A 57,671-nucleotide genomic window follows, 5' to 3' on the forward strand; every position below is an offset into this window, starting at 1 on the left:
ATCATCGCCACCCAGGCCGGCCTCAGTCGCGACAGCCAAAGCGACATGCGTCAACTGAGCGAGCTGATTACCAACGCCACCCCACCTGTCACCCAACTGCTGGGCGAAGGCCGGGCGATGGGTTCATTTTCGCTGGGGCAAGGCTTTCTCAACTCGGCATCGAGCACTCGTTTCGATGAGCTGTTGGCGCAGATCGAAAAACTCCAGGGCGAATACGGCCTGAAATTGCAGGACGCACTGGGGTCCAGCAAAGCGGCGCGTGAAACCTTGGCCGCTCAAGCCGATAGCAGTAAGGCCTCGCTGAAAAAAGCCAGTGAGCTGTTCGAAGAAAAAGTGGTGATGGCAGACACCCTCGATGCACCCTGGCAGGGCTTTTACGATCAAGTCACCGGCTTGATGGACCAGACCTACCAACTCAACGAGGCCACCCTGAAGTTCCTCGGTACCCAGTTGCAGCAGCGACTGGAACAGAACCGCACCCACATGGTTTTGCAGGCCGTGGCGTTGTCGGTGGTGTTCGTGTTGATTTTCTACCTTTACGGTGGCTTCTACGCATCGACCCGCACCACCCTCAAGCGTCTTGGCGCGATGATGGACACGGTCGCTGCGGGCGACATGACCGTGACCTTCCGCGCGGAAAGCCGTGATGAACTCGGCGAGTTGGGCGAGGTGTTCAACGGCACCGTGAAGAAAATCCATGACCTGATCGAGCGCGTCGGCCAGACCGTCAATGAGGTCGAGCGCCAGGCCGGGCAGGTGCAAAGTGTTTCTACCCAGAGCAACCAGGCGGTGGCCGGGCAACGTTCGCAGATCGAGCAAGTCGCCACGGCCATGAACCAGATGTCGGCGACCTCCCTTGAGGTGGCGCGCAGTGCCGCCGCTGCGGTCAGCAGCGCCCACAGCGTCAACGATGAGACCATCAGCGGTCGCGGCCTGGTGGCGTCCCAGCAGGGCAGCATCGCGCAACTGGCCAGTGAGATCGATCAGTCAGTGATCGTGATCAATCAACTGGCCAGCGACAGCCAGTCCATCAGCCGCGTGCTGGAAGTGATCAAAAGCATTGCCGAGCAGACCAATCTTCTGGCCCTTAACGCCGCCATCGAAGCCGCTCGGGCCGGTGAGCAGGGGCGCGGGTTTGCGGTGGTGGCCGATGAGGTCCGCACGCTGGCCAAGCGCACTCAGCAATCGACCGAAGAAATCGAGCAGATGATCAGCAAGCTTCACAGCGGAGTCGGTGCGGCGGTGAAAGCCATGGGCATCAGCCATCAGGTGGCCGATGGCACGGTGGGGCAGTCGGAAAAGGTCCAGCAGGCGCTGGAAAACATCCTCGGCGCTGTCGGCATGATCGTGGACCAGAACCAGCAGATCGCCGCCGCTGTCGAGCAGCAGACCGCCGTCGCCCATGACATCGATCAGAACATCGTCGAGATCAACCGCGCTGGCGAGCGTACCGCGGAAGGGGCGCACCAGACCGAGGATGCCAGCCGTGCGCTATCGGCTCAGGTGGTAGAACTCAAACACCTGATCAGCGCCTTCCGGGTCTGAGAAATCCCTGTGGGAGCGGGCCAATTCGCGCCCACAGGATTTTCGAAAAATCTGTAGTACTTTTTTCCTTTTAAGGAAGGAATTTTCCTGTTTTCCTCCGTGCTCTGATTTTTCGTCTTCAATGAAGCAAGATCATTCACTCTGGCCAGCCCTGAGGAGGCGCGGTTATGTCTGTTGCAACAATAGGGATACAGGGACATTGCGCTCACTGCGAGAGCACCCTGCGGCTGGAAGCCTGGCAACTCAACGCGATTGCAATCAACGAATCATTTGCCTGTACTCACTGCCACAAAGCCTTGCAGTTGAGCGACCCGAAACAGATCAAGCGCTTCAAGTCGCTCGACTCGCTCGCCTTGCTGCAGGCGAGCACGTTGCTGATGGTGTGCACCGCGGTGCTGGTGGCTTTGGTCATGGAATGGATCGGCATGCTCAGCGTCGTCGAACAGCTGAATTTTTCGCTGGTCGCCATTCTGGTCTACTTCGTCGTCATACAGTTCGCCCGGCATCGGCAACACATCACGCTGATCCTGGAAGCCGCCAAGGCTCATGCCGACTGATTACCAGTTGAACAGCTCGCAGGCGTTGGCCGTGCTGGCGGTGGCCAATTGCTCTGGGCTGATCGCCATGATCTGCGCCAGCGCCGAGCAAATGGCCGGCAGGTGCGCCGGGCTGTTGCGTTGACCGGGAAACATGGCCGGCGCCATGTCCGGCGAGTCGGTTTCCAGCACCACCGATTCCAGCGGCAATTCGGCGAGCACACGGTGCATGCGCAGCGCCTGCGGCCAGGTCGCGGCGCCACCCAGACCCAGCTTGAAACCAAGCTTGATGTACTCGCGCGCTTCTTCTTTGCTGCCCGCGAAAGCGTGGATGATCCCGGCACGTTTCAAGCGAAAGCGTTTTAGCGTGGCAATCACCGCCGCATGGCTGCGCCGTACATGGATCAGCGCCGGCAGATTGAAGTCCGCCGCCAGTTGCAGTTGCGCATCGAACAGCGCCTGCTGGCGCTCGCGGTCCAGGGTTTCGATGAAGTAATCCAGACCGATCTCGCCTACCGCGCACAACTGCCGATGACCGGCCAGGCGCGTCAGCCAGTCACCGAGTGCCTGCAGATCTTCAGGTCGATGGTCCTCCAGATACACCGGGTGCAAACCGAATGCGGCATGCAAGTCGGGATCGCTTTGCACCAGGTCCCAGACTCGCTGCCAATTCGCCTGATAGACCCCCAGCACCACCATTCGACGCACACCCACGGCGCGGCTTTCGGCCAGCAGCGCCTGACGATCCGCGTCGAAATCCGGAAAATCCAGATGAGTGTGGCTGTCGATCAGCTCCACGGTTCAGTCTCGGTGAATACGCTGCTTGAAGGTCCGCGCGATGGCCTGCACGCCGGGTTGGTAATCTGACTGCTCGATGGCCGCCAGCGCCAGCGCCAGGGCTTTATCGGCGATCAACTGATGCTGCTGGGCCATGGCGTTGACCGGCAGCGGCAGGAAGTCCAGCAACTGCGTGTCACCGAACGTTCCCAGGCGCAACGGACGGGTTTTCAGCGGGAAATCATGCAAGGCATCGAACACCCCCTGAAGCAACACGTAGGAAGTGGTCACCAGGGCGTCCGGCAAATGCCCCAGACGCTGGAGCATTTCTTCCATCAACTGCTTGCCGCACTCGCGGCTGAACGATTCGCCGTGCTCGATCAGCACCTGGCCTTTGAAGCCGTCCAGCGCTTCTTTGAAGCCGGCCGCGCGTTCCTGGCTGATGCTCAACTCGGGGCGCGCGCCGATCAAGGCGATTTGCTTGGGCAACGGGTCCAGTAGACTGCGGGTCAATTGCAGGCTGGCCTCGCGGTCGTCACTGATGACCGAGCAAAAGTGCTCGGGCTCCATGACCCGGTCGATGGCGATGATCGGCATGCCTTTGGCCTGCAACTGGCGATAGCTGTCGTCATCAGTCGGCAGGCAACTGGCGACGATCAGCGCATCGCAGCGCCGGGCGCGGAACAGTTTGAGCAATTGCCGCTCACTGTCGGGCGCATCGTCGGAGCTGGCGATCAGCAATTGATAGCCGCGCGCCCGGGCACCTTGCTCCAGCAATTTGGCGATTCGTGCGTAACTGGGGTTTTCCAGGTCCGGCAGAATAAAACCCAAGGTGCGCGTGTGCCGACTGCGCAACCCGGCCGCTTGAGGATTGGGTGTAAAGCCATGCTGTTCGACCACAGCGCGCACGCGCTCGACGGTGGCACTGCTGATGCGTTGCTGTTCGGCTTTGCCATTAATGACATAACTGGCGGTGGTTACGGACACACCGGCCAACTGTGCGATATCACTGAGTTTCAACTCGGGATTTCCTTGTTTTTTCGAGCTTGCCCCGACATTTTCGCCAATCCTACCCGAATCCGGCAGGCGACTAGTGTCCAAGCCCATCCGACAAGTTGGGCTTCAAGGATGCGACATTATCGAGTAACGTGCCAAGTGTTCTAGATTAAACGTTTCAGCAAGCGTATTTTCAGGGTTATACGCACCCTTGACCGGTTCTGCCGTGAAACCGCCAAAAGTGACCGTTAAGCGCTTAAGCTGATTCATTCAAAACAATACCTGGCGTCCTCAGACGCCAAAAAGGAGAAAGCATGCTCGAGCTCACTCTAGAGCAGATATCCATGGGCCAGTCGGCTGTGGATAAGTCCGCTGCGTTGCAGCTACTGGCCGAGCATCTGGTTGCCGATGGCCTGGTCGCCGACGGGTACTTGGCCGGTTTGCAGGCGCGTGAGGCTCAGGGCTCGACCTTTCTCGGTCAAGGTATTGCCATCCCCCACGGTACACCGCAAACCCGCGACCTGGTGTTTTCCACCGGCGTGCGGCTGATGCAGTTCCCCGAAGGCGTGGATTGGGGCGACGGCCAGATCGTGTACCTGGCGATCGGTATCGCGGCCAAGTCCGACGAACATTTACGCTTGTTGCAACTGTTGACCCGCGCCCTCGGCGAAACCGACCTGGGCCAGGCCTTGCGTCGCGCAAGCTCCGCCGAGGCCTTGTTGAAACTGCTGCAAGGCGCGCCGCAGGAATTGGCGCTGGATGCGCAGATGATCGGCTTGGGTGTGTCAGCCGATGACTTCGAGGAACTGGTCTGGCGTGGCGCGCGTTTGCTGCGCCAGGCCGATTGCGTGAGCAACGGTTTCTCCGCCGTGTTGCAACAGGTCGACGCGTTGCCGCTGGGCGATGGCTTGTGGTGGTTGCACAGCGAGCAAACGGTCAAGCGTCCGGGCCTGGCCTTCGTCACCCCGGACAAACCGATGCGCTACCTCGGCCAGCCGCTCAGCGGCCTGTTCTGCCTGGCCAGCCTCGGTGAAGCCCATCAGGCCTTGCTCGAACGTCTTTGTGCGTTGCTGATTGAAGGCCGTGGCCACGAACTGGGCCGCGCCACCAGCAGCCGCAAAGTGCTCGAAGTCCTTGGTGGTGAAGTGCCGGCGGACTGGCCGAGCGCGCGCATCGCATTGGCCAACGCCCACGGCTTGCACGCGCGCCCGGCGAAGATCCTCGCCCAGTTGGCAAAAAGTTTTGAAGGCGAAATTCGCGTTCGCATCGTCGACGGTCAGGACAGCGCGGTGTCGGTAAAAAGCTTGAGCAAACTGCTCAGCCTCGGCGCCCGTCGGGGTCAGGTGTTGGAGTTCATTGCCGAACCGAGCATCGCCGCCGATGCCTTGCCGGCCTTGTTAGGCGCCATCGAAGAAGGCCTCGGCGAAGAAATCGAGCCTTTGCCGCCCGTGAGCCAACAGCGCGAAGAGCTCGCCGAGGTGGCCGAAGTGCTGCTCGCCCCGGCGTCCGGCAGTGTGATTCAAGCGATCGCCGCGGCCCCGGGCATTGCCATCGGCCCGGCGCATGTTCAAGTGCTGCAAACCATCGATTACCCACTGCGCGGCGAGTCTGCCGCCATTGAGCGCGAGCGTCTAAAACAGGCGCTGGCGCAGGTACGTCGCGACATCGAAGGCTTGATCGAGCGCAGCACGTCCAAGGCGATCCGCGAGATTTTTATCACTCACCAGGAAATGCTCGACGACCCGGAACTGACCGACGAAGTCGACACCCGCCTCAAGCAAGGCGAAAGCGCCGAAGCGGCGTGGATGGCAGTGATCGAAGCGGCGGCCAGACAGCAAGAATCGTTGCAGGACGCGTTGCTCGCCGAGCGTGCGGCAGACTTGCGCGACATCGGCCGGCGCGTGCTGGCGCAACTGAGCGGCGTCGAAACGCCGAGCGAGCCGCAGCAGCCTTACATTCTGGTGATGGACGAAGTAGGGCCATCCGACGTCGCGCGTCTTGATCCGACCCGCGTCGCCGGCATTCTCACGGCTCGCGGCGGCGCTACGGCGCACAGCGCGATCGTCGCCCGAGCGCTGGGTATTCCGGCGCTGGTCGGTGCTGGCGCTGAGGTGTTGCTGCTGGCGCCGGGCACGCCGTTGCTGATTGACGGCCAGCGCGGCCGCCTGCATGTGGATGCCGATGCGCTGACCTTGCAACGCGCCACCGAAGAGCGCGACACCCGGGAGCAGCGCTTGAAAGTCGCCGCTGAACAACGTCATCAACCGGCGCTGACCATCGACGGTCACGCGGTCGAGGTGTTCGCCAACATTGGCGAGAGCGCCGGTGTCATCAGCGCAGTGGAGCAGGGCGCCGAAGGCATTGGCCTGTTGCGCACCGAACTGATTTTCATGGCCCACCCGCAAGCGCCGGACGAGGCCACTCAGGAAACCGAGTATCGCCGCGTCCTCGACGGCCTGGCCGGTCGGCCGCTGGTGGTGCGAACCCTCGACGTCGGTGGGGACAAACCGCTGCCGTATTGGCCCATCGCCAAGGAAGAAAACCCGTTCCTCGGCGTGCGTGGCATACGCCTGACGCTGCAACGCCCGAAAATCATGGAAGCGCAATTGCGCGCCTTGCTGCGGGCCGCCGACAACCGTCCGCTGCGGATCATGTTTCCGATGGTTGGCAGCGTCGATGAATGGCGTCAGGCGCGGGACATGACCGAACGACTGCGCCTGGAAATCCCGGTGGCTGATCTGCAACTGGGGATTATGATCGAAGTGCCGTCGGCTGCCTTGCTGGCGCCGGTGCTGGCCAAAGAGGTCGACTTTTTCAGCGTCGGCACCAATGACCTGACCCAATACACCCTGGCCATCGACCGTGGTCATCCGACCTTGTCCGCCCAGGCTGACGGCTTGCACCCGGCGGTGCTGCAACTGATCGACATCACCGTGCGTGCGGCGCATGCCCACGGCAAATGGGTCGGCGTGTGCGGCGAGTTGGCGGCGGACCCGCTGGCGGTGCCGGTTTTGGTCGGGCTGGGCGTGGACGAACTCAGCGTGTCGGGGCGCAGCATTGCCGAGGTCAAGGCGCGTATTCGTGAGCTCAGCCTCGCCCAGACCCAAATCCTCGCCCAACAGGCCCTGGCCGTGGGCAGCGCCAATGAAGTGCGCGCATTAGTGGAGGCTCTGTAATGGCCCGGATTTTAACCCTGACCCTCAACCCGGCGCTGGACCTGACCGTGCAGTTGCCACGCCTTGAAACCGGTCTGGTCAACCGCAGCGACGCCATGCACACCCACGCCGCCGGCAAAGGCGTGAACGTGGCGCAAGTGTTGGCGGACCTTGGTCATGAGCTGACCGTCAGCGGATTTCTCGGTGAAGACAATCTCCAAGCGTTCGAAACCCTGTTTGCCAAACGCGGTTTTGTCGACGCGTTTATCCGCGTTCCCGGCGAGATTCGCAGCAACATCAAACTCGCGGAAAGCGACGGGCGTATCACCGACGTCAACGGTCCGGGGCCGCGGGTGAGTGAAGCGGCGCAGCAGGCATTGCTAGATCGTCTTGAACAAATAGCGCCGGGGCATGACGCCGTGGTCGTCGCCGGAAGCCTGCCGCTGGGCGTCAGTGCACGCTGGTTGCAGGCGTTGATTGTGCGCTTGAAAAAACTCGGTCTGAATGTCGCCCTCGACACCAGCGGCGAAGCGTTGCGTGCCTCACTCAAGGCCGGCCCGTGGCTGATCAAACCCAACACCGAAGAACTGGCCGATGCGCTCGGCTGCGAGGTTGTTTCGGTGGCGGCACAAGCGGAGGTTGCGAGCCGTTTGCACGCGCAAGGCATCGAGCATGTGGTGATTTCTCACGGTGCCGATGGCGTGAACTGGTTCAGCGTCGGCTCGGCGCTGCATGCCACGCCGCCCAAGGTCAGTGTCGCCAGCACGGTGGGCGCGGGCGATTCGTTATTGGCCGGCATGCTCCATGGTTTGCTCAGCGCCGACACGCCTGAACAGACCCTGCGCACCGCCACGGCGATTGCCGCGATGGCGGTCACCCAGATCGGTTTCGGCATCGGCGATGCCGCGCAATTGGCGCAGCTCGAACAGGGCGTGCGCGTGCGCCCCCTGACAGAACAATAAGAGGGTTTGTGATGAAGTTAGCCATTGTTACGGCCTGCCCGAACGGCATGGTCACCAGTGTGCTGTGCGCCCGTTTGCTCGATGCGGCGGCTCAGCGACAGGGTTGGATGACGTGCGTCGAAGTGGTGGATGCGACGCATCCGGAGCGTCAGTTGTCGGCGGCCACGATCGAGGGCGCCGAGTGGGTGTTGCTGGTGACCAGCGTGCCGGTGGACATGACGCGATTCGTCGGTAAACGCGTGTTCCAGAGCACCCCGGCGCACGCCCTGCAAGATGTTGAAGCGGTGCTGCGGCGCGGCGCTGAAGAAGCTCAGGTGTACGTCGCCCCAGAAGCGGTCGCCGAGCCCGTCGCCCTCACGAAAAATGCGCCACGACTGGTCGCGATCACCGCGTGCCCGACCGGTGTCGCGCACACGTTCATGGCCGCCGAAGCCTTGCAGCAAGCCGCCAAACGTCTGGGCTATGACCTGCAAGTGGAAACCCAGGGCTCGGTCGGTGCGCGCAATCCGTTGAGCGCTGCGGCGATTGCCGATGCCGATGTGGTGCTGCTGGCCTGTGATATCGAAGTCGCCACCGAGCGTTTCGCCGGCAAGAAGATTTACCGCTGCGGCACCGGCATTGCGCTGAAACAGGCCGAAGCGACACTCAACAAAGCGCTAGCCGAAGGCCGGCAGGAAAATGCCGCCAGCGGCGCCAAAGGCCCGGCCAAGCAAGAAAAAACCGGCGTCTACAAGCACCTGCTGACCGGTGTGTCGTTCATGTTGCCGATGGTGGTGGCGGGCGGCTTGATGATCGCGTTGTCCTTTGTGTTCGGCATCACCGCCTTCAAGGAGCAGGGCACATTGGCGGCCGCGCTGATGCAGATCGGCGGCGAGACGGCGTTCAAGTTGATGGTGCCGCTGCTGGCGGGTTACATCGCCTACTCGATTGCCGACCGGCCGGGGCTGGCGCCCGGGATGATCGGCGGAATGTTGGCGAGCACCCTGGGAGCCGGTTTTATCGGCGGGATCATTGCCGGTTTCATCGCCGGATATGCGGCGCAGGCGATCAACCGTTATGCGCGTTTGCCGCAGAGTCTCGAGGCGCTGAAACCGATCCTGATCATTCCGTTGCTGGCGAGTCTGTTCACCGGCCTGGTGATGATTTATGTGGTCGGCAAACCGGTGGCCGGAATGCTCGAAGGGCTCACCCACTTCCTCGACAGCATGGGCACCACCAACGCGATTCTGCTCGGCGTGTTGCTGGGCGGCATGATGTGCGTCGACCTTGGCGGGCCGATCAACAAAGCGGCTTACGCGTTCTCGGTGGGGCTGCTGGCGTCGCAGAGTTATGCACCGATGGCCGCGACCATGGCCGCCGGCATGGTGCCACCGATTGGCCTGGGCATCGCCACGTTCATTGCACGGCGCAAGTTTGCCCAGACCGAGCGCGAGGCCGGTAAAGCGGCGCTGGTGTTGGGGTTGTGCTTCATCTCTGAAGGCGCGATTCCGTTTGCCGCGAAAGACCCGTTGCGGGTGATCCCGGCGAGTATTGCCGGTGGTGCGCTGACCGGGGCGTTGTCGATGTATTTCGGCTGCAAGCTGATGGCGCCGCACGGTGGTTTGTTTGTGCTGGCGATCCCGAATGCGATCAACCATGCGTTGTTGTACTTGCTGGCGATTGTCGCCGGGAGCCTGTTGACGGCGGTGGCGTATGCGCTGCTCAAACGGCCTGAAGCGGTGGAACTGGCACTGGAACCCTCGCAGGCCTGACACTTAACTTTGTGGGAGCGGGCTTGCTCGCGAATGCGGACTTATATTCAACATTGATGTTGACTGACCCGACGCCTTCGCGAGCAAGCCCGCTCCCACATGGATTGCATTTCACACCAGCGTCACGCGTACGTGTTTAAGTTTTTCCTTTTCAGGGAGAACACCATGAGCGAATTCGACCTCGGTCGCCGTCGTGTCGTGCAAGCGATGGGGGCCGGACTGTTGTTGCCCGGGCTGGCGCCGGCCGTGATCGCTTCGGTCAAGGATCGTCCGCAACTCACCGACGGCGTGCAGTCCGGCGACGTGATGGGCGACCGGGCGATGGTCTGGAGCCGCAGCGACCGCCCCGCGCGAATGGTCGTGGAATGGGACACCCGCAGTCTGTTCAGCAACCCGCGCCGATTTGTCTCGCCGCTGGCCGATGCGCGCACCGATTTCACCGCGCGGGTCGAACTCACGGGCCTGCCCGCCGATCAGGCGATTTTCTATCGTGTGACCTTCGACGATGCCCAGAGCGGTGTCGCCAGCGAATCCTGGTTTGGCCATTTGCGCAGCGTGCCGCACACCCGTCGCGACATCCGTTTTGTCTGGAGTGGCGACACCGTCGGCCAAGGCTTCGGCATCAACCCGGACATCGGCGGTATGCGCATCTACGAAGCCATGCGATTGCGCCTGCCGGATTTCTTTATCCACAGCGGCGACACCATCTACGCTGACGGCCCGGTACCCGCGCAACTGCCCACCGAAAGCGGACGGGTGTGGCGCAACATCACCACTGAAGCCAAGAGCAAGGTCGCGCAAAACCTCGACGATTTTCGCGGTAACTACCGCTACAACCTGATGGACGAAAACATCCGCCGCTTCAACGCCGAGGTCCCGCAGATCTGGCAATGGGACGACCACGAAGTGGTCAACAACTGGTCGCCGGGCAAGCAACTCGATGCGCGCTATCAGGAGAAAGATATCCACAACCTGGTCGGCCGCGCGCGACAGGCCTGGCTCGAATATGCGCCGATGCGCTTGCAGAGTGCCGACAACGGCGGGCGGATTTATCGCAAGCTCAGCTATGGGCCGATGCTCGATGTGTTTGTGCTCGACATGCGCAGTTACCGCGGCGCCAACGACGACAACCTCGGTGCGGCCAAACCCTTTCTCGGGCGCGAGCAACTGGACTGGCTCAAGCAGGCATTGAAAGGCTCGCAAGCCCAGTGGAAAGTCATTGCCGCCGACATGCCGATCGGCTTGGGCGTGCCCGACGGTGAAGTCAGCCCGGGTGTGGCGCGCTGGGAAGCGGTGGCCAACGGCGATCCGGGACCGGCTCAGGGGCGTGAACTGGAAATCGCTGAGTTGTTGGGTTTCTTGCGGGCGCAACAGGTGCGCAATTTCGTGTTCTTGACGGCGGATGTTCATTACTGCGCGGCGCATCACTACCATCCGGATCGTGCCGCGTTCCAGGACTTTGAACCGTTCTGGGAGTTTGTCGCCGGGCCACTGAACGCGGGGAGCTTTGGCCCGAATCCGCTGGATAAGACGTTTGGACCGGAGGTGGTATTCGAGAAGGCACCGGCGGCACAGAACACTTCACCGTTTGCCGGGTTTCAGTTTTTTGGCGAAGTGAATATTGATGGGCAAACGGGGGAGATGAGCGTGGTGTTGCGGGATCTGGATGGGGTCAGTGTGTTTGAACAGAAAGTGCAGCCGGTCTGAGAGGGCTGCGCATTTTTTGATCCGCCACAGAACCAATGTGGGAGCGGGCTTGCTCGCGAAGGGGGCATGACATTCAACAGAAATGTTGACTGTCAGATCGCATTCGCGAGCAAGCCCGCTCCCACATCTTTGGTGGGGTATCAGTAGACGTCGCGGCGGTAGCGGCCTTGTTCGATCAGGCGATCGACCTCTGTAATCCCGAGCACTTCATTGAGCACGTGATCCACCCCTGACGCCATCCCCTGCAAGCTGCCGCAGATGTAGATGACGGCGCCATCAGCCAACCATTTTTTCAGCTCATCCGCAGATTCACGCAGCCGAGCCTGAACATAAATCTTCTCGGCCTGGTCCCGCGAGAACGCCAGGTCCAGTCGCTCCAGGTCACCTGAAATCAACCACTCCTCCAGCTCATCGCGGCACAGGTAATCGTGTTCCCGATGACGTTCGCCAAACAACAGCCAATGCCGTTGTTGCCCGTCGGCGATGCGCGCCTTGAGCAAACTGCGCAGCCCGGCCAGACCGGTGCCGTTGCCCAGCAGGATCATCGGCACCGGCTTGGCCGGCAGATGGAACCCACTGTTACGCCGCACTCGCAGGCTGATGGTGCCACCCACGGGAGCGTGTTCGGTCAGCCAGCCGGAGCCGATGCCGAGGCTGCCGTCGGCGTGCATTTCCTGACGCACGATCAGTTCTAGAATGCCGTCGGCCGCAATCGAAGCAATGGAGTATTCGCGCATGGCCAACGGCACCAGCGCATCGACCAGTGCCTGAGCGTGCAGGCCGACCAGGTGAGCTCTGTTCTCAGGCAGCTGGCGTGTGGCGAGCGCTTGCTCCAGCGGTTGCGACAAGCCATCGAGTGCAACCGCAGCGCGACCGTCGATGCCCAGGCCGTCGAGGAAATGCTCGATGGCCCACGGGCAATTACGCGGCAGCACTTCCACCAGATCACCCGCCAGCCAACTGCTGGTGGATGGGGCGGTGAGGCCCAGCAAATACACGGGCGAGCCGCAGCTGTCCGGATTCATCAATTCGCGGCGGGTCAGCGTCCAGTTGTCGTAGCTCGGTGCCTGCCAGGTGTCGACCGGTGTTTGCCCGGTCAACAGGCCCAGTTGTTGTTGCCAGTGGCGCAAGGCGTACGGGTCGCCGCTGTCGACTTCCACCGGCGCGAACAAGGTTTTGCCGCCGTGCTCTCCCAGCCAGGTGTGCAAGCGTCGGGCGAATCCGCAGAACTGTTGATACTGGCGATCACCGAGGCCGAGCACCGCATAGTTCAAACGCTCAAGACGCGACGCCCGACCCAGCACCTTGCGTTCGAACCCGCGCGCACTGTCCGGTGCTTCACCGTCGCCGAAGGTGCTGACCACGAACAGTGCGTTGGTAGCATCCAGCAAATCCTGTTCACTGACGCTCGCCAGTGGTTGCACGTTCACCGGCAATCCTGCGGCCTGCAATTGCCCGGCTGTCTGCCATGCCAGTTGCTCGGCAAATCCACTCTGGCTGGCGAAGCCGATCAGCCATGCCGGTGCATCGCTGCCCGGTTGTTCGAGACCTTTGCGCGCGTCCTTGATCTGCTTTTTCTTGCGCCGACGATCGAGGTACAGCAACCAGCCGGTGACGAAAAACAACGGCATGGTCAGCGCGGTAATCGTCAGGATAATTCGCCCGACAATGCCGAAGTAGCTGCCGACGTGCAGCGCATAAATGCTGGTCAGCCATTGCGCCTTGAGGCTCTTGTCGCTGTAGCGATCATGCTGCTTGACGATGCCGGTCGCTGGATCGAGGGTGATCTGGTTCAGGGCGCGGTCGTGCGGTGAGGTTTTCAGCAGGTAGTACACAGTCGCCGGCTGGCCGGCCACGGGCGGCATACGGATGTTGTAGGCGCTGAGTGCCGGGCCTGCGGCGCTGTAGACGCTGCTCCAGATGGCCGCATAGTCGGCGGTTGGTGCCGGACCACTGGGTGCCGGACCACGGCCACCGCGCACGCGCTCATTTTGCGGTGCGTCGGAGAGCAATCGGGTCAGGCCTTTGTTGTACCACTCATACGACCAGGACAACCCGGTCAGCGCCGCCAGGAGGTAAAACACCAGGCACCAGGTGCCGGCCACCGAGTGCAAATCCCAGTTGAAGCTGCGGCCCTTTTTCTTCCAGTCCAGGGTCAGCCAGACACGCCATTTGTTCCACTGGCGCGGCCAGCGCAGGTACAGGCCGGACAGACAGAAGAACACCAGGATCAGCGTGCACGCGCCGGTGATGTTGCGTCCGGTGTCGCCCATGGCGAGGAAACGGTGCAATTGCAGTACGAAGCCGAAGAAATCCTGGCCGGTGGCATCGCCCATGAGCTCGGCGGTATACGGGTTGAAGTAGCGCATCTGGCCACGACGTTGGCCCGGTGGCGGGGTGAAAAACACCTTGGCCGCAGTGCCGCTGTCGGTCTCGACGGAGAGCATCGAGACTTTTTTGCCGGACGCGGCTTCGATGCGCTCGACCAGTTCGGCGGGCGGCAAGACGCCGGCGACCTGCTTCTCGACCTGCAACACGGAAGGGTTGAGCACGCTCAGGATTTCATCCTGAAACGACACCGTCGCCCCGGTGATGCCCATCAGGGCCAGGACCAGCCCGGCGCTGATGCCGAAAAACCAGTGCAACTGGAACAGGGTTTTCTTCAACACGTCACTCGCCTTGTTCGTTTAAAAATTGTCATCACGGCGCGCATTATGCCGTGGGTTGTCGAGAAACATTCTTTTTTACGCACAAAAGCCCCGCTCACGAATGAGCAGGGCTTTTCCGTCCCGCTTCTGTCAGAAGTGGAAGTTGGTGCTCAGCAATGCCGTACGGCCCGCCGCCTGGTTGGCGAAGTGAGTCGAGAAGGCCTTGTCGTAGTACGTTTCGTCGGTCAGGTTCTGCACGTTCAGTTGCAGGTCGACGTTTTTACTCAGCTTGTAGGCTGCCATTGCGTCGTAACGAACGTAGGAATCAACCATGGTGGTGTTGGCCACGCTGCCGAAGACATCGTCGACATAGAACGCACCGCCGCCGATGGTCAGCTTCGGGGTGACCTGATAGGTCGTCCACAGGCTGGCGCTGTTTTTCGGCGTGTTAGGCAGTTCGTTGCCATCGTTGGCCGAGCCCAGTGGACCGCCGTCGATTTGCTCGCTGTCCATGTAGGCGTAACCGGCGAACACTTGCCATTTGTCGGTGAGCTTGCCGGTGGCCGACAGTTCGACACCTTGAACGCGGGTCTTGCCGGCGTTTTCATAGGTGGTGGTGTCGACCTGGACGCGGGCGTTGTCCTTCTCGGTGCGGAAGATATCGGCGGTCAAGGACAGGCGATCATTCATCAAGTCCCACTTGGTACCGATTTCGTAGTTCTTGGTGGTTTCCGGCTCCATGTCGCTTTTCAGCAGGTTGCCGTTGCGATCCGGCGTGCCACCCAGCGGGTTGCCTTCCGAACCTTCGCCCAGGGTGTTGCCCGGTGGCGTGGCAGACGTCGCGTAGGACGCATAGATGCTGCCGTTTTCCGCCGGTTTGTACACCACGCCGAACTGACCGGTGACGAACTCGCTGGTGTCATCGCCCTTGGACGTGGTCACGTCGGAACCGTTGAAGGTTTTGTAGTCGGTGTCGAAATGGTCGTAGCGCAGGCCCATGTTGACCAGCCACTGCGGGGACAACTCCAGGGTGTCGAACACATACAACGCGTAGGTGTTGGCCTTGGTGTCGGTGCCGGCATAGTTACGCGAGATCGCACCATTCCATGGATCGTTCGGGTTCGGGTTGGACAGCGAAGTGCAGTTGTAACCGCTCGGCGCGCCGATCAATGCCGGGGAGCAGTTGGTGGTTGCTGCGGCTGTTCGCGGGGTGGTGTCGGTGTTGACGTTGTACGAGGATTTCTGGTTTTCCTCGTGGGTGTATTCGACACCGGTGGCGAAGCTGTTCTTGAACCCGGCGATGTAGACGTCGCCGAACAGATCGGTCTGGTTGGTCGTGGTTTCGGTGTTGCTGACACGGGTGTTCGCCCTGCGCCAGACGCTGCCATTGTTGACGTTGCCCTTGCTGTCGTCGGGTTGGGTCAGGATGTAATCCTGCATGCTGGTGCCGTGGCGCAGGGTGTTCTTGACGGTCAGCGCGTCGTTCAGGTCGTGTTCGATGGCGAAGGTCGCGGTGTCGGTGCGGCCCTTGCGGAAGTCACGGTCGTTCAGGCCGTAGAAGTTGGTGCTGTCGCCGCCGTCGTTCGGTTTGTCCGGATTGGACTGGGTGCGTGCAGCCGAACCGGCCACCGGGATGCTGTACGGAATGCCCGAGTCCGGGGTGTCGTTACTTTCCAGATGGTAGTAATCGAGGTTGACGCGGGTGTCGGTGCCCAGGCCGAAGGCCAGCGACGGCGCGATGCCCCAGCGGTCGTAGTCGACGCTGTCACGACCGGCGACGTTGCTTTCGTGGCTCAACAGGTTCAAGCGGCCGGCAGCGGTGTCGGTGAACTGGTAGTTGCTGTCCAGGGTGAAACGCTGGGTCTGGTCCGAACCCCAGGTAAAACCTGCATCGTTCGAGTCGCCCAGGTGGGCTTTTTTGCTCACAAGGTTGATGCTGCCGCCAGCAGCGCCACGGCCGCCAATGGCCGAGTTCGGGCCTTTGCTGACTTCAATCGATTCGACAGCGAAGATCTCGCGGCTCTGCGAACCGGTGTCGCGCACGCCGTCCAGGTAAGTGTCGCCCTGGGCGTCGAAACCGCGAATGAACGGACGGTCGCCTTGCGGGTTGCCGCCTTCACCGGCACCGAAGGTGATGCCCGGAACGGTGCGCAGCGCGTCCTGCATGTTGAGGGCGCCGGTGTCCTTGAGGACTTGTTGCGGAATCACGGTGATCGAGCGCGGCGTGTCCACCAACGGCGCGGTGTACTTGGACGAGGAGGCTTTTTCGACGTTGTAGGAAGTCTCGTCCTGGGCCTCGCCAGTGATAGCGGTAGCGCCCAGCGAAATCACATTACTCGGTGCTTTTTCGTCGGCTTTTTCCGCCGCGAAAACCATGTGGCCCGCAGACCCGGCAGTAATCGCCATGCCGATGGCCGATGCGAGCAAACGTGGTGAACTGACCGGTACGTGTGGTTGTTGACGTGACATTTGAATTTCCCCTCCCCAAGGATTTGAGGCCGCGGAATATAGGGTAGACGCGTATTTGTATCAATTGCGAAACGTTATTATTCGCGAAGAATTTACATTCTTTACAATTTAACCTTACGGTTTTTGCTGTTTCGTCCGTCGCAAGGGTTTTACATGAGCAATAAGAATCAATACCATTAGCACCCCTTTGGTTCCAGGTGTCTTTGCCATGCTGCTGCACATTCCCGGCTTGTTCGCGAAAGAAGAAGTGCAGCGTATCCGCGAGGCTCTGGAACAGGCGGATTGGGCGGACGGCAAGATCACCGCTGGCTATCAGTCAGCCAAGGCCAAGCACAATTTGCAGCTGCCCGAAGGTCATCCGCTGGCCAAGGATGTCGGCGCGGCAATGCTTGAGCGCCTGTGGAAAAACCCGCTGTTCATGTCAGCGGCGTTACCGCACAAGGTTTTTCCTCCATTACTGAACTGTTACAAGGCCGGCGGCAGTTTCGATTTTCATATCGATAACGCGGTGCGCCAGCCCAAAAACAGCATCGAGCGAGTACGCACTGATCTGTCGGCAACGCTGTTTTTCAGCGAACCTGAGGACTACGACGGCGGTGAACTGGAAATCCAGGACACCTTCGGCACCCAGCGCGTGAAGTTGCCGGCCGGTGATATGGTTCTGTACCCCGGCACGAGCCTGCACAGGGTCAACGCCGTCACGCGCGGCACCCGCTATGCGTCATTCTTCTGGACCCAAAGCCTGGTGCGCGAAGACAGCCAGCGTGCGTTGCTGTTCGAGATGGACGGGGCGATCCAGCAACTGACTCAGGACCTGCCGGATCACCCGTCGCTGATCCGCCTCACGGGCACTTATCACAACTTGTTGCGCCGCTGGGTCGACGTATGAGTTTCCAATTGCGACGCGAAGAAGTCCTCGACGGTGATTCGCTCAAGGCCATGCTCGAGGAAAGCCCCGCACGCGCAGCCCAGGCGATTCTGATCGCCGCCCGTGAAAACGTACTCGAAGCGCAGGCGCTGCTCGGGCAGATTCTGCTGGACGGGCAGGGCATCGCGCAGGACCAGTCACTGGCGTTGCGCTGGTTCGAGATTGCCGCCCAGCGCGGCCACTTGATGGCGCGCAACATGCTCGGTCGTTGTCATGAACATGGTTGGGGGTGTGCTGCTGATGTTGCGATTGCCGCACAGCATTATCGAGTCGCTGCCGACGCCGGTCTCGATTGGGCGATGTACAACTACGCCAACCTGCTGGCGACAGGGCGAGGGGTGATGGTCGATCAGTCGCAAGCCCTGAGACTGTATCGGCAGGCGGCCGAACGGGGACACGCCAAGTCCATGAACCTGCTCGGCCGTTATCTGGAAGCAGGACGGTTTTGTGATGCTGACCCCGTGGCTGCATTTGACTGGTATCGACGCTCAGCGGAAGGAGACGATTTCCGCGGGCAGTTCAGTTACGGCTCAGTGCTGGCAGAGGTGGGGAGGATCGACGAAGCCCTTACCTGGTTGGCGAAGGCGTTGAGCGGGGGGCACTCGAGCTTCCTGCGTGTGAGCAGCGAGGCATTGCTCAATGCCCGACATCCAGCGATTCGACAACTGTCCCACGCTTATCGGCAACGAGCGGAACAATTGACTAATACTTAATATTGACTGTCCCTTACTCTCAACCACGCCAGGCACATTCTGGTGTGCCATCAAGACTGAAGTTAAACCGTAACTCCTCGGGATTGTCTCAATCCTGAGGCTGTGCCTGCATCCGAGATATTAAAATTCAAAACTATGTGGGAGTGTATAGTGCTCGTGCGTTGCGTGGGATTAATGTAGCTGATTGTTGGTAGTGTTTGGTTGTAGTTGTGTTTTAGTTCTGTCTTGACTGACTTTGTTTGTTTTCGGTAGTTTCAATGCGTGGACATTTTAATGTCTGTCATGTGTTTCTGCACTCCGCAGATATGAACCCTTACTATTATAATTAATGGAATAATTATGACTGATAATTTGTTGTGGGAAGATGCTTTAAAGAACGCGAGCCGTGTCCAAATTGCTGAGCTTGCCGCTGTAGTGCCCGTCACCATGGTGAATGCTTCGATCAGTAAGCCGCTGGCGAGATTGGGCAGCGTGATGGACGTCGCGACCCGAGAGTCCGGGCTGTTGCTGACTAAAACGGAAATTGTAAACCTGAGGAAATATGAGGCGTTGGGGTTGCAACTTCCCTATACCCTTCAGGCGGTGATTGATTATTTACGCTTTGGTGCAGGCGAAGATGGCGGTAAAGGATTAAAGGCGGAAGACTTTTTGCAAACGTTCTCTACGACCAGGGAACATGCAAAGAAATGGTCTGATATACGCTCGAGAGTCATGTTGACGAGTGAGCATCTGAGAGTGTTCGGTACCAGAATGCAGAATTATGGTATTCAGATGGTTAAGCTTGAAGATGAGTTGACAGCGTCAGGCGTGCTGAAAAAATACGGTATCAAAACGCTCGAAGACCTGGACAAGCTTAAGCTCGACTTGGGCGATGAATTCCCTGATCTTTCACTGGGTGAAGAAACGATTGTTGATTTTAAATACGTGTTGAACGAAATTAAAAAAGACATCGCCGGGAATCTTGATAACGTTGAACGGATCAAAGTAGACCTGGACAGTTTCGGTAATGAACTCCGGCTCAAGGTTCATCCCGAAATCAAGCACCGTCTGGAGTTGATCTCGACAAACCGTTACCCGCAGGATGTCAAAGATCTTGATACCGAGACATCGCGGCTCTCAGTACAAATCGCTGAAAAGAGTACGCAATACAAAGCGCTTGTCGAAAAGTCGCTCGGTTCTGCAGCCGCACTTAATATATTCGGTTTAGGTATGTCTATCTACTATGGTGTTGAAGCCGAGGCGATTCGTAAAGAACGTAACGCCTTGGAAGAAACGCTAAACCGTGCGCTTGCAGTGTTGGGTAATAAAAATCAAACACTCGCAAGGTTGAAAGTGGTTGAGCTGAAATTACAAAATCTGGACCTTGCTGCTGTGCACGCTGATGTGGCGACTAAAAACCTTAGGCACACATGGAATGTTCTTCATCTGTATATCTCTAACTCGAATGAGGCAGCCGGAGAGATCACCGATGCAATGCGGTTCCGGATGTTTAACTTGCATTTTGCAAACGTCGTTAATCCGTGGAAGGATATTGTAAATGACGCACGCTCGTTGAACGAAATTTTTAAGGAAGCAGACGAAGAATATATCGGCGGAATGACTGCAAGGAAGGCAAGTGTAATGAAAATTCTTACAGGAAATACTTATCCAGTGGCGGACTCTTTGTTAATGAAGAAAAGCCTGTCGAAGATGAACGCTGAGTTGACAACCGCGAATGCGATTTTTACGCGTCACCAATACCTCCCGGCGTTGAAAGATACCTATGTTCAACTGGTGCGAAGCGTAGACAGTTGCGCGGAGACGTTGAAAGATGCTGCACTTAAATCCTCGAATGAGCTAAAAACCAACCGACAGATGTTGATGGCCATTGAAGCTGAGTTGAAGAGTGAGGCTGAAGGCGAAAATGATATCGAAATAATTGAAGAGTTTTTGCGGGAGCGAAACCTCCAGCTAAAAAAAGCCATTGTTAAAACGGAAGGGATGACAGAAGATATCCGGAAAAAACTGCACGAAGTCAGCAGCAGTTTCGACAAAACCACGACGATGGGTTACATCTCTGGGTTGGAAAAGGACAAAAAAAGTTATCTGGAAGTGATTGAGCAACTTCAGGTTGCGTTAAGTCAATCTCAAAGCGAAAAGAAGACGATTTCCGATGCGATCGAAGCGATAGAAAAAGCCGGCATTGAAAAGATCGGCAAAGATGTTGCTTTGACTATCGATAAGTTACTCGAACTAGGGATGAAACCCACCGAGCTTGAGTTGGTTAAATTCGCGATTGAAACGGTTAAAAAGGCCATTGAGGATATTGGCGCCGGGTTACGATTTATCGACATGATCAGAGGTTCGGACGCCGTTCAAGCGAAAATCGATGGGCTTTTAAATCGCCTCCAATCCGAAAAAAGTAAACAGACTGCGGCTGATGAAAAGGTCAAGTTCATTCAGGCTGCTCATCTCATTGAAGATCAACGCAGCGTGTACGTTGCTGAATATGAGAAAGCTGTTGAGTCATTTGAGCTGTTTTTAGCTTCGATGGGATTCGATAAGTTTTCCGATGACACTGACTACAGTGCCGCCTTCCAAAAAGAAGCTGCAATATTTATCAGCTATTTGTCCCCCCTCTCCAAGCCATAACGAGCACGCTATTACCTTGTGTGCGCTTAGGTATTGCTGAGTTGTGCTGCCCGGTTTAAACCTGGCAGCCATAATGGATCAGGCAGTTAAGAGACGTTTGACTGTCGGATTCCCGCACGTAAATAAACTTGGATTGTAGGAGGTGATATGTTTGGTTTTCTACTTCAGCGTCACCATTTTGTATACCTAAAGAATTATTTGGATTTCCTTGTTTTGCTGCCTCCCGTACTGGACCTGATGAAGAATGCTTCAGCGACATGGAGACAGCAAGGCCATACACTGGTCACGCCACCCGATGTCAACAAGCTGAAGGTGCTGTCTTCATTCAGTGCGGGCTATTTAAACAGGCTGACCAGTGAAATTCAGAAACTTGATCGCCAATGTGACAGTGTTATATCTGATGTGAATATTTTTTTCGAAGAGTTGCGTGCGGCGATTAAAGATGCACCAGGCAGCGGTATTCGAATGTCGGTTAACAGCCTTGATCATCGCAAATTTACATTATTCGTCTCGGATAAGTTTATCGCTCTGCCCCCGACGAATGTCGACGGACTATTGCACGAGTTGGCGCTCCGTTTGATCTATCTTGGGTCTGATGTGGGAGAGGTAAAGAGTCAGATGCGAGAGTTGAATCTGGATATTCACACTATCTTTTTCAATTTCATCGACACGCTGGCATTGGATATGTGTCTCTGTCACAGAGGCCAGACAAAGCTTGATCATTATAATTTCCGTGGCGGGGTGTTTTTGCCGGGAATGAAACAAATTACGCCAAAGGCACAGTTGGTAGAGTTAGAGAAGATCTACCGCAAAGCTTCTTCGGCAATCAATAACATGAATGATTTCTTGTTTGGGCTTCGATATTTTGCGGATTCCGCTGGCCGAGAGTTGATCGCGCGTAACAGGAAAATGAATTTAGGTGGTTTGGTGTTGAAGTTGAGCGGTATTAGTCTCTTTGTCGCAGAGATAGATGTGCTATCCGAGCAGATTAAAATCTGGTCAAAAACATAAAAAAAGGCCCATGAGCAATCATGGGCCTTTTGCGCGAGCGAGTTTGGTTAAACGTAAAACGACTTCAACGGCGGAAAGCCATTGAATTCAACCGCGCTGTAGCTGGTGGTGTACGCACCGGTCGACAACCAGTACAAACGGTCACCAATCGCCAGGTTCAGCGGCAAACCGTACTTGTAGTTTTCGTACATGATGTCGGCGCTGTCGCAGGTTGGACCAGCGATGACCACTTCTTCCATCTCGCCTTTCTTCTCGGTCCAGATCGGGAACTTGATGGCTTCGTCCATGGTTTCGATCAGGCCGGAGAACTTGCCCACATCCGTGTACACCCAACGTTCTACCGCCGTACGGGATTTACGCGCGACCAGTACCACTTCGCTGACCAGGATGCCGGCGTTGGCAATCAACGAACGGCCTGGCTCCAGAATGATTTCCGGCAGGTCGTCACCGAAGTCTTCCTTGAGGAAGCGGATGATTTCTTCAGCGTAGGTTTCCAGGCTGTTGGTGCGGGTGATGTAGTTGGCCGGGAAGCCACCGCCCATGTTGATCAGTTTGAGGTGAATGCCGTCTTCTTCCTTCAGGCGTTCGAAGATCACTTTGACCTTGGCGATCGCGGCGTCCCAGACGCTGATGTCGCGCTGTTGCGAGCCGACGTGGAACGAGATGCCGTAAGGCACCAGGCCCAGGTCACGGGCGAGGATCAGCAGGTCCATGGCCATGTCGGTCTGGCAGCCGAATTTGCGCGACAAAGGCCAGTCAGCCGTGGTCGAGCCTTCGGTGAGGATGCGCACGTAGACTTTCGAACCCGGTGCAGCCTTGGCGATGTTGCGCAGGTCGGCTTCGGAATCGGTGGCATACAGGCGCACGCCCTTCTCGTAGAAGTAGCGAATGTCCTTGGATTTCTTAATGGTGTTGCCGTAGCTGATGCGATCCGGGCCAACGCCCTGGTTCATCACTTTGTCGAGCTCGTAGATCGACGCGATGTCGAAGTTCGAGCCTTTTTCTTTGAGCAGGTCGATGATTTCGACGGCCGGGTTGGCCTTGACGGCGTAGTAGACCTTGGCGAATTCGAAACCGGCGCGCAGGTCGTCATAGGCCTGGCTGATCATCGCGGTGTCGATCACCACGAACGGGGTTTCTTGTTTGTCGGCGAAGGCCTTCATTTTGTTGAAGGTATCGCGCGCGAAATAGTCTTCGACGTTGATCGACATGCTGGGAACTCCTACTGGCAAACTGAAATTAACAATGGGTGCAAATGAACGTCCTCCGTATCCCCACTTTGGTTCGCCTACTTCCCAAGGCATGTCGCCGAAAGCAAAAAGGCCATGGGAAGCGGTGCTTTCCCTTGGCCTTGCTGTCTCGTCGTCAGTACTTGAGCCGGATGGATCGTTTCCAGCATGGACGTTCGGCGCGAACTTTAGGGCGTGAGGGGCTTGAGATCAACAAAAAATGTCGCGTTTTTGCACGCTTCCGTCGTGCGGTCCCTGACAGCTACTGATGTAACCGACCTGCATGACAGTGTGATGTTCCCCGAATGGGGACTTTTGAAGGGATTCGAGTTGCCTGTGTGGCGAGGGAGTTCTGTGGCGAGGGGGCTTGCCCCCGTTCGGCTGCGAAGCAGCCGCAAAACCAGTCAGCGCGGTGTATTTGAATAACCGCGGACTCAGGTTTTAGGACCGCTTCGCGGCCCAACGGGGGCAAGCCCCCTCACCACAGGGTCAGATCAGGCGAGTGCAACTTCCGCGGGCGAAACAATACTAGTCTTGCCCCCACGGGACTTGCCAGAGCTCAAATACTCGGCAATCGACTCCTGCGTCACTTCTCCCAGGAACACCCGCTCGGCATCCATCACCGGCAGCCAGGAGCGATTGAACTCGTACATGCGCGACAGCAGGATGCGCAAATGCTCGTCAAACGCCGCCGTGGCGTTGAACTCACGCAGGTACTGCGCGCAAGTCCCGGTCTGACGGTGAAGGTCGCGACGGCGCACGTAGCCCAAGGCCTTGTTGTCCTTACAGGTGACCACGACGTAACGACGGTCGAGTTCATCCATCAACTCAAGCGCCTCAGCCACCGGTGTTTCCGGGCTCACCGACGGTGCGTTGTCCGCCGCGTCCTCGGCTTTCACCAGCAACAGACGCTTGAGCGTGCTGTCCTGGCCGACGAAGTTGCTGACGAAATCATCCGCCGGGTGTGCCAGCAACGTGTCCGGATGATCAATCTGCAGCAGCTTGCCGGCGCGGAAGATCGCAATCTTGTCGCCGAGCTTGATCGCTTCATCAATGTCGTGGCTGACCATGATCACGGTCTTGTTCAGCGCGCGCTGCATCTCGAAGAACTCGTTCTGGATCATCTCGCGGTTGATCGGGTCGACCGCGCCGAACGGCTCATCCATCAACAACAGAGGCGCATCCGCCGCCAGCGCACGAATCACGCCGATCCGCTGCTGCTGGCCACCGGACAATTCCCGCGGGTAGCGATTCAGGTACTGCTTGGGCTCAAGCTTGATCATGCTCATCAACTCGCGGGCGCGGTCGTGGCATTTCTGTTTGTCCCAGCCCAGCAGGCGCGGAACGATGGTGATGTTTTCCTCGATGGTCATGTTCGGGAACAGGCCGATCTGCTGGATCACATAACCGATGTTGCGGCGCAGGGTCACGGCGTCGAGGTCGGTGGTGTCTTCGCCGTTGATCAGGATCTTGCCCGAGGTCGGCTTGATCAGGCGGTTGATCATCTTCAGCGTGGTGCTTTTGCCGCAGCCCGATGGCCCGAGGAACACACAGATTTCGCCTTCATTGACGGTCAGGCTCACCGAATCCACGGCTTTCACATCTTTGCCGTTGCTTTGGAAGGTCTTGCTGAGGTTTTGAAGTTCGATCATTTCAGGAGTCCTTTTGGAGTCAGCGTGCGTTGCAGCCATTGCAGAAGCAGGTCGGCGAAGATGGCCAGGAGACTGACCAGCACGGCGCCGACGATCAGCATCGACATGTCGCTGCGGCTGATGGAAGCGAGAATGAGTACACCGAGGCCACCGGCGCCGATGGTCGCGGCGATGGTCATGACACCAATGTTCATGACCACGGCGGTGCGCACGCCAGCGAGGATCACCGGCACTGCAATCGGCAGTTCGACCATGCGCAGGCGCTGGCCGAAGGTCATGCCGATGCCACGGGCGGCTTCGCGAATGCCAGGGTCGACGCCGGTCAGCGCCAGGTAGGTGTTACGCATGATCGGCAGCAGCGAGTACAGAAACACTGCCGTAATTGCCGGCATCGGACCGAGGCCCTGGCCGAATTTGGAGTAGAACGGCAGCAGCAGGCCGAACAGCGCAATCGACGGCACGGTCAGCAGCACCGTGGCGCTGGCTTGCAAGGGACCGGCGAGTGTCGGGAAGCGCGTCATCAGAATGCCCAGCGGCACGCCGACCACTATCGCCAACGTCACGGCAATGCCGACGAGGGTGATGTGTTGCCAGGTCAGGTGCAGCACCAAGGGCCAGTCGAGATGGGAAAAGGCGTTCAGAAATTCCATGTCTTTTCCTCCTTACTTGATGGGATGTTGGCGCAGGAAATCGGCGGCAACGGATGAAGGGCTTTCGTGATCGACATCGACCCGCGCGTTGAGCTGGCGCATGGTTTCGTCGTCGAACAGTTCGGCCAGCGGCTTCATTTCTTCCGCCAGTTTTGGATGGGCGTCGAGGTAGTCCTGACGCACCACCGGCGCGGCGGTGTAGTCCGGGAAGTAGTGCTTGTCGTCTTCGAGCAGTTTCAGCTTGAAGGCGTTCAATCGACCGTCAGTGGTGTAGACCAGACCGGCAAACACCTGGCCATTGCGCAGGGCGGTGTAGACCAAGCCTGCGTCCATCTGCCGGATGTTGTTGCGGGTCAGGTTCATGCCGTACAGGTCGACCATGCCGTTCAGGCCGTCGGAGCGGTTGGCGAACTCGGTGTCCAGCGCGACCAGATGATTGTCCTTTTGCTCAGCCTGCAACACCGTGTTCAACTCGCTGATGGTGTTGATCTGCGGATAGGCTTTCGCGGTTTTTTCCGGTAGTGCCAGCGCATAGGTATTGCTGAATTTCGACGGAGTCAGCCAGACGAGGCCTTTTTTCGCATCGAGTTCTTTCACCTTGGCGTAGGACTGGGCGCTGTCGAGTTTTTCCGTGATGTGGTTGTAAGCCACCAGCGACACGCCGGTGTATTCCCACATCAAATCCAGCTGGCCACTTTCGTGGGCGCTGCGCGCGAGGTTGCTGCCCAGTCCGCCGGTCACCTGGGTGTCATAACCCTTGGTGCGAAGGTATTGGGCGGTGATTTCGGCCAGCAGGGTTTGTTCGGTGAACACCCGGGCGCCGATGCGGATTGCCGGTTTTTCAGCGGCTTGAGCAAATCCTGCGAACAGCAGGACGCAGCCTAGTAAAAAGCTAAATGTCTTCATAAAAATTCCTTTGCCGAGGCTTAAGACGGGCGCAAGCCGCGTTCGAGCCAGAGGCGGCTGGCGAGTGTCACCAGGCCGTCGAGCAGCAAGGCCAGCAGGGCGGTGCAGGCCGCGCCGAGCAGCAGTTGCGGCTGATTGTTCAGGGCGATGCCGGGGAAAATCAGGCTGCCGAGGCTGTTGGCGCCGATCAGGAACGCCAACGGTGCGGTGCCGACGTTGATCGCCAGGGCCACACGCACGCCGCCGATGATGATCGGCACGGCGTTGGGCAGTTCGACCCGCCACAGCACTTGGGCCGGGGTCATGCCGATGCCGACGGCCGCTTCTTTCAGTGAACCCTGAACGTTTTTCAGGCCTTCATAGGTGTTGCGCACGATCGGCAGCAGTGAGGCGAGGAACAAGGCGAAAATAGCGGGGCCGCTGCCGATGCCCAGAATCCCCAGGGCGATGGCGAGTACGGCGAGAGGCGGCACGGTGTTGCCGATGTTGAAGAGCTGCATGAAGCGCTCAGCTCGGTCCACCATGGACGGACGGCTGAGGAAGATACCGGCGGGGATGCCCACAACGAGGGCGGCCAGCATGGAAACAAGGACGAGAATCAAGTGAGCTTGCAGGTAAAACAACAAATCGTCGCGGTACTGTTCGATCGTGTTGATGCCAATCCAGTGGACCAGCAGGGCCAGAAGGGCGACGACAACCGCACCTCCTATCAGCCCTTTGCCATAGCGAATAGCCACAGGCGGACTCCTTTTTTCTTTTGTCGGCGAACGCAGTCCCGAGTGGCAATGCCATCACTGGCTGCCGGGATTATCAACGTTCGCGAGAAGCAGCTCTTCATGTTGGTAAAACCGCATGAGATCGAGCCATAAGCGCAGCCTCGTCAGGCCAACTTGCTGATTTTTCAGCCCCTGGTACGAGTGCCGTAACAGGGGAGTGGACGTCTGCACCTTTTAAAAGGTTCCATAATTAACAGCATTTAGCCACCCTTGATGTCCCCGCGAGTCGGTCAATCGTCGTTGGCGACAGGGCGAGCGGTGGTCCGTAAGGCTCGGTTTGCGCTATACTCGCCGCCCTTTTTTGAATCACCTGCCAGGCGATTTCCCATGACCAAACAGGCCGCCGAAGTCGCGAAACGCCGCACTTTCGCCATTATTTCCCACCCCGATGCCGGTAAAACCACCATCACCGAGAAGCTCTTGCTGATGGGCAAGGCGATTGCGATTGCGGGCACGGTGAAGTCTCGCAAGTCCGACCGCCATGCCACCTCCGACTGGATGGAAATGGAAAAGCAGCGTGGTATCTCGATTACCACGTCGGTCATGCAGTTCCCGTATCGCGACCACATGATCAACCTGCTCGACACCCCCGGCCACGAAGACTTCTCCGAAGACACCTATCGCACACTGACTGCGGTGGACTCGGCCTTGATGGTTCTCGACGGCGGTAAGGGTGTAGAGCCACGGACCATTGCGCTGATGGACGTTTGCCGTCTGCGTGACACGCCGATTGTCAGCTTCATCAACAAACTCGACCGTGACATCCGCGACCCGATTGAACTGCTCGACGAAATCGAAGCAGTCCTGAAGATCAAGGCAGCGCCGATCACCTGGCCGATCGGTTGCTACCGCGACTTCAAAGGCGTGTATCACCTCGCCGATGACTACATCATCGTGTACACCGCCGGTCACGGCCACGAACGTACCGATGTGAAAATCATCGAGAAGCTCGACTCCGATGAAGCGCGCGCGCATTTGGGCGACGAGTACGACCGCTTCGTCGATCAGCTGGAACTGGTGCAGGGTGCCTGCCACGAGTTCAACCAGCAGGAATTCCTCGACGGCCAACTGACGCCGGTATTCTTCGGTACTGCATTGGGCAACTTCGGTGTCGATCACGTGCTCGACGCCGTGGTCAATTGGGCGCCGAAGCCATTGGCCCGTGTCGCCAACGAGCGCACCGTTGAGCCAGTCGAAGAGAAATTCGCCGGTTTCGTGTTCAAGATCCAGGCGAACATGGACCCGAAACACCGCGACCGCATCGCCTTCATGCGCATCTGCTCCGGCAAGTACGAAAAAGGCATGAAGATGCGCCACGTGCGCACCGGCAAGGACGTGCGGATCGGTGACGCGCTGACCTTCTTCTCCTCCGAGCGTGAGCAACTGGAAGAAGCGTTTGCCGGCGACATCATCGGTTTGCACAACCACGGCACCATCCAGATCGGCGACACCTTCACCGAAGGCGAAGCCCTGGGCTTCACCGGCATCCCGCACTTCGCCCCGGAACTGTTCCGTCGCGTACGCCTGCGTGATCCGCTGAAATCCAAGCAACTGCGCCAGGGCTTGCAGCAGTTGGCGGAAGAGGGCGCGACCCAGGTGTTCTTCCCCGAGCGCAGTAACGACATCATCCTCGGCGCCGTCGGTGTGCTGCAGTTCGATGTGGTCGCCAGCCGTTTGAAAGAGGAATACAAGGTTGAGTGCTCGTACGAGCCAATCACCGTTTATTCCGCGCGCTGGATCGATTGCAGCGACAAGAAGAAGCTCGAGGAATTCTCCAACAAGGCGGTGGAAAACCTCGCGATCGACGGCGGTGGTCACCTGACCTACCTGGCCCCGACCCGGGTCAACCTGGCGTTGATGGAAGAGCGCTGGCCGGACGTGAAATTCCGTGCGACGCGCGAGCATCACTAAGCGTTGATTGGCGACACCAAAACCCCGTAGTGAAAGCTGCGGGGTTTTTTATTGGTGACTCGGTCTAGTGTGGGAGCGGGCTTGCTCGCGAAGGCGTCGGGTCAGTCAACATCAATGTTGGATGAAACTCCGCCTTCGCGAGCAAGCCCGCTCCCACACTGGACCGAGTCAGGAGTTGAAATAGCGATTCGAGATAACTGTTATTCAAAACCAATCTGCCAATCACGGGCATTTCCGGCCCGTCGTTAGCGTCCTATCTGGTGAACCAGGCTGATCGGAACTAGATTTCAATCAGCGCCAGACAGGCACCCAGGCTTCACCCATGAAAGGACGGAATCGGTTATGAAAATCTTTCCACGCATTTTGCTGTTGATCAAAGTAATGGTGATGTTGTCTCTAGGGACCTCGGCCGCGTGGGCCAGTAGCCCAGGGCACTCTCATGGTTATTCGGGTGTTCAGGGGCCAGGCAGTTCAATTCATGCCATTTACGCCGATGATTCTGATCCTGATGGTCAGGACTCTGGCAAAAGTGGCACTGAGGGAGCGGACGAACCGACGGGTTCCGACGATGAAGAAGGCGACGACCAATCGTAAGTCCAGGGCAAAAGAAAACCCCTTTTGCCGGATTGATGCGCAATCGAAGCAGAAGGGGTTTGGTTGATTCAAGCGCGCCTCATCTCATGAGGCGCGCTTTTTTTCAGGCCGCGCCGTCGAGGAATTGCTCGGCGTAGTGGCAAGCCACCTGGCGGTTATCGAGAGGGCGCAGGGCTGGCTCTTCGGTGCTGCAACGCTCGGTCGCGTACGGGCAGCGCTTGTGGAAAGCGCAACCCGACGGCGGGTTCAACGGGTTAGGCAACTCGCCGACGATCTTGATTTTCGGCTTGTTCGGGTCCGGGTGAATGGTCGGTGTGGCCGACAGCAGCGCCTGGGTGTACGGGTGCAGCGGACGCTCATAAATGTCGTTCTTCGGACCCATTTCCACCGGGCGACCGAGGTACATCACCATCACGTCATCGGCAACGTGTTGCACCACGGCCAGGTTGTGGGAGATGAAAACGTAGGCGGTGTTGAACTCTTGCTGCAAATCCATAAACAGGTTGAGCACCTGCGCCTGGATCGACACGTCCAGCGCCGAGGTCGGTTCGTCCGCTACCAGCACTTTAGGCTGCAGCATCATCGCACGGGCCAAAGCGATCCGCTGGCGCTGACCGCCGGAGAACATGTGCGGATAACGCTGGTAGTGCTCAGGACGCAAGCCCACCTGCTTCATCATCGCCTGGACTTTTTCGCGACGTTCTGCGGCCGACAGGTTGGTATTGATCAGCAGCGGTTCGCCGAGCTGGTCACCGACTTTCTGCCGTGGGTTGAGCGAGGCGTACGGGCTCTGGAACACCATCTGCACGTCTTTGCGCAACTGCTTGCGCTGGGCCTTGTCGGCACCGGCGACTTCCTGGCCGGCGATTTTCAAGGAGCCCGAGGACGGCTCTTCGATCAGGGTCAACGCACGGGCCAAGGTGGATTTGCCGCAGCCCGATTCACCGACGACGGCGAGGGTCTTGCCGGCATGCAGTTCAAACGACACGCCGTTGAGGGCGCGCACGGTCGCGTGGCCCTTGAACAGGCCGCGGGACACTTCGTAGTGACGGGTCAGGTCGCGGGCGGTAAGTACGACGGCCATTACGCCACCTCCTGATTAAGCGGGTAGAAGCAGCGGGCGAGGCTGTGGCTTTTAGGGTCCAGGGTCGGGCGCGTGGCGCGGCAGCTGTCTTGCACATACGGGCAACGCGGCGACAGCAGGCAACCCTGCGGACGGTCGTAGCGGCCGGGAACGATACCCGGCAGGGTCGACAGGCGTGTAGCGCCGAGGCTGTGTTCCGGAATCGCCTTGAGCAGTGCTTCGCTGTACGGGTGCGCCGGAATGTCGAACAGCTGTGGCACCTGACCGACTTCAACCGCTTGGCCCGCGTACATCACGCACACGCGCTGGGCGGTTTCAGCCACGACCGCGAGGTCGTGAGTGATCAGCACCAGGCCCATGTTCTGCTCTTTCTGCAACGCCAGCAGCAGGTCCATGATCTGCGCCTGAATCGTGACGTCCAGTGCCGTGGTGGGTTCGTCCGCGATCAACAGTTTCGGCTCGCCGGCAATCGCCATGGCGATTGCAACACGCTGGCTCATACCGCCGGACAGTTGGTGCGGGTAGGCGTCCATACGGCTCGCGGCACCCGGGATTTCCACTTTTTCCAGCAGCTCGATGGCACGCTTGCGCGCTTGTTTGCTGGACATTTTCAGGTGCAGGCGCAGCACTTCTTCGATCTGGAAACCGACGGTGTAGCTCGGGTTCAGCGCGGTCATCGGGTCCTGGAAGACCATGGCCAGGTCTTTGCCGACGATTTGTCGACGCTGACGGTTGCTGAGCTTGAGCATGTTCTTGCCGTCGAAATTCAGGGCGTCGGCAGTGACGATCCCCGGATGCTCGATCAGGCCCATCAGCGCCATCATGGTCACGGATTTACCCGAACCCGACTCGCCAACGATGGCCAGGACTTCGCCTTTTTCCACGGTAATGTCGAGCCCGTCGACCACCGGAACGGCGTTCTTGTCGCCGAAGCGAACATTGAGATTCTTGATTTCTAACAGTGACATTTGAATCTCCTCAGGCGGCGTTCTTGAGTTTCGGGTCCAGCGCATCGCGCAGGCCGTCGCCCATCAAGTTGATTGCCAGCACGCTGAGCAAAATGGTCAGACCAGGCAGGCTTACCACCCACCAGGCGCGTTCGATGTAGTCGCGAGCCGAAGCCAGCATGGTGCCCCACTCAGGGGTTGGCGGTTGTACGCCAAGGCCGAGGAAGCCCAGTGCGGCGGCATCGAGAATCGCCGAGGAGAAGCTCAAGGTCGCCTGAACGATCAGCGGCGCCATGCAGTTTGGCAGCACGGTGATGAACATCAGGCGCGGCAGCGTGGCACCGGCCAGGCGCGCGGCGGTCACGTAGTCGCGGTTCAGCTCGCCCATCACCGCAGCACGGGTCAGACGAACATAGGACGGCAGGGACACCACGGCGATGGCGATCACGGTATTGATCAGGCCAGGGCCGAGGATGGCGACAATCGCCACGGCCAGCAGCAGGGACGGCAGGGCCAGCATGATGTCCATCAGACGCATGATGGTCGGGCCGAGCAGGCGCGGGAAGAAACCGGCGAACAGACCCAGCAGGATCCCCGGAATCAGCGACATCACCACCGACGACAAACCGATCAGCAACGACAGGCGCGAACCGGTGATCAGGCGCGACAGCAGGTCGCGACCCAGTTCATCGGTGCCGAGCAGGAACTGGATCTGCCCACCTTCCAGCCAGGCTGGCGGGGTCAGCAGGAAGTCACGGTATTGCTCGCTCGGGTTATGCGGGGCAACCCACGGCGCGAAGATTGCGCAGAAAATCACCAGCAACATGAACATCAGGCCGGCGACGGCGCCCTTGTTGCGGGAAAACGCGTGCCAGAATTCTTTGTACGGGGACGGATACAGCAGGCTTTGATCGACTGCTACCGCTTGATTTGTAGTTGAAGCTGGAGTGGTCATGGTCATGATCTCAGCGCTGGTGACGGATGCGTGGGTTGGCAAAGCCGTAGAGGATGTCCACTACGAAGTTGACCACAATCACCAGGCAGGCGATTAGCAGGATGCCGTTTTGCACGACTGGATAGTCTCGGGCGCCAATGGCTTCGATCAGCCACTTACCGATGCCGGGCCACGAGAAGATGGTTTCGGTCAGGACTGCACCGGCCAGCAATGTGCCGACTTGCAGGCCGACCACGGTCAGTACCGGAATCAGCGCGTTACGCAGACCGTGCACGAACACCACGCGAGAAGGCGACAGGCCTTTGGCACGAGCGGTACGGATGTAGTCTTCACGCAACACTTCAAGCATCGAAGAGCGGGTCATCCGAGCAATAACGGCCAGCGGGATGGTACCCAGCACGATGGCCGGCAGGATCAGGTGATGCAAGGCATCGAAGAACGCACCGACGTCATCGGCCAGCAGCGTGTCGATGAGCATGAAGCCGGTGCGCGGTTCGATGTCATAGAGCAGGTCGATCCGCCCGGACACCGGGGTCCAGCCCAGGCTCACCGAGAAGAACATGATCAGGATCAGGCCCCACCAGAAGATCGGCATCGAATATCCCGCCAGGGAGATGCCCATCACCCCATGGTCGAACAGGGATCCTCGCTTGAGTGCCGCAATCACCCCGGCCAGGAGGCCCAGGATGCCGGCGAACAACAGGGCGGCCATGGACAGTTCCAGGGTCGCGGGGAATAGAGAGGTGAATTCGCTCCACACGCTTTCACGGGTACGCAGCGATTCGCCGAGGTCGCCGTGAGCCAGTTTGCCGATGTAGTCCATGTATTGGGCATACAGCGGTTTGTTCAGACCAAGGCGTTCCATTGCCTGAGCATGCATTTCGGGGTCGACTCGACGTTCGCCCATCATTACTTCCACGGGGTCGCCTGGAATCATGCGAATCAACGCGAAAGTCAGCAAGGTGATGCCGAAGAACGTGGGGATCAATAACCCCAATCGGCGGGCAATAAAACTAAACATCTTGTGGTGTACCTCATCAGCCGGTTAGGCGTGCCTGGTGTCCCTGGAGTCAGGGACACCGGGAGTTTTCTTATTTACTTCACCTGGGTGGTGGCGAAGTTATTCGTGGTAAGCGGGCTAATGTGATAGCCCTCTACGTTGTTGCGCATTGCAGTAAACATACGGGTGTGCGCCATGCTGATCCATGGCTGGTCCTGATTGAAAACCTCCTGGGCTTGCTCGTAGAGCGCTGCGCGTTCCGTCGGGTTCACTTTAGCTCGGGCATCGTCGATCAGCGTCTGGAATTTCTCGTTGCACCAGCGCGCATAGTTTTCGCCGTTCTTGGCCGCTTCGCAACTCAGCATAGGCGTCAGGAAGTTATCCGGATCGCCGTTATCGCCCGCCCATCCGGCGGAAACCATGTCGTGCTCGCCGTTTTTCGCACGTTTGAGCATTTCGCCCCATTCCATGACGCGAATGTCGACCTTGATCCCGACCTGGGCCAGGTCAGCCTGCATCATCTGCGCACCGAGCATCGGGTTCGGGTTGGTCGGCCCGCCGCCATTGCGGGTGAACAGTGTAAACGTTGTGCCTTCCGGTACGCCTGCTTCCTTGAGCAAGGCGCGGGCCTTGTCCAGGTCACGCGGCGGGTTGGTCAGCGTGTGGTTGTAGCCCAGCAGGGTGTCCGGGTACGGGTTGACCGCCACGGTCGCATTGCCTTTGCCGAACAGCGCGTTGACATAGGCGGCCTTGTCGAACGCGATGTCGATGGCTTTGCGCACGCGCACATCGCTCATGTATTTGTGCGAGGTGTTCATCGCGATGTAGGAAACGGTCATCGCGTTCAGCTCATCAACCTTCAGGTTGGCGTCTTTCTTGATGCTCGGGATGTCATCCGGTTTCGGATACAGCGCGATCTGGCACTCATTGGCCTTAAGCTTTTGCAGGCGCACGTTGTTGTCGGTGGCAATCGCCAGGATCAACGCGTCAGCCGGCGGCTTGCCACGGAAGTACTCCGGGTTGGCCTTGAAGCGGACTTGCGCGTCCTTGTTGTAACGCTGGAACACGAACGGGCCGGTGCCGATCGGCTTGTTGTTCAGGTCGCCGGCCTTGTTCGCCTTGAGCAACTGGTCGGCGTATTCGGCCGAGTAGATCGAGGAGAAGGCCATGGCGATGTCGGCCAGGAACGGCGCTTCACGACGGGTCAGGGTGAACTTGACCGTGTTGTCGTCGACTTTCTCGACGCTTTTGAGCAGCTCTTTAAAGCCCATGCTTTCAAAGTACGGGAAGCCCACGCTCGACAGTTTGTGCCATGGGTGGTTCGGGTCCAGCTGACGCTGGAAGCTCCAGACCACGTCGTCGGCATTCATGTCGCGCGTCGGCTTGAAGTATTCGGTGGTGTGAAACTTGACGCCTTTGCGCAGGTGGAACGTGTAGCTCAGACCGTCTTCGCTGATGTCCCAGGAATCGGCCAGTGCCGGAATCACTTCCGTGGTGCCCGGCTTGAAGTCCGCCAGACGATTGAAGATGGTTTCAGCCACCGCATCGGCCGTGACTGCAGTCGTGTACTGGACCATATCGAAGCCTTCCGGACTGGCTTCGGTGCAGACCACCAGGGGTTTGGCAGCGACGCCAACAGCGACACTCAGCAACGCGGCAGCGATGGCCGCACGTAGGGGAAGCATTTTCATCAAGAACCCTCTGCAATCAGTTAAAGGACTAATGCCCAACGGCCGATTCGTCACTGAATCAGCCGTCGGGCAAGTGCATTACAGGATGTTGAAAGGAACGGTGGTCACGAGACGGAACTCGTTGATGCTACCGTCAGGCTGGTTTTCGCTGCCACGGTGCGCGGTGTAGGTCGCGCGAACAGTGGTGGCCTTGAGCGGGCCGCTCTGAATGGCGTACGACGAACCGATGCCGTATTCGTAGTGGCTCTCGCCGTCCATCGATTGCACGCCGTCGTAGCCGCCGCCCGCGTAGTGAGTACCGTCGATACCCCAGCCGCGAGCCTGGTAGATGTTGAACTTCAGGCCTGGCACGCCATATTCAGCCATGTTCAGGCCGTAGGCGATCTGGAAGGACTTCTCGTTCGGGCCGTTGAAGTCCGACAGCAGGGAGTTGGCCAGGTAGATGCCGTTGGTTTCGTGCAGGTAGTCGAAGTACTCGTTACCGTTAATTTCCTGGTAAGAGAAGGTCAGGCTGTGAGCCTGGTGAGTCAGGCCGAACGACAGGGAGCCGGCCTGGTTGTCGATGTCGCCCAGCAGCTTTTTACCTTGGTCGACGGTCTTGTAGTAGTTCAGGCCGGTGGTCAGGCTCAGTACCGAGCTGTCACCCAGTACATGGCTGGCGCCGAAGTAGTACTGGTTCCACAGGTCTTCAGCCTGGGTGCCCCACAGGCTGGTAGTCAGGCTGGCGAACGGCTGGTAGGTGATACCGGCGGTGTTGACGTGATCGGTTTCGGCTTTGGGGTCGCCGTATTCGGAGCGGAATTTGCTCAGGCTTTCTTCGGTACGCGGTGAATTGCGATCGAAAGTGCCCAGGTCGAAAGCAAGGTTGTTCAGTTCTTCGCTGTGGATCGCGATCCCTTCGAAGCTCGACGGCAGGGCACGGTTACCGATGACGTCGACTTGCGGGCTGCTGAAGTTCATGCGGCCGGCAGTCAGTGTAGTGTTGGAAACGCGTGCCTTGACGTTGGCCAGGCCCAGTTTGCTCCACTGACCTTGAGCGTCGCCGCCTTCTTTGGTCAGTGTCCGGTTGTTGCCTGCGCCTGGACGAGAGCCCGGTGCGCCACCGTTGTTGGAGGCGAGACTCTCGCGATCACGCTCCAGAGCAACAGCGTTGTAGGCGGCCACTTCGGTGCTGAAGCCAACGGTGCCTTCAGTGAAGCCGGAGTTGTACTTGATGATCGTGCCTTGAACCCAGTTGATACGACGATCAGTCGGGGTCGAAACGCCGTCTTTCTTGTAGAGGAACTTGCCGCCACGTTTCAGTTGTTCGTTGGCGTACCAGTTGCGCGTGGTGCCGGAGATGGATTGACCTTCGACGAAGCCAGTTGCATCAGCTTGTGCACTTTTGGTGTTGACCGTCACCGGGGTGAATTCCTGGCTCTGGGTCTCTGCGTACGCCGTGGCGGTAACGCTGCTGATGGCCAAGGCCAATAACGCGGTGCTGCTCAGTTTCATGGGTGAAGCTCCTTACTTTCTTTTTTTTAATGCCGGTCTTTTTTGGTGATCCGGCTATTTGGTTTCGAACACATTCAAGGCATCGCAAACGTTTGCTGTAGATCGGATTGACGAATTACGGCAATACGCTTGCGTGAGGGCGCAATGCCCCCCAGCGTTCTGGCTAATCGGTTATTGGTCGATACTGACGCCCGAGAACACGTTGCGGCCGAAGGGGCTGACTTTGAACCCTTCGACTTTGGCGCTTAACGGCTGGTTAACCGTCGAGTGGGCGACTGGCGTGATCGGCACTTGCTGCTTGAGCAATTGCTGCGCCTGTTTGTACAGCACGGTGCGTTGGTCGCGGTCGGTGACGACCTTGGCCTGTTTCACCAGCTTGTCGTAAGCCGGATCACACCACATGGAGTAGTTATTGCCGCCAATGGCGTCACAGCTGTAAAGCGTGCCGAGCCAGTTGTCCGGGTCTCCATTGTCCCCGGTCCAGCCAATCAGGCTGATGTCATGCTCGCCATTCTTGGTGCGTTTGATGTACTCGCCCCATTCATAGCTGACGATCTTCACTTTGAGACCGATTTTTGCCCAGTCAGCCTGAAGCATTTCGGCCATCAACTTGGCGTTGGGGTTGTAAGGGCGCTGAACTGGCATCGCCCACAGGGTGATTTCCGTGCCTTCCTTCACGCCGGCAGCCTTGAGCAATTCCTTGGCTTTTTCCGGGTTGTAGGCGGCGTCTTTGATCGTTTCGTCGTACGACCATTGGGTCGGCGGCATGGCGTTGACGGCCAACTGCCCGGCGCCCTGGTAGACGGCGTTGAGAATGCTTTGCTTGTTCACCGCCATGTCCAGCGCCTGGCGCACTTCGAGCTGGTCGAAAGGCTTGTGCCGAACGTTGTAGGCGATGTAACCAAGGTTGAAACCTGGCTTCTCGATGAGCTTGAGTTTTTCGTCGTTCTTCAGTGCGGTCACATCGGCAGGGCGCGGATGCAGGGTGATCTGGCATTCGTTGGCCTTGAGTTTCTGCACCCGCACCGAAGCGTCGGTGTTGATGGCGAAAATCAGGTTGTCGAGCTTGACCCGGCTTGGGTCCCAGTACTGCTTGTTGCCGGTGTAACGAATGTTGGAATCTTTCTGGTAACTCTTGAACACGAACGGTCCAGTGCCGATCGGCTTCTGGTTGATGTCGCTCGGTTTGCCGCCCGCCAGCAGCTTGTCGGCGTACTCGGCGGACAGGATGGCGGCGAAGCTCATGGCGATGTTCTGGATGAACGCGGCGTCGACGCTGTTAAGCGTCATGACCACGGTCAGCGGCCCGGTCTTTTCGACCTTGGCGATGTTCTTGTTCAGGCTCATCCCGTTGAAGTACGGGAACTCGGTCGGATAAGCCTTACGGAAAGGTTGTTGCGGATCGAGCATGCGATTAAACGTGAACAGCACGTCATCGGCGTTGAAATCACGGGTCGGCGTGAAGTAGGGAGTGGTATGAAACTTCACCCCTTCGCGCAGGTGAAAAGTGTACTTGAGGCCGTCTTCGGAAATATCCCAACTGGTGGCCAGGCCCGGTACGACGTTGGTTGCGCCTTTTTCAAACTCTGCCAAACGGTTGTACAGCGGCTCGGCGGCGTCGTTATCGGTCGCAGTCGTGTACTGCGCCGTGTCGAAACCGGCGGGGCTGCCTTCAGAGCAGAACACCAGGCTGTTGTTGGCGGCCTGGCTGATGGAGGTAGCGGCCAACAGGCCGGTGCCCAGTAATGCGGATAAAACCAAGGAATGGCGCATGACGCTCCCTCTTGTAATCACGAGTGTTTTGACAATGAGCCGCCGTCCCGTCCTGGAACGTGGAGGATCACTGACTTCAAACCATGCTTGTCAGCAATAACCGAGAGCCCACGCATGAGCTGGTCAGAACCCGACGGTATGACCCGTGGATCTGGCAGTAAATGCGTAGAGTCCTAAAGACTTGTAGGAAATGGCAACGCGTCCGACTCCGCCGCAGTAGTACGCGGCGGAATTGGATGTAAGAGTTTTCCTACTTTCTCGGCAGATAAAGCAACGGCGACGTCAGAAACGTCGCCGTTGCAAAACCTTACTTGCTGACGCTGACGCCGTAGAAGGAGTTCAAGCCAAACGGGCTGATCTTGAAATCCTGCACTTCGTTGCGCATAGGTTGGAACACCGTCGAGTGAGCGATAGGTGTCATTGGAACTGCATCTTTGAGGACGTGTTGCGCCTGTTTGTACAGTTCGGTGCGCTTGGCCTGGTCGGTTGTACGCTTGGCTTCTTTTACGATGCCGTCGAACTTCTTGTCGCACCACTTGGAGAAGTTGTTGCCTTCCAGCGAATCGCAACCGAACAGCACGTTCAGCCAGTTGTCCGGATCACCATTGTCGCCGCTCCAGCCAATCAGCATGGCTTGGTTCTCGCCACCTTTGGAGCGCTTGATGTACTCGCCCCACTCGTAGCTCTGGATCTTGACCTTGAGGCCGATCTTGGACCAGTCAGACTGCAGCATCTCAGCCATCAGCTTGGCGTTCGGGTTGTACGGACGCTGTACCGGCATCGCCCAGAGAACGATTTCGGTGCCTTCTTTCACGCCGGCTTCTTTGAGCAGCTCTTTGGCTTTCTCAGGATCGTACTTGGCGTCCTTGATGGTGGTGTCATAAGACCATTGGGTTGGCGGCATGGCGTTGACGGCCAGTTGACCGGCGCCTTGGTACACGGAGTCAATGATCTGTTGCTTGTTGACGGCCATGTCCAGTGCCTGGCGAACCTTCAGGTCGGCCAACGGGTTTGCATCCGTTTGGCCTTTGACTTTAGGCATCACGTTGTAGGCGATGTAACCCAGGTTGAAACCGGCCTGATCAGGCACTTTCAGGGTCTTGTCTTCTTTGAGCGCCTTCAGGTCGGCTGGACGAGGGAACAGAGTGATCTGGCACTCGCCCTTCTTCAGCTTCTGGATACGCACCGACGGGTCGGTGGTGATGGCGAAGATCAGGTTGTCGATCTTGACGTCGTCAGGCTTCCAGTAGTCCTTGTTCCCGGTGTAGCGGATGTTGGAGTCTTTCTGGTAGCTCTTGAACACGAACGGACCAGTGCCGACCGGCTTCTGGTTGATGTCCGCGGCTTTGCCTTCTTTCAGCAGCTGGGCTGCGTATTCGGCGGACTGCACCGAGGCGAAGCTCATGGCCATGTTCTGGATGAACGCGGCATCCACTTCTTTCAAAGTGAACTTGACGGTTTTGTCGTCAACTTTGTCGATCTTGGTGATGTTGGTGTCCATCCCCATGTCGGTGAAGTACGGGAATTCAGTCGGGTACGCTTTGCGGAACGGATCATCCTTGTTAATCATGCGATTAAAGGTGAACAGCACGTCGTCGGCGTTGAACTCACGAGTCGGCTTGAAGTACGGGGTGGTATGGAACTTGACGCCGTCACGCAGGTGGAAGGTGTACGTCAGGCCGTCCGGGGAAATGTCCCAGCTGGTCGCCAGGCCAGGAATCACGGCGGTGCCGCCGCGCTCGAACTGGGTCAGGCGGTTGAACATGGTTTCTGCAGAGGCGTCGAAGTCGGTTCCGGTGGTGTATTGACCTGGATCGAAACCGGCCGGGCTCCCTTCGGAGCAGAACACCAGGTTAGTCGCGGCTTGGGCGAAGGGTGCACTAGCTAGCAAGCTGGCGCCGAGTAAAAACGGAATGACCGCGTTTTTAAGCATGGTGGCCTCATGATTGTTGTCATTTTTGGAATTAGAGGACGACCTCGTGAGTCGACCTGCGGATACTTATGCAGGGGCCGTACCCAATGCAAGATCCAGAGCGACCACAGGCGTTAAACAGTGGCACGTACGTACCTTAATGTCGCATTTGTATAAATTCAGGCGCATTTGACCGTTTGCGCAGGTTTTTTTCGGTGCAACCGGCGCACCGCTGCGGGGCAATTGGCGAGGCTTGCGCACCCGGTTGGCGCGTGGTGTTACTTATCTATACCCACGGTTTGGGACTGAATGTGTTGGGTGGGGGATTTTTGGGCCGGAGTGATTTGCTCGCACCTTGGCTTGGATGCTGTTGAGCGATGGGCGGCGTGGTAGGTATTTGTTGTTTAACGGGTTTGTTGTGGCTGTGGATGCAGTTTGAACGGTAGGTGTTTGTCAGGGGACATCTTATTTATTGATCCAATCAGTACATTTGCACCGACACTTATACGCACGGACTTGGGCTATTCATTTATGGGTGGTACTGGGTGCAACCGTAGCTTTTTATTGGTGGCGCCTTTTATCGATGGCGGCCTGATAGCCGACCATTCTCTTGCTTGGTGTACATATCCATTTCTGCGGTAACGGCCGCTTAGGGTTTCGCCCTTACGGCTACTCACTTTTTTTTCAAACGCCAAAAAAAAGTAAGCAAAAAAAGGCTCGCCCCGAGCGTCCGGCCCCTCGCTTGGGCTCGGCGTTCCTTCGTTCCGGTATCCATCCGGGGACACTGCCCTCCGGTCTGCTTCGCTACGACCTACATGCAGCGTGTTCGACTGCGTCGAACGGCGCTACGCGCCACTCCCCGGTTGCACACCTCCACTCAGCCTACCGAGGGGGCGGGTAAATCAAAAGCCAGATCAAAAGCTTTCAGGCGAGCTAACGCTCGGCCTGTTGAGTGGTGAAAAGCAAGGGCTGTACGCCGATCTATTGTCGGCGCCTGGCTTTCCAGCGATGGCGGCCTCACAACCGACCAATCTCTTTCTGCCGCCCCCTACTGATCGTTCCCACGCTCCCGCGTGGGAATGCCGCCAGGGACGCTCCGCGTTCCATTTTTGTGTTGAACGATGTGTAAAAAACGCAGAGCTTTCCCACGCATTTTTCAGGTTGCCGGGTAGGAAGCAGTGCCCCTAACCTCTGGCTGTCGCTGCGATTTCAGCGACCGGGTGTGGAAACCTGGATCTCTTAGTAGCCGCATAGCTGGACCATCGTAATCGTTGCCGACGACTTCTTTCGTCTGCAAACTGCGTCATGGCGGCTGTGCGTGGGCAGACTTCGGTCTGGCCGGGTCCTACTAACCGGTATTTCCACCCTGCGTGCAGCCGCCACCTAATTGTCGTGTGGAAACGACATTGGATGGCTCCCATTTATAAGTAGGAGCATTCCATGGATAAGTTGATCCCCGATCCACCCATCACCCCCGAAGCTGAAGCCGAAGCCGAAGACTTACGCGCCGAGACGCTACTAAAAGACCGCGAAGCCATAAAACGCGCCCTCGACTACTACCTCGATCCCCCATCCCAATACACCGAAAAACCCCGCCGCCCCAGCACGATGTACATGATCGCCCCGAACATGGACACCGAAAGCCTCCTGGCCCAGGCCTGCGAGTCACTGGCCTCTGCCAGCGTCATGACCAGCGATTACGCCGCTAACCTGATCGGTCCGCAGCGCAATACGGTGTTGGCGATCCAGCAGATCATCATGCTGGCGGAACTGGCTGTGAATCGCGCCTTGGATAACGTCGATCCGGCGTAGTAGTTCAAAGACCGCGTTATCGTTCTTCGCGAGCAAGCCCCACATTTAACCGAGATCCTGCATGAGAAGGCGGTCGAATGTGGGAGCGGCGGTGCGACGATTCGACTTGCTCGCGAAGGCGGTGGACCAGTCACTACATAACCTGAGGGGTTCACCCCGGCTTCTGGCAGGCAACAAAAAACGGCGATCACTCCAGTGATCGCCGTTTTTATGTACGGACTATCAAATCAAGGCATCAACACTTCAATTGCCCCATCCGCCGTCATGCTGACCTGACTCGTGCCAGCCTCAACATCCGGTGTCACCGGCGCGGCATCCATGGCGGCGGCTTTCATCATCATCGGGCCGCGCATGTACGGTTGTGGATAACCGTTGCTGTTCAAATTCAGGTTAACAATCTTGTAGCTCTTGCCACCCAGCGCATCGGTCGCCAGTTGCGCGCGAGCCTTGAAGGCGGTCACGGCTTCTTTAAGCAGGGCGTCTTCGCTGGCCTTGCGTGTTGGTGTGGCGATGGCGAAGTCCATGCCGCCCATTTTCAGGTCGGTGAGCAGTTCGCCGGTCAGCTTCGACAGGGCGGCAAAGTCCGAGCTCTCCAGGCGCAGTTCGGCGCGTTCACGCCAGCCGGTGATTTTCTGGCCCTTGGTGTCGTAGATCGGGTAGCTGTTGCGGCTGCCCTGGCGCAGGGTGATGTCTTTGACCTGTTTCGCCTGGGCCAGTGCTTTGTTCATGGTGGTGCTGACGTCGGCGGCGAGTTTGGCCGGGTCGGTGTTTTGGTCTTCGGTGTAGAGGGTCACGATCATCAGGTCGCGAGCCACTTCCTGGCTGACTTCGGCGCGCAGGGAAATCTGGTTGTAATGCAGCTCGTCGGCGGCCAGGGCCGGGAGGCTGGCGAGGGTGCCGGCACTCAGGGCGAGGAGGGCGGCGCTGCGGCGAAATGTGTGCATGAAAGCTCCTTGGGCGGTGCGCAGGTGTCAGGTCCGAGCCTGCATGAAACCATCAGACTCTAGCTTTAATGATCCGGTTCGCACAGTTACAACTTCTATACAGATAGAGGGAGTACAGGGTTCGCAGGCTGTGGCGCTTTGCCGCACTTTTGCCTGTCAGCCCCCGTGCTTGGTTATACTCCGTGCGATCCGCCTGGAGCGCTCATCAGGAGAGCTCATGCTCGCCCCCGTTCAAATCACTTCTGCCACTCGCCAGAACCTCTGGCGGCTGACGTTCATCCGCACATTAGTGCTCGCCGCCCAGGCCGGTTCCGTCGGGTTGGCCTATTGGCTCGACCTGCTGCCGCTGCCGTGGGTGCAACTGGCAATGACTCTTGGCTGTTCGACGTTGCTGTGCGTGTTCACGGCGGTTCGACTGCGCACGACGTGGCCGGTCACCGAGCTGGAATATGCGCTGCAACTGGCCTGCGACCTGTTTATCCACAGTGCCCTGCTGTATTTCTCCGGGGGCTCGACCAACCCGTTCGTCTCTTATTACTTGGTGCCGCTGACCATCGCCGCGGTGACGTTGCCATGGCGCTATTCGGTGATTCTGTCGGGTATTGCGCTGACGATGTACACCTTGCTGCTCGCACGGTTCTATCCGCTGCAAACCTTCCCGATTGCCCGGGAAAACCTGCAGGTCTACGGGATGTGGCTGAGCTTCGCGCTCGCTGCGGCGGTGATTACGTTTTTCGCCGCGCGCATGGCCGAAGAGCTGCGCCGTCAGGAAGAACTGCGGGCGATTCGGCGTGAAGAAGGCTTGCGTGACCAGCAATTGCTGGCGGTAGCGACGCAAGCCGCCGGTGCGGCGCATGAATTGGGCACACCGCTGGCGACCATGAGCGTGCTGCTCAAGGAAATGCGTCAGGACCATCACGACCCGTTGTTGCAGGACGATTTGAGCGTGCTGCAGGATCAGGTCAAGCTGTGCAAGGAAACCTTGCAACAACTGGTGCGCGCCGCCGAGGCCAATCGCCGTTTGGCGGTGGAGATGCAGGACGTCACCGACTGGCTCGATGAAGCGCTGAACCGCTGGCACCTGATGCGCCCGGAAGCCAGTTACCGCTTCCAGCGGCTGGGGCAAGGCACCGTGCCGCGCATGGCGCCGCCACCGGACCTGACCCAGGCGCTGCTGAATTTGTTGAACAACGCCGCCGACGCCTGCCCCGAAGGGCTGCAAGTGACGCTGGACTGGAACGCCGAAGACCTGACCATCAGCATCCGCGACCACGGTGCCGGTGTGCCGTTGGCCATCGCCGAGCAGATCGGCAAACCGTTTTTTACCACCAAGGGCAAAGGTTTCGGCCTGGGCCTGTTTTTGAGCAAGGCCAGCGTGACACGCGCCGGCGGCTCAGTGAAACTCTACAGTCATGAGGAAGGCGGCACGCTCACCGAGCTGCGCCTGCCCCGTGTCGCCCGAGGAGACGAACATGAGTGACGATATCCAGGTTGAAGGCGAAGAACTGCCGCATTTGCTGTTGGTCGACGACGATGCAACTTTTACCCGCGTGATGGCCCGCGCCATGGCCCGCCGTGGTTTTCGCGTCAGCACCGCCGGCTCTGCCGAAGAAGGCCTGACCATCGCCCAGGCCGACCTGCCGGATTACGCCGCGCTGGACCTGAAAATGGACGGCGACTCGGGGTTGGTCTTGCTGCCCAAGCTGCTGGAACTGGACCCGGAAATGCGCGTGGTGATCCTCACCGGTTATTCGAGCATTGCCACCGCCGTCGAGGCGATCAAGCGCGGCGCCTGCAATTACCTGTGCAAACCGGCCGACGCCGACGACGTGCTGGCAGCCCTGCTGTCCGAGCACGCCGACCTCGACACTCTGGTGCCGGAAAACCCGATGTCGGTGGACCGTTTGCAGTGGGAACACATCCAGCGCGTGCTGACCGAGCACGAAGGCAACATCTCGGCCACGGCCCGCGCCCTGGGCATGCACCGCCGAACCCTGCAGCGCAAACTGCAGAAACGTCCGGTGCGCCGCTGAACGGGCGCTGAACGATCATCGCCACCCCTCGCGATAACCCGAGCCGATCAACTATGATCGGTTCGTGTGTGTTCTTTTCTCTATCGAGCCTTATCCATGAATCAGAACGCTGAATATTCCGCGGTCAACGATGCCGTGCGCGAGCAGTTTTTCCGCAAGGTCTGGGCGATGATCACGCCTTACTGGCGCAGTGAAGAGAAGGTCAAGGCCTGGACGTTGCTGATCGCCGTGATTGCCTTGTCGCTGATCAGCGTGGGGATCTCGGTGTGGTTTAACACTTGGTACAAGGACTTCTACAACGCCTTGCAAAAGAAAGATGAAGCGGCCTTCTGGCAGCTGATTCTGTATTTCTGCGCGATTGCGGCCGTGGCGATTGTGGGTGCGGTGTACCGGCTCTATTTGACGCAGATGCTGACCATCCGCTGGCGAGCGTGGCTGACCGAGAAACACTTTGCCCGTTGGCTTGGCAACAAAAACTACTACCAGCTGGAGCAGGGCGGTTACACCGATAACCCGGACCAGCGGATTTCCGAAGACCTCAACAACTTCACTTCGAACACCCTGGAACTGGGCATTGGGTTGCTCCGCAACATTGTCAGTCTGGTGTCGTTCTCGATCATTCTGTGGGGCGTGTCGGGCAGTATTGAAGTGTTTGGTTTTACCATTCCCGGCTATATGTTCTGGTGTGTGCTGGTCTATGCGGTGGTCGGTAGCTGGCTGACGCACTTGATCGGTCGTCGCTTGATCGGCCTGAGCAACCAACAACAACGCTTTGAAGCCGACCTGCGTTTCTCTATGGTCCGGGTTCGCGAGAATGCCGAAAGTATTGCGCTTTACAACGGCGAACCGAACGAAAATCGTCGTTTGAGCAGTCGCTTCGGCATGGTCTGGCACAATTTCTGGGACATCATGAAAGTGTCCAAGCGACTGACTTTCTTTACGGCCGGCTACACTCAGGCCGCGATCATTTTCCCCTTCATGGTCGCGGCGCCGCGCTACTTCGCTGGCAAGATCGAACTCGGTGAATTGATGCAAATCAGTTCGGCGTTCGGCAATGTTCAAGAGAGTTTCAGCTGGTTTATCAATGCGTACCAGAACCTCGCTTCATGGCGCGCCACCTGTGATCGTCTGCTGAGCTTCCGTCAGGCCATGACTGACAACGAAGAACGTCAGCCGGCCATCGACGTACAGAATCAAGGTGATGAACTGAAGATCCACAACCTCGGACTCGATCTGGCGGACGGCCGTCATCTGCTGACCAACGCCGACATGGCGGTGGAAGAGGGCGAGCGTGTCATGCTCAGCGGTCGTTCCGGCAGCGGCAAGTCGACCTTGTTGCGCGCGATGGGGCATCTGTGGCCAGCCGGCCACGGCAGTATTCGTCTGCCATCGGCGCGCTACCTGTTCCTGCCGCAAAAGCCCTACTTGCCGATTGGCAGCTTGCGCGAGGCACTGAGTTATCCACAGGCTGGCGATACCTACCCGCAGGAACGCTACGTCCACGTGCTGGAAACCTGCCGTTTGCCACATCTTGTTGGACGTCTGGATGAAGCGAACCACTGGCAGCGCATGCTTTCGCCAGGTGAGCAGCAACGTTTGGCGTTTGCCCGGGCGCTGCTGTATGCACCGCAATGGTTGTACATGGACGAAGCGACCTCGGCGATGGATGAAGAGGACGAAGCGTCGCTGTATCAGGCGTTGATCGATGAAATACCGGGGCTGAGCATTGTCAGCGTCGGGCATCGCAGCAGCCTGAAACGTTTCCACCCACGGCATGTTCGTATCGAGAACGGCCATTTGGTGGACCAGACCGTGACCGCCTGAACACCATAAATCCCTGTAGGAGCTTGTGTGGTAAGAGGCTTTTGTGGCGAGGGGGCTTGCCCCCGTTGGGTCGCGGAGCGGCCCCAAAAATTCAAAACTGCTGGGGACTGCTGCGCAGTCCAACGGGGGCAAGCCCCCTCGCCACACAAGCCCACTCACCACAGGCTCACTCCTACAAGGGATAGTGGTCGTCGACGGTGATCGTACAACCGCGTTGAGCTATGATGCGGTTTCAGCCGAATTTTCGAGACAGATGTTCACCATGGAAAACCCGATCGACGCACCACGCCTCCCTCGCAAGCGCCGCAGCCTCGCACAGGAACTAGTGACGGTGCTGTCCGAGCAGATCCGCGACGGGCATCTCAAACGCGGCGACAAGTTGCCCACCGAGTCGGCGATCATGGATGCCCATGGCGTCAGCCGCACGGTGGTGCGCGAAGCGATTTCCCGTTTGCAGGCGGCCGGGCAGGTTGAAACCCGTCATGGCATCGGCACCTTCGTGCTCGATACCCCGAGCCCGAGCGGATTCCGCATCGACCCGGCGACGGTGGTCACCTTGCGTGACGTGTTGGCGATTCTGGAGTTGCGCATCAGCCTCGAAGTGGAGTCTGCCGGCCTCGCCGCGCAACGCCGCAGCGACGAGCAACTTGGTTTGATGAGAGCCGCGCTGGACGCCCTCAACGAAAGCGCTTCGCATGCCAGCGATGCGGTCGCCTCGGACTTCCAGTTCCACCTGCAAATTGCACTGGCGACCGGTAACCGCTACTTCACCGACATCATGACCCACCTGGGCACCAGCATCATTCCGCGCACGCGGCTGAACTCGGCGCGCCTGGCCCATGACGACCAGCAGCACTACATGAATCGCCTGAGCCGTGAACACGAAGAGATTTATGACGCGATTGCCCGCCAGGATTCCGATGCGGCGCGGGCGGCGATGCGCTTGCATTTGACCAACAGCCGCGAGCGGCTGCGGCATGCGCATGAAGAAGCTGAGGCGCAGCGGGGCTAGTTTTCCAGTCTGGAATTTTCTGGCGTCTGCTGGAATGCCTTCGCGAGCAAGCCCGCTCCCACAAGGGATCTTCAGTGAACACACTATGAGTGTTCACCCTCGATCAAATGTGGGAGCGGGCTTGCTCGCGAAGGGGCCGGAAGCCTTGGTACTAAATGGTCAGACTGAACGCAGGATCGACCGATCCACCCTCACCGCCAATCCAGCCACCCCAGGCTTGGCGTCAAACACCACATCCCCACGTTCATTCACCACCGCCCGCGCAATCACCCCGCCCTTGGACAACAACTCCAGCGGCGCGCCGTTCATTGATTGGCCCGAAGCCAGTTCCAGTTTCAATTTGATCGTCATCGTGGATCTCCTTATCAGGCAACGTTGCCGGTGGGTGAGTAGTCCTTGAGCAGTAAGTAAGTGCTCCAGCCCCACCAGTCGTCGACGGTGGCGGTGTCGTTCACGTTATTGACGTCCTTGCGTCGCAGCACGTTGCTGCCCTCTAGCCTGAACAGCGGCGAGAAATTGCCCGCCGGGTTCAGCACGGCTTGCAGGTCCGGCAACTTTTTCAAGGCGCTGAAGTTGCCGGGCGATGGAGCGACGCCGCTGAGGTACGCCGCGAAGATCTCATCCGCAGACAGTTGAACCGCTTGATTGACCTGCACGCGATTGGCGCTGTCGATCGCATCGAAGTAGCGTTTATCGCCGTACGCGCGCCATTGATCGCCGTTGCCGTTACGCACATTGAGGCCGAACTTGCTGTCTTCGTCGTGCATGAAGCGGGTGATCAATGAGCCCAGGTCGCTGGGTGTGACTACCGCCGCCAACTGCTTGCGCGGTACACGCAGGTGACCCGCGGAAAACAGGTCGGTCAGGTAGTGATCGGCAAAAGCATTCATCGCGTAGGCGATTTCCAGCAGTTTTGCATCACCACTGTTTTTCGCCAGCGCGGCTTGCTGAACGGCGGCGGTGTGGCCGGCGATATAGGCTGCCAATGCCCCTTCGGCAAAATGGTCAGTATTGTTGGCGGCCAGCTTCAGATAGCGCCCCAACGGAAACAGCGCCGAGACGAAACTGCCGCCGCCGGTGATTCTGTTCCACTCCTCCGACAACGTATCTCCGAGCGCGTCATAGGCTTCATGGGGCTGTTTTCCGTCCTGGATCGCCTGCTTCACGGCGGCGATTTCCTTTTGCATGACCCCGAGAATCAGCTTGGCCTCGGCATTCGAGGCCGGCAGCACCGCCAGCGAGTTGAATGCGTTGGAGAAGCGCTTGATTCGGTCCGCGGCGGTGGCTCCTTCGCTAATTGGTTGATCGGGAATTCCATAGAAATCACCGCCTAGCGCAACGACCTGGCCATAGGTCAGTGCCAGACCGTTGGTCAAATGCAGTTCGACCTGTGAGGCCGGGATTGCCGGGGCATCTTTGATGAAGCGCAGCAGCGTGTCATCGCCGATAGCCGTGTGTTCACCACCCTCGAACCTCAGCTGCGGCTTGCCATTCAAAGCTTTGCCGGAAGGGGAGGCGGACGGTTGCGGTGCGTGGTTGTGAGGTGTGCCCAGATGCAGCACCAGCGATTCATGGCCGCTGATGGCAATGCCATGCTCACTGAAAAGCTCATCGAAAACGGCAATGACCTGCTTGGGATTTTCTTGCAATTGAGTGCGTAGACCTGACATTTCTAGCTCCTTGATATGTCGTAGGCAGATTTCAAATAACTGTATGCATATACAGTTAAATGGATCGTAGCCGAGAAATTTCCTACGTCAAGGAAAGAACCTGTCCTACATAAAAATGCAGACGGCGATGAAATGCAGTTGACGGTTATTATTTAAGTTGTACGATGACCTACAACTCGGCGAAAGCTGAACGGTTTCCTCACACACACATACGTTGCTACCCAGGGTGTTCGAATAATGAATCCACAAGAACTGAAGTCCATCCTCTCTTCCGGCCTGTTGTCTTTCCCGGTCACCGATTTCAATGCTCAGGGCGATTTCCATCGCGCGGGCTACATCAAGCGTCTCGAATGGCTGGCCCCATACGGCGCCACGGCGTTGTTCGCCGCGGGCGGCACCGGTGAGTTCTTCTCTCTGGCGGCCAGCGAATATTCGGAAATCATCAAGACTGCCGTCGACACCTGCGAAACCAGCGTGCCGATTCTGGCTGGCGTGGGCGGTTCGACCCGTCAAGCCATTGAGTACGCACAGGAAGCCGAGCGCCTGGGCGCCAAAGGCCTGTTGTTGCTGCCGCACTACCTGACCGAAGCCAGCCAGGACGGCGTTGCCGCCCACGTTGAAGCGGTGTGCAAATCGGTGAAAATCGGCGTGGTGGTTTACAACCGTAACGTCTGCCGCCTGACCGCTCCTTTGCTGGAACGTCTGGCCGAGCGCTGCCCGAACCTGATCGGCTACAAGGATGGCCTGGGCGACATCGAACTGATGGTGTCGATCCGTCGTCGCCTCGGTGATCGCTTCAGCTACCTGGGTGGTTTGCCGACCGCCGAAGTGTACGCTGCAGCCTACAAGGCACTGGGCGTGCCGGTTTACTCCTCGGCGGTGTTCAACTTCATCCCGAAGACCGCGATGGATTTCTACCACGCCATCGCTCGCGAAGATCACGCCACCGTCGGCAAGATCATCGACGACTTCTTCCTGCCGTACCTCGACATCCGTAACCGCAAATCCGGCTACGCGGTGAGCATCGTCAAGGCCGGGGCAAAAATTGCCGGTTATGACGCAGGTCCTGTGCGTGCACCGCTGACCGATCTGACCGCTGAAGAGTACGAAATGCTCGCCGCGCTGATCGACAAGCAAGGTGCGCAGTAACACACCCGAATAAACAAGGCCGCTGAGTGATCAGCGGCTTTTTGCGTGAGGAGAATTGTTGTGGCAGATGCAAAGCGTTTCGATAACTACATCAACGGTGAATGGGTTGCGGGCAGTGATTACTGCGCCAACATCAACCCGTCCGAACTGACCGACACCATCGGTCACTACGCCAAAGCCGATCTGGCTCAGGTCCACGCCGCCATCGACGCCGCTCGCGCCGCGTTCCCGGCCTGGTCGACTTCGGGCATTCAGGCACGTCACGATTCGCTGGATAAAGTCGGTACTGAAATCCTCGCCCGTCGCGAAGAGCTCGGTACTTTGCTGGCCCGTGAAGAAGGCAAGACCCTGCCTGAAGCCATCGGCGAAGTGACTCGCGCCGGTAACATCTTCAAGTTTTTCGCCGGTGAAACCCTGCGTCTGTCCGGCGACTATTTGCCGTCGGTCCGTCCGGGTGTGGACGTCGAAGTGACTCGCGAAGCATTGGGCGTGGTTGGCCTGATCACTCCATGGAACTTCCCGATCGCCATCCCGGCATGGAAAATCGCTCCGGCCCTGGCTTACGGTAACTGCGTCGTGCTGAAACCCGCCGATCTGGTACCGGGTTGCGCCTGGGCCCTGGCTGAAATCATCTCCCGCGCAGGCTTCCCGGCTGGCGTGTTCAACCTGGTGATGGGCAGCGGTCGTGTGGTTGGCGATGCGCTGGTGCAGAGCCCGAAAGTCGACGGCATCAGCTTCACCGGTTCCGTGGGTGTCGGTCGTCAGATCGCCGTCAGCTGCGTGTCGCGCCAGGCCAAGGTTCAGCTGGAAATGGGTGGCAAGAACCCGCAGATCATTCTCGACGACGCTGATCTCAAGCAAGCAGTCGAGCTGTCGGTACAGAGCGCGTTCTACTCCACCGGTCAGCGTTGCACCGCCTCCAGCCGGTTCATCGTGACCGCCGGCATCCACGACAAATTCGTCGAAGCCGTGGCCGAACGCATGAAGTCGATCAAGGTCGGCCATGCGCTGAAAACCGGCACCGACATTGGTCCGGTGGTTTCCCAGGCTCAGCTTGAACAAGACATGAAGTACATCGACATCGGCCAGTCCGAAGGTGCACGTCTGGTCAGCGGCGGTGGTCTGGTGACTTGCGATACCGAAGGCTACTACCTCGCGCCAACACTGTTTGCCGACAGCGAAGCCGCGATGCGCATCAGCCGCGAAGAGATCTTCGGCCCAGTAGCCAACGTGGTTCGCGTCGCCGATTACGAAGCCGCACTGGCCATGGCCAACGACACCGAGTTCGGTCTGTCGGCGGGCATCGCGACCACGTCGCTGAAGTACGCCAACCACTTCAAACGCCACTCCCAGGCCGGGATGGTGATGGTCAACCTGCCGACCGCTGGCGTGGATTACCACGTTCCATTCGGCGGACGTAAAGGTTCATCCTATGGATCCCGCGAGCAAGGTCGCTATGCGCAAGAGTTCTACACCGTGGTGAAGACCTCTTACATCGGTTCCTGATACACGCAATACCTGTGGGATTTGGCTTTTGTGGGAGCCGGGCTTGCCCGCGATAGCATCACTGAGTTGTGACTGACACTGCGCGGTGATGCTATCGCGGGCAAGCCCGGCTCCTACAAGGCCAGATCCGGCAAGAAATTGTTATTACCCGCATAAAAATAATCAGTGGGAGTACATCTACATGCAAGCGACCAAGCCGACCCATGTCCGCTATTTGATCCTGCTCATGCTTTTTCTGGTGACCACGATCAACTACGCCGACCGTGCGACCATCGCCATCGCGGGCTCCAGCCTGCAAAAAGACCTCGGCATTGACGCGGTCACTCTCGGTTATATCTTCTCTGCATTCGGTTGGGCCTACGTGGCCGGGCAAATTCCCGGTGGCTGGCTGCTGGACCGTTTCGGTTCAAAAAAAGTCTACGCACTGAGCATCTTCACCTGGTCGCTGTTCACCGTGCTCCAGGGTTATGTCGGTGAGTTCGGCATGTCCACGGCGATCGTTGCGCTGTTCATGCTGCGCTTCCTGGTCGGTCTGGCCGAAGCGCCTTCCTTCCCCGGTAACGCACGCATCGTTGCGGCCTGGTTCCCGACCGCTGAACGCGGTACCGCGTCTGCGATCTTCAACTCGGCGCAATACTTCGCCACCGTGCTGTTTGCACCGCTGATGGGCTGGATCGTTTACACGTTCGGCTGGCAGCATGTGTTTGTGGTGATGGGCAGCATCGGCATGGTGTTCTCGGTGATCTGGCTGAAAGTTATCCACAGTCCGCGCCAACACCCGATGATCAACGAGGCTGAGTTCAAGCACATCGCCGAGAACGGCGGCATGGTCGACATGGACCAGGACAAAGGCAAAGGGCAAGCCGCCGGCAAACCTGCCGAAGGTCCGAAATGGGACTACGTGCGCCAGTTGCTGACCAATCGCATGATGCTCGGCGTTTACCTGAGCCAATACTGCATCAACGCAATCACCTACTTCTTCCTGACCTGGTTCCCGGTGTACCTGGTACAAGAACGCGGCATGACCATCCTCAAGGCCGGTTTCATTGCCTCGTTGCCGGCCATCTGTGGCTTTATCGGTGGTGTGTTGGGCGGTGTGATTTCCGACTACCTGCTGCGCAAAGGCCACTCGCTGACCTTCGCCCGCAAGGCACCGATCATCGCGGGTTTGCTGGTGTCCAGCAGCATCGTGGCCTGTAACTACGTCGACATCGAATGGATGGTTGTGGGCTTCATGGCCCTGGCATTCTTCGGCAAAGGCGTTGGCGCATTGGGCTGGGCAGTGGTGTCCGACACCTCGCCAAAACAAATCGCCGGTTTGAGTGGCGGCCTGTTCAACATGTTCGGCAACATCGCATCGATCACCACGCCGATCGTGATTGGCTACATCATCAGCTCCACCGGTTCGTTCAAATGGGCGCTGGTATTTGTCGGTTGCAACGCACTGGTCGCGGTGTTCAGCTACCTGGTGATCGTCGGTCCGATCAAACGTGTGGTACTCAAGGAACCGCCTGTCAGCGGTCCTGAAACAAACAACAAATTGTCACAAGCGCATTCCTGAGGAGCGGCGTCATGCAGTTGATTGAACATTCCGACTCGCCGCGCTACATCCGCCTGCACGAGCGGGACAACGTAGTGATTGTGGTCAATGACCAGGGCGTGCCCGCCGGCACCGAGTTTTCCGATGGCCTGGTGACTGTGGACTTCGTGCCACAGAGCCATAAAGTCACGCTGGAAGACATTCCCGAAGGCGGCCAGGTGATTCGTTACGGCCAGACCATTGGCTACGCCTTGCAGCCGATTCCGCGCGGCAGCTGGGTCAAGGAAGATCAACTGCGCATGCCCACCGCGCCACCGCTAGACAGCCTGCCGCTGTCCACCGAAGTGCCGGCGGCGCAGGCACCGCTCGACGGCTATACGTTCGAGGGTTATCGCAACGCCGACGGCACCGTCGGCACGCGCAATATTCTGGGGATTACCACGACCGTTCAGTGCGTCACCGGCGTGCTCGATCATGCGGTCAAGCGCATCAGGGACGAGTTGCTGCCCAAGTATCCGCACGTCGATGACGTGGTCGCGCTGACCCACAGTTACGGCTGTGGCGTGGCGATTACCGCCACCGACGCGTACATCCCGATCCGCACCGTGCGCAACCTGGCGCGCAACCCGAACCTGGGGGGCGAAGCGTTGGTGATCAGCCTGGGCTGCGAGAAATTGCAGGCCGGCCAAGTGATGCACGAGAACGACAGCTCGGTGGATTTGAGCGAGCCGTGGTTGTACCGCTTGCAGGATTCGAGTCACGGTTTCACCGAGATGATCGAGCAGATCATGGCGCTGGCTGAATCCCGTTTGAAGAAGCTCGATCAGCGTCGCCGGGAAACCGTGCCGGCGTCCGAGCTGATTCTGGGCATGCAGTGCGGTGGCAGTGATGCGTTCTCGGGAATCACCGCCAACCCGGCGCTGGGGTTCGCCTCGGACCTGTTGCTGCGGGCCGGTGCGACGGTGATGTTTTCCGAAGTCACTGAAGTACGCGACGCGATCTACTTGCTGACCTCCCGCGCGGAAACCGAGGAAGTCGCTCAGGAACTGGTGCGCGAAATGGACTGGTACGACCGCTACCTGGCCAAGGGCGAAGCGGATCGCAGCGCCAACACCACGCCGGGCAACAAGAAGGGCGGGTTGTCGAACATTGTCGAGAAGTCGTTGGGCTCCATCGTCAAATCCGGCAGCAGCGCGATCAACGGGGTGCTTGGCCCTGGCGAGCGCTTCAAGCGCAAAGGCCTGATCTTCTGCGCAACCCCAGCCAGTGATTTTGTCTGCGGGACGTTGCAGTTGGCGGCGGGGATGAACCTGCATGTGTTCACCACTGGCCGTGGTACGCCGTATGGCTTGGCGATGGCGCCGGTGGTCAAGGTCTCGACTCGGACCGAACTGGCGCAGCGCTGGCCGGATTTGATCGACATCGATGCCGGGCGGATTGCCACCGGGCGGGCCTCGATTGAAGACCTTGGCTGGGAGTTGTTCCACTACTACCTGGACGTGGCGAGCGGCAAGAAACAGACGTGGGCCGAGCAGCACAAGCTGCATAACGACATCACCCTGTTCAACCCGGCGCCGATCACCTGATACCGCGTCGCCTGCTTCGCAAGCAAGCCCGCTCCCACACTGGATTGGCGTTGGCCACATATTTTGTGATCGACGCCGGATAAATGTGGGAGCGGGCTTGCTCGCGAAGGCGGTCTACCAGACGCCAGAGTCTCCAGTGGCTTATCATTAGCCCCCTAACGACGCTCACCCAAGGTTCCCCCCGGCATGCTGGCAATCTTCCTCGAAACCCTGAATATCACCGCGCCGGTGTTTGCCATGCTGTTTCTGGGGGTGTTGCTCAAGCGCATTGGCTGGATCAACGACAACTTCATCCACACGGCGTCGGCCCTGGTGTTCAACGTCACCATGCCGGCGCTGCTGTTTCTGGGCATCCTGCATGCCGACCTGCACGCTGCGCTGCAACCGGCGCTGCTGATCTACTTCTCGATTGCCACGCTGGTGAGTTTCGCCATTGCCTGGGTCTGGGCGATCTGGAAGTGCCCGCGTGAAGACCGGGGGATTTATACCCAGGGCGCGTTTCGCGGCAACAACGGGGTCATCGGCCTGGCGCTGGCAGCGAGCATGTACGGCGCCTACGGGATTTCCCTCGGGGCCATTCTCGCGGCGCTGGTGATCCTGTTCTACAACACGCTGTCGACCATTGTGCTGGCGGTGTACAGCCCGGTGATCAAGTCCGATCCGTGGAGCATCTGCAAAAGCGTGATGGGCAATCCGCTGATCATCAGCGTGTTCGCGGCTGCACCGTTTGCCTATTTCAAGATCGGCTTGCCGGGGTGGCTGGAGACGTCGGGGCAGTACCTGGCGCAGACCACTTTGCCGTTGGCGTTGATCTGCATTGGCGGCACGTTGTCGCTGGCTGCGTTGCGCAAGAGCGGCGATATGGCGCTCAGTTCAAGCCTGGTGAAGATGATCGGCCTGCCAGTGCTGACAACCCTTGGGGCCTGGCTGTGGGGCTTTCGTGGGGCGGAGTTGGGGATTTTGTTTCTGTACTTCGGGAGCCCGACGGCGGCGGCAAGTTTTGTGATGGCCCGTCAGGCCGAGGGTAATCATGAGCTGGCGGCGGCGATCATTGTGATTACGACGTTGATGGCGGCGGTGACCACCAACATCGGGATCTTTTTGTTGCAGTGGGGTGGGTGGATTTAGCTGATGGATTTGCAGTGTTCTTTCGGGCCTCTTCGCGAGCAAGCCCGCTCCCACAGGGGATTTGTGTTCGCCGCGAATCAAATGTGGGAGCAACTGTCTTGATGACTTTATTTTTAAGGCTTATCGGAAGACAGCTGAACTCCCACGGCTCCAGGCCATGCAAATTCCTTACAAAACACGCAGCCTGTTTAGGCTGCCTGTTCTCGCCACTCAGTTTTCTCTCGAATCATGGCATTCAGCCGTATCAACAACACTCGCATGCAGGCGATCAGCGCTACTTTGGCGCATTTACCTTTCTGGCGTAATGCTTGATACCGAGCCTTGAACTCAGGCTGTCGCCGGATCACCACCCAACAGGCCATGTACATCGCGCNAATGTGGGAGCAACTGTCTTGATGACTTTATTTTTAAGGCTTATCGGAAGACAGCTGAACTCCCACGGCTCCAGGCCATGCAAATTCCTTACAAAACACGCAGCCTGTTTAGGCTGCCTGTTCTCGCCACTCAGTTTTCTCTCGAATCATGGCATTCAGCCGTATCAACAACACTCGCATGCAGGCGATCAGCGCTACTTTGGCGCATTTACCTTTCTGGCGTAATGCTTGATACCGAGCCTTGAACTCAGGCTGTCGCCGGATCACCACCCAACAGGCCATGTACATCGCGCGACGCGCAGCAAACCTGCCTCCGCCAATGTGACGCACACCCTCATGCGTGCCACTGTCGTCGTTGTACGGGGCTATGCCTGCCAGCGCGGCAATTTCATGCCGTCCAACCTCGCCCAACTCAGGTAAATAGGCCATCAAGCTGGCGGCGGTCACGAGTCCTATGCCCTTGACCGAGCACAAACGGGCAATTTTATCGCTGTCCAGGTCTTTAGCCTGTTGACGGATCAGCTTTTCTATCGACTTCAACGCTTGGTTTAAATAGTCGATGTGGCTCTGCAACAAGGGGATGACCAGGTCAGCAGAGGCAGTTTTGATGCGTCGCATATCGTCACTTTGCTGCTGAACAAAGTGTTCACGTTGCTGTACCAACGCACGCAAATTGTCCTGTTCAGGGCT

Annotated in this window: 44 protein-coding genes and 1 pseudogene (1 of these 45 only partly in view); 22 read left to right on the forward strand and 23 right to left on the reverse strand. The window is 58.5% G+C overall.

The genetic code is table 11. The features are described from left to right. Positions 1-840: 840 nt before the first annotated feature. Positions 841-1,545: a methyl-accepting chemotaxis protein gene (locus EAH78_RS33205; RefSeq protein WP_371258952.1), complete on the forward strand. Its 705-nt coding sequence runs from the start codon at positions 841-843 to the stop codon at positions 1,543-1,545. A gap of 167 nt (positions 1,546-1,712) precedes the next feature. Further along, positions 1,713-2,102: a hypothetical protein gene (locus EAH78_RS00530; RefSeq protein ID WP_140664077.1), complete on the forward strand. Its 390-nt coding sequence runs from the start codon at positions 1,713-1,715 to the stop codon at positions 2,100-2,102. Here EAH78_RS00530 and EAH78_RS00535 read toward each other — a convergent pair whose 3' ends face one another. The 3 genes from EAH78_RS00535 to EAH78_RS32095 form a co-directional block, all read right to left on the reverse strand. Then, positions 2,103-2,879 (reverse strand): TatD family hydrolase, encoded by a 777-nt coding sequence (locus tag EAH78_RS00535; protein WP_140664081.1) that lies wholly within the window; start codon positions 2,877-2,879, stop codon positions 2,103-2,105. 3 nt (positions 2,880-2,882) lie between these two features. After that, positions 2,883-3,878, reverse strand: a complete 996-nt coding sequence (cra, locus tag EAH78_RS00540; protein ID WP_140664084.1) for a catabolite repressor/activator — start codon at positions 3,876-3,878, stop codon at positions 2,883-2,885. A 102-nt stretch (positions 3,879-3,980) separates the two neighbouring features. After that, a complete protein-coding gene (locus EAH78_RS32095) occupies positions 3,981-4,124 on the reverse strand; it encodes a hypothetical protein (protein WP_161599666.1) in 144 nt (47 codons plus the stop codon). Between the two features lie 44 nt (positions 4,125-4,168). Between EAH78_RS32095 and ptsP the strand changes: the two genes are divergently transcribed. From ptsP to EAH78_RS00560, 4 genes are all read left to right on the forward strand, one after another. Further along, entirely contained in the window at positions 4,169-7,030 is a 2,862-nt protein-coding gene (gene ptsP, locus EAH78_RS00545) for a phosphoenolpyruvate--protein phosphotransferase (protein ID WP_140664087.1), read from the forward strand. Beyond that, positions 7,030-7,971, forward strand: a complete 942-nt coding sequence (gene pfkB / locus EAH78_RS00550) for a 1-phosphofructokinase (RefSeq protein ID WP_140664091.1) — start codon at positions 7,030-7,032, stop codon at positions 7,969-7,971. The genes ptsP and pfkB overlap by 1 nt, the downstream gene beginning before the upstream one ends. An 11-nt stretch (positions 7,972-7,982) precedes the next feature. Further along, a complete protein-coding gene (locus EAH78_RS00555; RefSeq protein ID WP_140664095.1) occupies positions 7,983-9,722 on the forward strand; it encodes a PTS fructose-like transporter subunit IIB in 1,740 nt (579 codons plus the stop codon). Positions 9,723-9,887: 165 nt separating this feature from the next. Beyond that, complete coding sequence (locus EAH78_RS00560; RefSeq protein ID WP_140664099.1) at positions 9,888-11,429, forward strand: alkaline phosphatase D family protein; 1,542 nt, start codon at positions 9,888-9,890, stop codon at positions 11,427-11,429. Between the two features lie 140 nt (positions 11,430-11,569). On the opposite strand, the gene EAH78_RS00565 is transcribed toward EAH78_RS00560, so the two are convergent. Further along, entirely contained in the window at positions 11,570-14,098 is a 2,529-nt protein-coding gene (locus EAH78_RS00565; RefSeq protein ID WP_140664102.1) for a PepSY domain-containing protein, read from the reverse strand. A gap of 129 nt (positions 14,099-14,227) precedes the next feature. Continuing rightward, positions 14,228-16,546, reverse strand: coding sequence for a TonB-dependent receptor (locus tag EAH78_RS00570; protein WP_140664104.1), 2,319 nt, complete (start codon positions 16,544-16,546; stop codon positions 14,228-14,230). Between the two features lie 208 nt (positions 16,547-16,754). Between EAH78_RS00570 and EAH78_RS00575 the strand changes: the two genes are divergently transcribed. From EAH78_RS00575 to EAH78_RS00590, 4 genes are all read left to right on the forward strand, one after another. Next, a complete protein-coding gene (locus tag EAH78_RS00575) occupies positions 16,755-17,435 on the forward strand; it encodes a Fe2+-dependent dioxygenase (protein ID WP_140664107.1) in 681 nt (226 codons plus the stop codon). Further along, entirely contained in the window at positions 17,432-18,187 is a 756-nt protein-coding gene (locus tag EAH78_RS00580; protein ID WP_140664112.1) for a tetratricopeptide repeat protein, read from the forward strand. The genes EAH78_RS00575 and EAH78_RS00580 overlap by 4 nt, the downstream gene beginning before the upstream one ends. A 339-nt stretch (positions 18,188-18,526) precedes the next feature. Next, entirely contained in the window at positions 18,527-20,818 is a 2,292-nt protein-coding gene (locus EAH78_RS00585) for an alpha-xenorhabdolysin family binary toxin subunit A (protein WP_140664115.1), read from the forward strand. Between the two features lie 147 nt (positions 20,819-20,965). Further along, positions 20,966-21,829: a hypothetical protein gene (locus EAH78_RS00590; RefSeq protein WP_140664118.1), complete on the forward strand. Its 864-nt coding sequence runs from the start codon at positions 20,966-20,968 to the stop codon at positions 21,827-21,829. A gap of 47 nt (positions 21,830-21,876) precedes the next feature. On the opposite strand, the gene EAH78_RS00595 is transcribed toward EAH78_RS00590, so the two are convergent. The 5 genes from EAH78_RS00595 to EAH78_RS00615 form a co-directional block, all read right to left on the reverse strand. Next, entirely contained in the window at positions 21,877-23,040 is a 1,164-nt protein-coding gene (locus tag EAH78_RS00595) for a type III PLP-dependent enzyme (protein WP_027924486.1), read from the reverse strand. A 512-nt stretch (positions 23,041-23,552) separates the two neighbouring features. Next, positions 23,553-24,710 carry a betaine/proline/choline family ABC transporter ATP-binding protein gene (locus EAH78_RS00600; protein ID WP_140664121.1) on the reverse strand — a complete coding sequence of 386 codons (1,158 nt, stop codon included), beginning with the start codon at positions 24,708-24,710 and terminating at the stop codon, positions 23,553-23,555. After that, a complete protein-coding gene (locus EAH78_RS00605) occupies positions 24,707-25,360 on the reverse strand; it encodes an ABC transporter permease (protein ID WP_140664124.1) in 654 nt (217 codons plus the stop codon). The genes EAH78_RS00600 and EAH78_RS00605 overlap by 4 nt, the downstream gene beginning before the upstream one ends. A 12-nt stretch (positions 25,361-25,372) precedes the next feature. Next, on the reverse strand, positions 25,373-26,266 hold the full coding sequence (locus EAH78_RS00610) for a glycine betaine ABC transporter substrate-binding protein (protein ID WP_140664127.1): 894 nt from the start codon (positions 26,264-26,266) through the stop codon (positions 25,373-25,375). A gap of 20 nt (positions 26,267-26,286) precedes the next feature. After that, positions 26,287-27,003, reverse strand: a complete 717-nt coding sequence (locus tag EAH78_RS00615; protein WP_140664130.1) for an ABC transporter permease — start codon at positions 27,001-27,003, stop codon at positions 26,287-26,289. A gap of 366 nt (positions 27,004-27,369) precedes the next feature. On the opposite strand from EAH78_RS00615, the gene EAH78_RS00620 reads away from it, so the two are divergent. Then, on the forward strand, positions 27,370-28,953 hold the full coding sequence (locus EAH78_RS00620; RefSeq protein WP_140664134.1) for a peptide chain release factor 3: 1,584 nt from the start codon (positions 27,370-27,372) through the stop codon (positions 28,951-28,953). 342 nt (positions 28,954-29,295) lie between these two features. Then, positions 29,296-29,547, forward strand: coding sequence for a hypothetical protein (locus tag EAH78_RS00625; RefSeq protein ID WP_140664136.1), 252 nt, complete (start codon positions 29,296-29,298; stop codon positions 29,545-29,547). Positions 29,548-29,650: 103 nt separating this feature from the next. Here EAH78_RS00625 and EAH78_RS00630 read toward each other — a convergent pair whose 3' ends face one another. The 8 genes from EAH78_RS00630 to EAH78_RS00665 all read right to left on the reverse strand — a co-directional run bounded on the left by EAH78_RS00630 (position 29,651) and on the right by EAH78_RS00665 (position 40,424). Beyond that, positions 29,651-30,631, reverse strand: a complete 981-nt coding sequence (locus tag EAH78_RS00630; protein ID WP_059181621.1) for a peptide ABC transporter ATP-binding protein — start codon at positions 30,629-30,631, stop codon at positions 29,651-29,653. After that, complete coding sequence (locus EAH78_RS00635) at positions 30,631-31,599, reverse strand: ABC transporter ATP-binding protein (RefSeq protein ID WP_140664139.1); 969 nt, start codon at positions 31,597-31,599, stop codon at positions 30,631-30,633. The genes EAH78_RS00630 and EAH78_RS00635 overlap by 1 nt, the downstream gene beginning before the upstream one ends. Positions 31,600-31,609: 10 nt before the next feature. Beyond that, on the reverse strand, positions 31,610-32,533 hold the full coding sequence (locus EAH78_RS00640) for an ABC transporter permease subunit (RefSeq protein ID WP_140664143.1): 924 nt from the start codon (positions 32,531-32,533) through the stop codon (positions 31,610-31,612). Between the two features lie 10 nt (positions 32,534-32,543). Continuing rightward, on the reverse strand, positions 32,544-33,554 hold the full coding sequence (locus EAH78_RS00645) for an ABC transporter permease subunit (protein WP_140664146.1): 1,011 nt from the start codon (positions 33,552-33,554) through the stop codon (positions 32,544-32,546). Positions 33,555-33,628: 74 nt separating this feature from the next. Continuing rightward, on the reverse strand, positions 33,629-35,224 hold the full coding sequence (locus tag EAH78_RS00650; RefSeq protein WP_140664149.1) for an ABC transporter substrate-binding protein: 1,596 nt from the start codon (positions 35,222-35,224) through the stop codon (positions 33,629-33,631). Positions 35,225-35,302: 78 nt separating this feature from the next. Further along, the gene (locus EAH78_RS00655) at positions 35,303-36,718 is read right to left on the reverse strand and encodes an OprD family porin (protein WP_140664152.1); all 1,416 of its coding nucleotides are present in this window, start codon (positions 36,716-36,718) and stop codon (positions 35,303-35,305) included. 171 nt (positions 36,719-36,889) lie between these two features. Then, on the reverse strand, positions 36,890-38,491 hold the full coding sequence (locus tag EAH78_RS00660) for an ABC transporter substrate-binding protein (protein WP_140664156.1): 1,602 nt from the start codon (positions 38,489-38,491) through the stop codon (positions 36,890-36,892). Between the two features lie 307 nt (positions 38,492-38,798). Further along, a complete protein-coding gene (locus EAH78_RS00665; RefSeq protein WP_140664159.1) occupies positions 38,799-40,424 on the reverse strand; it encodes an ABC transporter substrate-binding protein in 1,626 nt (541 codons plus the stop codon). A gap of 1,419 nt (positions 40,425-41,843) precedes the next feature. On the opposite strand from EAH78_RS00665, the gene EAH78_RS00670 reads away from it, so the two are divergent. Continuing rightward, positions 41,844-42,215, forward strand: coding sequence for a DUF6124 family protein (locus EAH78_RS00670; protein WP_140664163.1), 372 nt, complete (start codon positions 41,844-41,846; stop codon positions 42,213-42,215). 227 nt (positions 42,216-42,442) lie between these two features. On the opposite strand, the gene EAH78_RS00675 is transcribed toward EAH78_RS00670, so the two are convergent. Continuing rightward, entirely contained in the window at positions 42,443-43,159 is a 717-nt protein-coding gene (locus EAH78_RS00675; protein ID WP_140664166.1) for an SIMPL domain-containing protein, read from the reverse strand. 217 nt (positions 43,160-43,376) lie between these two features. Between EAH78_RS00675 and EAH78_RS00680 the strand changes: the two genes are divergently transcribed. From EAH78_RS00680 to EAH78_RS00695, 4 genes are all read left to right on the forward strand, one after another. Further along, positions 43,377-44,639: an ATP-binding protein gene (locus EAH78_RS00680; protein ID WP_140664169.1), complete on the forward strand. Its 1,263-nt coding sequence runs from the start codon at positions 43,377-43,379 to the stop codon at positions 44,637-44,639. Continuing rightward, positions 44,632-45,192, forward strand: a complete 561-nt coding sequence (locus EAH78_RS00685) for a response regulator transcription factor (protein WP_027924503.1) — start codon at positions 44,632-44,634, stop codon at positions 45,190-45,192. The genes EAH78_RS00680 and EAH78_RS00685 overlap by 8 nt, the downstream gene beginning before the upstream one ends. A 96-nt stretch (positions 45,193-45,288) precedes the next feature. Continuing rightward, positions 45,289-47,016: an ABC transporter ATP-binding protein/permease gene (locus tag EAH78_RS00690; RefSeq protein ID WP_140664172.1), complete on the forward strand. Its 1,728-nt coding sequence runs from the start codon at positions 45,289-45,291 to the stop codon at positions 47,014-47,016. A 262-nt stretch (positions 47,017-47,278) separates the two neighbouring features. After that, entirely contained in the window at positions 47,279-48,028 is a 750-nt protein-coding gene (locus EAH78_RS00695; protein WP_027924505.1) for a FadR/GntR family transcriptional regulator, read from the forward strand. A gap of 159 nt (positions 48,029-48,187) precedes the next feature. Here the strand turns inward: EAH78_RS00695 and EAH78_RS00700 are convergent, their stop codons facing one another. Together EAH78_RS00700 and EAH78_RS00705 are read right to left on the reverse strand one after the other, a co-directional pair. Then, the gene (locus EAH78_RS00700) at positions 48,188-48,379 is read right to left on the reverse strand and encodes a hypothetical protein (protein WP_140664177.1); all 192 of its coding nucleotides are present in this window, start codon (positions 48,377-48,379) and stop codon (positions 48,188-48,190) included. A gap of 14 nt (positions 48,380-48,393) precedes the next feature. Then, the gene (locus tag EAH78_RS00705; RefSeq protein ID WP_140664180.1) at positions 48,394-49,698 is read right to left on the reverse strand and encodes a phospholipase; all 1,305 of its coding nucleotides are present in this window, start codon (positions 49,696-49,698) and stop codon (positions 48,394-48,396) included. Between the two features lie 237 nt (positions 49,699-49,935). Between EAH78_RS00705 and kdgD the strand changes: the two genes are divergently transcribed. From kdgD to EAH78_RS00730, 5 genes are all read left to right on the forward strand, one after another. Next, a complete protein-coding gene (kdgD, locus tag EAH78_RS00710; RefSeq protein ID WP_140664183.1) occupies positions 49,936-50,847 on the forward strand; it encodes a 5-dehydro-4-deoxyglucarate dehydratase in 912 nt (303 codons plus the stop codon). Positions 50,848-50,907: 60 nt separating this feature from the next. Then, on the forward strand, positions 50,908-52,353 hold the full coding sequence (locus tag EAH78_RS00715; protein WP_140664186.1) for an aldehyde dehydrogenase family protein: 1,446 nt from the start codon (positions 50,908-50,910) through the stop codon (positions 52,351-52,353). Positions 52,354-52,534: 181 nt separating this feature from the next. Further along, positions 52,535-53,914, forward strand: a complete 1,380-nt coding sequence (locus EAH78_RS00720; RefSeq protein WP_140664189.1) for an MFS transporter — start codon at positions 52,535-52,537, stop codon at positions 53,912-53,914. An 11-nt stretch (positions 53,915-53,925) separates the two neighbouring features. Continuing rightward, entirely contained in the window at positions 53,926-55,479 is a 1,554-nt protein-coding gene (gene garD, locus EAH78_RS00725; protein WP_140664192.1) for a galactarate dehydratase, read from the forward strand. 186 nt (positions 55,480-55,665) lie between these two features. Beyond that, positions 55,666-56,607 carry an AEC family transporter gene (locus tag EAH78_RS00730; RefSeq protein WP_140664194.1) on the forward strand — a complete coding sequence of 314 codons (942 nt, stop codon included), beginning with the start codon at positions 55,666-55,668 and terminating at the stop codon, positions 56,605-56,607. A gap of 188 nt (positions 56,608-56,795) precedes the next feature. On the opposite strand, the pseudogene EAH78_RS32540 reads toward EAH78_RS00730, so the two are convergent. Both EAH78_RS32540 and EAH78_RS00740 read right to left on the reverse strand, forming a co-directional pair. After that, positions 56,796-56,978: pseudogene (locus EAH78_RS32540) on the reverse strand (IS110 family transposase); the annotation flags it as partial. A 111-nt stretch (positions 56,979-57,089) separates the two neighbouring features. Next, positions 57,090-57,671, reverse strand: the 3' portion of a protein-coding gene (locus EAH78_RS00740; protein WP_140664197.1) for an IS110 family transposase. It continues 348 nt past the right edge of the window; only the last 582 of its 930 coding nucleotides appear in the window; the start codon falls outside the window, past its right edge; it ends in the stop codon at positions 57,090-57,092.

Source organism: Pseudomonas arsenicoxydans (assembly GCF_006438915.1).
GTDB classification, from domain to species: Bacteria; Pseudomonadota; Gammaproteobacteria; order Pseudomonadales; family Pseudomonadaceae; genus Aquipseudomonas; species Aquipseudomonas arsenicoxydans_A.

Coding starts and splice junctions, on each gene's coding strand:
- EAH78_RS00665 (WP_140664159.1), bottom strand. CDS start 40,424: ATGCTTAAAAACGCGGTCATTCCGTTTTTACTCGGCGCCAGCTTGCTA.
- EAH78_RS00680 (WP_140664169.1), top strand. CDS start 43,377: ATGCTCGCCCCCGTTCAAATCACTTCTGCCACTCGCCAGAACCTCTGG.
- EAH78_RS00705 (WP_140664180.1), bottom strand. CDS start 49,698: ATGTCAGGTCTACGCACTCAATTGCAAGAAAATCCCAAGCAGGTCATT.
- EAH78_RS00610 (WP_140664127.1), bottom strand. CDS start 26,266: ATGAAGACATTTAGCTTTTTACTAGGCTGCGTCCTGCTGTTCGCAGGA.
- pfkB (WP_140664091.1), top strand. CDS start 7,030: ATGGCCCGGATTTTAACCCTGACCCTCAACCCGGCGCTGGACCTGACC.
- EAH78_RS00575 (WP_140664107.1), top strand. CDS start 16,755: ATGCTGCTGCACATTCCCGGCTTGTTCGCGAAAGAAGAAGTGCAGCGT.
- EAH78_RS00605 (WP_140664124.1), bottom strand. CDS start 25,360: ATGGAATTTCTGAACGCCTTTTCCCATCTCGACTGGCCCTTGGTGCTG.
- EAH78_RS00655 (WP_140664152.1), bottom strand. CDS start 36,718: ATGAAACTGAGCAGCACCGCGTTATTGGCCTTGGCCATCAGCAGCGTT.
- EAH78_RS00670 (WP_140664163.1), top strand. CDS start 41,844: ATGGATAAGTTGATCCCCGATCCACCCATCACCCCCGAAGCTGAAGCC.
- EAH78_RS00660 (WP_140664156.1), bottom strand. CDS start 38,491: ATGCGCCATTCCTTGGTTTTATCCGCATTACTGGGCACCGGCCTGTTG.
- EAH78_RS00595 (WP_027924486.1), bottom strand. CDS start 23,040: ATGTCGATCAACGTCGAAGACTATTTCGCGCGCGATACCTTCAACAAA.
- EAH78_RS32095 (WP_161599666.1), bottom strand. CDS start 4,124: ATGAATCAGCTTAAGCGCTTAACGGTCACTTTTGGCGGTTTCACGGCA.
- EAH78_RS00695 (WP_027924505.1), top strand. CDS start 47,279: ATGGAAAACCCGATCGACGCACCACGCCTCCCTCGCAAGCGCCGCAGC.
- EAH78_RS00650 (WP_140664149.1), bottom strand. CDS start 35,224: ATGAAAATGCTTCCCCTACGTGCGGCCATCGCTGCCGCGTTGCTGAGT.
- ptsP (WP_140664087.1), top strand. CDS start 4,169: ATGCTCGAGCTCACTCTAGAGCAGATATCCATGGGCCAGTCGGCTGTG.
- EAH78_RS00730 (WP_140664194.1), top strand. CDS start 55,666: ATGCTGGCAATCTTCCTCGAAACCCTGAATATCACCGCGCCGGTGTTT.
- EAH78_RS00690 (WP_140664172.1), top strand. CDS start 45,289: ATGAATCAGAACGCTGAATATTCCGCGGTCAACGATGCCGTGCGCGAG.
- EAH78_RS00645 (WP_140664146.1), bottom strand. CDS start 33,554: ATGTTTAGTTTTATTGCCCGCCGATTGGGGTTATTGATCCCCACGTTC.
- kdgD (WP_140664183.1), top strand. CDS start 49,936: ATGAATCCACAAGAACTGAAGTCCATCCTCTCTTCCGGCCTGTTGTCT.
- EAH78_RS00580 (WP_140664112.1), top strand. CDS start 17,432: ATGAGTTTCCAATTGCGACGCGAAGAAGTCCTCGACGGTGATTCGCTC.
- EAH78_RS00720 (WP_140664189.1), top strand. CDS start 52,535: ATGCAAGCGACCAAGCCGACCCATGTCCGCTATTTGATCCTGCTCATG.
- EAH78_RS00555 (WP_140664095.1), top strand. CDS start 7,983: ATGAAGTTAGCCATTGTTACGGCCTGCCCGAACGGCATGGTCACCAGT.
- EAH78_RS00560 (WP_140664099.1), top strand. CDS start 9,888: ATGAGCGAATTCGACCTCGGTCGCCGTCGTGTCGTGCAAGCGATGGGG.
- EAH78_RS00635 (WP_140664139.1), bottom strand. CDS start 31,599: ATGTCACTGTTAGAAATCAAGAATCTCAATGTTCGCTTCGGCGACAAG.
- EAH78_RS00590 (WP_140664118.1), top strand. CDS start 20,966: ATGTTTGGTTTTCTACTTCAGCGTCACCATTTTGTATACCTAAAGAAT.
- EAH78_RS00530 (WP_140664077.1), top strand. CDS start 1,713: ATGTCTGTTGCAACAATAGGGATACAGGGACATTGCGCTCACTGCGAG.
- EAH78_RS00700 (WP_140664177.1), bottom strand. CDS start 48,379: ATGACGATCAAATTGAAACTGGAACTGGCTTCGGGCCAATCAATGAAC.
- EAH78_RS00600 (WP_140664121.1), bottom strand. CDS start 24,710: ATGATCGAACTTCAAAACCTCAGCAAGACCTTCCAAAGCAACGGCAAA.
- EAH78_RS00625 (WP_140664136.1), top strand. CDS start 29,296: ATGAAAATCTTTCCACGCATTTTGCTGTTGATCAAAGTAATGGTGATG.
- EAH78_RS00585 (WP_140664115.1), top strand. CDS start 18,527: ATGACTGATAATTTGTTGTGGGAAGATGCTTTAAAGAACGCGAGCCGT.
- EAH78_RS00570 (WP_140664104.1), bottom strand. CDS start 16,546: ATGTCACGTCAACAACCACACGTACCGGTCAGTTCACCACGTTTGCTC.
- EAH78_RS00620 (WP_140664134.1), top strand. CDS start 27,370: ATGACCAAACAGGCCGCCGAAGTCGCGAAACGCCGCACTTTCGCCATT.
- garD (WP_140664192.1), top strand. CDS start 53,926: ATGCAGTTGATTGAACATTCCGACTCGCCGCGCTACATCCGCCTGCAC.
- EAH78_RS00685 (WP_027924503.1), top strand. CDS start 44,632: ATGAGTGACGATATCCAGGTTGAAGGCGAAGAACTGCCGCATTTGCTG.
- EAH78_RS00640 (WP_140664143.1), bottom strand. CDS start 32,533: ATGACCACTCCAGCTTCAACTACAAATCAAGCGGTAGCAGTCGATCAA.
- EAH78_RS00630 (WP_059181621.1), bottom strand. CDS start 30,631: ATGGCCGTCGTACTTACCGCCCGCGACCTGACCCGTCACTACGAAGTG.
- EAH78_RS33205 (WP_371258952.1), top strand. CDS start 841: ATGTCGGCGACCTCCCTTGAGGTGGCGCGCAGTGCCGCCGCTGCGGTC.
- EAH78_RS00675 (WP_140664166.1), bottom strand. CDS start 43,159: ATGCACACATTTCGCCGCAGCGCCGCCCTCCTCGCCCTGAGTGCCGGC.